The organism is Streptomyces malachitofuscus (genome assembly GCF_055571035.1).
The window spans coordinates 145357-190667 of sequence record NZ_JBVIGA010000019.1 but is presented as its reverse complement, the minus strand read 5'-3'; the positions used below and the strand labels follow the sequence as shown (position 1 = coordinate 190667).

At 73.6% G+C, this 45311-nt stretch carries 41 protein-coding genes and 3 pseudogenes; 22 read left to right on the top strand and 22 right to left on the bottom strand.

The features are described 5' to 3' along the window. Together ACZ44S_RS26535 and ACZ44S_RS26530 are read right to left on the bottom strand one after the other, a co-directional pair. Window positions 1-746, bottom strand: a 746-nt coding sequence (locus ACZ44S_RS26535) for a maltotransferase domain-containing protein (protein WP_466933189.1), incomplete at its 3' end; no start/stop codon positions are given. Window positions 747-819: 73 nt separating this feature from the next. After that, window positions 820-1122 (bottom strand): DUF5133 domain-containing protein, encoded by a 303-nt coding sequence (locus tag ACZ44S_RS26530; RefSeq protein ID WP_361033860.1) that lies wholly within the window; start codon window positions 1120-1122, stop codon window positions 820-822. Window positions 1123-1485: 363 nt separating this feature from the next. Here ACZ44S_RS26530 and ACZ44S_RS26525 point away from each other — a divergent pair, with 363 nt between their 5' ends. Both ACZ44S_RS26525 and glgX read left to right on the top strand, forming a co-directional pair. After that, a complete protein-coding gene (locus ACZ44S_RS26525; protein WP_466933185.1) occupies window positions 1486-1998 on the top strand; it encodes a pep a2 in 513 nt (170 codons plus the stop codon). Then, window positions 1995-4139 carry a glycogen debranching protein GlgX gene (gene glgX, locus ACZ44S_RS26520; protein ID WP_466933183.1) on the top strand — a complete coding sequence of 715 codons (2145 nt, stop codon included), beginning with the start codon at window positions 1995-1997 and terminating at the stop codon, window positions 4137-4139. Before ACZ44S_RS26525 ends, glgX begins: the two co-directional genes overlap by 4 nt. An 18-nt stretch (window positions 4140-4157) precedes the next feature. On the opposite strand, the gene ACZ44S_RS26515 is transcribed toward glgX, so the two are convergent. Then, a complete protein-coding gene (locus tag ACZ44S_RS26515; RefSeq protein ID WP_466933181.1) occupies window positions 4158-4961 on the bottom strand; it encodes a VOC family protein in 804 nt (267 codons plus the stop codon). Between the two features lie 250 nt (window positions 4962-5211). Between ACZ44S_RS26515 and ACZ44S_RS26510 the strand changes: the two genes are divergently transcribed. After that, complete coding sequence (locus ACZ44S_RS26510) at window positions 5212-5532, top strand: ANTAR domain-containing protein (protein ID WP_466933179.1); 321 nt, start codon at window positions 5212-5214, stop codon at window positions 5530-5532. Window positions 5533-5556: 24 nt separating this feature from the next. Here ACZ44S_RS26510 and ACZ44S_RS26505 read toward each other — a convergent pair whose 3' ends face one another. Continuing rightward, on the bottom strand, window positions 5557-6348 hold the full coding sequence (locus ACZ44S_RS26505) for an RNA polymerase sigma factor SigF (RefSeq protein WP_466933178.1): 792 nt from the start codon (window positions 6346-6348) through the stop codon (window positions 5557-5559). A gap of 495 nt (window positions 6349-6843) precedes the next feature. Here ACZ44S_RS26505 and ACZ44S_RS26500 point away from each other — a divergent pair, with 495 nt between their 5' ends. Continuing rightward, entirely contained in the window at window positions 6844-7365 is a 522-nt protein-coding gene (locus tag ACZ44S_RS26500) for a hypothetical protein (protein WP_466933176.1), read from the top strand. A gap of 7 nt (window positions 7366-7372) precedes the next feature. Here the strand turns inward: ACZ44S_RS26500 and hemC are convergent, their stop codons facing one another. The 3 genes from hemC to ACZ44S_RS26485 all read right to left on the bottom strand — a co-directional run bounded on the left by hemC (window position 7373) and on the right by ACZ44S_RS26485 (window position 10288). Beyond that, window positions 7373-8308, bottom strand: coding sequence for a hydroxymethylbilane synthase (gene hemC, locus ACZ44S_RS26495; protein WP_466933174.1), 936 nt, complete (start codon window positions 8306-8308; stop codon window positions 7373-7375). Window positions 8309-8389: 81 nt separating this feature from the next. Next, window positions 8390-9166 (bottom strand): NPP1 family protein, encoded by a 777-nt coding sequence (locus ACZ44S_RS26490; protein ID WP_466933173.1) that lies wholly within the window; start codon window positions 9164-9166, stop codon window positions 8390-8392. 141 nt (window positions 9167-9307) lie between these two features. Then, window positions 9308-10288 carry an ATP-dependent DNA ligase gene (locus tag ACZ44S_RS26485; protein WP_466933171.1) on the bottom strand — a complete coding sequence of 327 codons (981 nt, stop codon included), beginning with the start codon at window positions 10286-10288 and terminating at the stop codon, window positions 9308-9310. Between the two features lie 166 nt (window positions 10289-10454). Between ACZ44S_RS26485 and ACZ44S_RS26480 the strand changes: the two are divergent. The 4 genes and pseudogenes from ACZ44S_RS26480 to ACZ44S_RS26465 all read left to right on the top strand — a co-directional run bounded on the left by ACZ44S_RS26480 (window position 10455) and on the right by ACZ44S_RS26465 (window position 14489). Beyond that, window positions 10455-10960: pseudogene (locus tag ACZ44S_RS26480) on the top strand (MarR family winged helix-turn-helix transcriptional regulator). A 100-nt stretch (window positions 10961-11060) separates the two neighbouring features. Then, a complete protein-coding gene (locus ACZ44S_RS26475; RefSeq protein WP_466933169.1) occupies window positions 11061-11441 on the top strand; it encodes a DoxX family protein in 381 nt (126 codons plus the stop codon). Further along, window positions 11438-11905 (top strand): peroxiredoxin, encoded by a 468-nt coding sequence (locus ACZ44S_RS26470; RefSeq protein ID WP_466933167.1) that lies wholly within the window; start codon window positions 11438-11440, stop codon window positions 11903-11905. The genes ACZ44S_RS26475 and ACZ44S_RS26470 overlap by 4 nt, the downstream gene beginning before the upstream one ends. Window positions 11906-12164: 259 nt before the next feature. After that, a complete protein-coding gene (locus ACZ44S_RS26465; protein ID WP_466933165.1) occupies window positions 12165-14489 on the top strand; it encodes a SpoIIE family protein phosphatase in 2325 nt (774 codons plus the stop codon). A 15-nt stretch (window positions 14490-14504) separates the two neighbouring features. Here the strand turns inward: ACZ44S_RS26465 and ACZ44S_RS26460 are convergent, their stop codons facing one another. The 4 genes from ACZ44S_RS26460 to ACZ44S_RS26445 form a co-directional block, all read right to left on the bottom strand. After that, window positions 14505-15113 carry a DNA polymerase ligase N-terminal domain-containing protein gene (locus tag ACZ44S_RS26460; protein WP_466933163.1) on the bottom strand — a complete coding sequence of 203 codons (609 nt, stop codon included), beginning with the start codon at window positions 15111-15113 and terminating at the stop codon, window positions 14505-14507. 55 nt (window positions 15114-15168) lie between these two features. Then, a complete protein-coding gene (locus tag ACZ44S_RS26455; protein WP_466933161.1) occupies window positions 15169-15999 on the bottom strand; it encodes an aldo/keto reductase in 831 nt (276 codons plus the stop codon). Window positions 16000-16229: 230 nt separating this feature from the next. Next, the gene (locus ACZ44S_RS26450) at window positions 16230-17735 is read right to left on the bottom strand and encodes a metallophosphoesterase family protein (protein WP_466933159.1); all 1506 of its coding nucleotides are present in this window, start codon (window positions 17733-17735) and stop codon (window positions 16230-16232) included. 116 nt (window positions 17736-17851) lie between these two features. Further along, on the bottom strand, window positions 17852-18472 hold the full coding sequence (locus ACZ44S_RS26445) for an L-threonylcarbamoyladenylate synthase (RefSeq protein ID WP_466933157.1): 621 nt from the start codon (window positions 18470-18472) through the stop codon (window positions 17852-17854). A 160-nt stretch (window positions 18473-18632) separates the two neighbouring features. Here ACZ44S_RS26445 and ACZ44S_RS26440 point away from each other — a divergent pair, with 160 nt between their 5' ends. From ACZ44S_RS26440 to ACZ44S_RS26425, 4 genes are all read left to right on the top strand, one after another. Then, the gene (locus ACZ44S_RS26440) at window positions 18633-20123 is read left to right on the top strand and encodes a helix-turn-helix domain-containing protein (protein WP_466933155.1); all 1491 of its coding nucleotides are present in this window, start codon (window positions 18633-18635) and stop codon (window positions 20121-20123) included. 267 nt (window positions 20124-20390) lie between these two features. Further along, complete coding sequence (locus tag ACZ44S_RS26435; protein WP_466933153.1) at window positions 20391-20627, top strand: hypothetical protein; 237 nt, start codon at window positions 20391-20393, stop codon at window positions 20625-20627. Between the two features lie 148 nt (window positions 20628-20775). Further along, complete coding sequence (locus ACZ44S_RS26430; protein ID WP_466933151.1) at window positions 20776-21576, top strand: alpha/beta fold hydrolase; 801 nt, start codon at window positions 20776-20778, stop codon at window positions 21574-21576. Between the two features lie 72 nt (window positions 21577-21648). After that, window positions 21649-23307 (top strand): catalase, encoded by a 1659-nt coding sequence (locus ACZ44S_RS26425; RefSeq protein ID WP_466933149.1) that lies wholly within the window; start codon window positions 21649-21651, stop codon window positions 23305-23307. 4 nt (window positions 23308-23311) lie between these two features. Here the strand turns inward: ACZ44S_RS26425 and ACZ44S_RS26420 are convergent, their stop codons facing one another. After that, window positions 23312-24199 carry a fructosamine kinase family protein gene (locus tag ACZ44S_RS26420; protein ID WP_466933147.1) on the bottom strand — a complete coding sequence of 296 codons (888 nt, stop codon included), beginning with the start codon at window positions 24197-24199 and terminating at the stop codon, window positions 23312-23314. Window positions 24200-24338: 139 nt separating this feature from the next. Here ACZ44S_RS26420 and ACZ44S_RS26415 point away from each other — a divergent pair, with 139 nt between their 5' ends. From ACZ44S_RS26415 to ACZ44S_RS26400, 4 genes and pseudogenes are all read left to right on the top strand, one after another. After that, on the top strand, window positions 24339-24662 hold the full coding sequence (locus ACZ44S_RS26415) for a hypothetical protein (RefSeq protein WP_190162846.1): 324 nt from the start codon (window positions 24339-24341) through the stop codon (window positions 24660-24662). 72 nt (window positions 24663-24734) lie between these two features. Then, window positions 24735-25268: a DoxX family protein gene (locus ACZ44S_RS26410; RefSeq protein ID WP_466933144.1), complete on the top strand. Its 534-nt coding sequence runs from the start codon at window positions 24735-24737 to the stop codon at window positions 25266-25268. Window positions 25269-25295: 27 nt separating this feature from the next. Further along, window positions 25296-25770 (top strand): annotated as a pseudogene (locus ACZ44S_RS26405) (hemerythrin domain-containing protein); the annotation flags it as partial. A gap of 290 nt (window positions 25771-26060) precedes the next feature. Next, window positions 26061-27362 carry an MFS transporter gene (locus tag ACZ44S_RS26400; RefSeq protein WP_466933143.1) on the top strand — a complete coding sequence of 434 codons (1302 nt, stop codon included), beginning with the start codon at window positions 26061-26063 and terminating at the stop codon, window positions 27360-27362. A gap of 163 nt (window positions 27363-27525) precedes the next feature. On the opposite strand, the gene rfaE2 is transcribed toward ACZ44S_RS26400, so the two are convergent. The 8 genes and pseudogenes from rfaE2 to ACZ44S_RS26360 form a co-directional block, all read right to left on the bottom strand. Next, window positions 27526-28944, bottom strand: coding sequence for a D-glycero-beta-D-manno-heptose 1-phosphate adenylyltransferase (gene rfaE2, locus ACZ44S_RS26395; protein ID WP_466933142.1), 1419 nt, complete (start codon window positions 28942-28944; stop codon window positions 27526-27528). Continuing rightward, a complete protein-coding gene (locus tag ACZ44S_RS26390) occupies window positions 28941-29564 on the bottom strand; it encodes a D-sedoheptulose-7-phosphate isomerase (RefSeq protein ID WP_466933141.1) in 624 nt (207 codons plus the stop codon). Before ACZ44S_RS26390 ends, rfaE2 begins: the two co-directional genes overlap by 4 nt. A 90-nt stretch (window positions 29565-29654) precedes the next feature. After that, the gene (locus tag ACZ44S_RS26385) at window positions 29655-30932 is read right to left on the bottom strand and encodes a glycosyltransferase (RefSeq protein ID WP_466933139.1); all 1278 of its coding nucleotides are present in this window, start codon (window positions 30930-30932) and stop codon (window positions 29655-29657) included. Continuing rightward, a complete protein-coding gene (locus tag ACZ44S_RS26380) occupies window positions 30929-31894 on the bottom strand; it encodes a glycosyltransferase (RefSeq protein ID WP_466933137.1) in 966 nt (321 codons plus the stop codon). The genes ACZ44S_RS26385 and ACZ44S_RS26380 overlap by 4 nt, the downstream gene beginning before the upstream one ends. Window positions 31895-31943: 49 nt before the next feature. Continuing rightward, window positions 31944-33008: a glycosyltransferase family 2 protein gene (locus ACZ44S_RS26375; protein WP_466933135.1), complete on the bottom strand. Its 1065-nt coding sequence runs from the start codon at window positions 33006-33008 to the stop codon at window positions 31944-31946. Beyond that, window positions 33005-34669 (bottom strand): carbamoyltransferase family protein, encoded by a 1665-nt coding sequence (locus ACZ44S_RS26370; RefSeq protein WP_466933127.1) that lies wholly within the window; start codon window positions 34667-34669, stop codon window positions 33005-33007. Before ACZ44S_RS26370 ends, ACZ44S_RS26375 begins: the two co-directional genes overlap by 4 nt. 68 nt (window positions 34670-34737) lie before the next feature. Next, on the bottom strand, window positions 34738-35700 hold the full coding sequence (locus ACZ44S_RS26365; protein ID WP_466933125.1) for an NAD-dependent epimerase/dehydratase family protein: 963 nt from the start codon (window positions 35698-35700) through the stop codon (window positions 34738-34740). A gap of 240 nt (window positions 35701-35940) precedes the next feature. After that, a pseudogene (locus ACZ44S_RS26360) lies at window positions 35941-36441 on the bottom strand (hypothetical protein); the annotation flags it as partial. 174 nt (window positions 36442-36615) lie between these two features. Between ACZ44S_RS26360 and ACZ44S_RS26355 the strand changes: the two are divergent. From ACZ44S_RS26355 to ACZ44S_RS26330, 6 genes are all read left to right on the top strand, one after another. Beyond that, a complete protein-coding gene (locus ACZ44S_RS26355; protein WP_466933123.1) occupies window positions 36616-37887 on the top strand; it encodes a cytochrome P450 in 1272 nt (423 codons plus the stop codon). Window positions 37888-38002: 115 nt separating this feature from the next. Next, window positions 38003-38188, top strand: a complete 186-nt coding sequence (locus ACZ44S_RS26350; protein ID WP_466933121.1) for a hypothetical protein — start codon at window positions 38003-38005, stop codon at window positions 38186-38188. A gap of 23 nt (window positions 38189-38211) precedes the next feature. Continuing rightward, window positions 38212-38904 (top strand): hypothetical protein, encoded by a 693-nt coding sequence (locus ACZ44S_RS26345; protein WP_466933119.1) that lies wholly within the window; start codon window positions 38212-38214, stop codon window positions 38902-38904. Then, entirely contained in the window at window positions 38901-39869 is a 969-nt protein-coding gene (locus tag ACZ44S_RS26340; RefSeq protein ID WP_466933117.1) for a DUF6895 family protein, read from the top strand. The genes ACZ44S_RS26345 and ACZ44S_RS26340 overlap by 4 nt, the downstream gene beginning before the upstream one ends. After that, window positions 39866-40783, top strand: coding sequence for a DUF6895 family protein (locus ACZ44S_RS26335; protein WP_466933116.1), 918 nt, complete (start codon window positions 39866-39868; stop codon window positions 40781-40783). Before ACZ44S_RS26340 ends, ACZ44S_RS26335 begins: the two co-directional genes overlap by 4 nt. Then, on the top strand, window positions 40780-41865 hold the full coding sequence (locus ACZ44S_RS26330) for a serine hydrolase domain-containing protein (protein ID WP_466933115.1): 1086 nt from the start codon (window positions 40780-40782) through the stop codon (window positions 41863-41865). Before ACZ44S_RS26335 ends, ACZ44S_RS26330 begins: the two co-directional genes overlap by 4 nt. 70 nt (window positions 41866-41935) lie before the next feature. On the opposite strand, the gene ACZ44S_RS26325 is transcribed toward ACZ44S_RS26330, so the two are convergent. Together ACZ44S_RS26325 and ACZ44S_RS26320 are read right to left on the bottom strand one after the other, a co-directional pair. Next, the gene (locus tag ACZ44S_RS26325; RefSeq protein WP_466933113.1) at window positions 41936-43303 is read right to left on the bottom strand and encodes an alpha-lytic protease prodomain-containing protein; all 1368 of its coding nucleotides are present in this window, start codon (window positions 43301-43303) and stop codon (window positions 41936-41938) included. Between the two features lie 162 nt (window positions 43304-43465). Continuing rightward, window positions 43466-45130: an alkaline phosphatase D family protein gene (locus ACZ44S_RS26320; protein WP_466933111.1), complete on the bottom strand. Its 1665-nt coding sequence runs from the start codon at window positions 45128-45130 to the stop codon at window positions 43466-43468. Window positions 45131-45311 lie beyond the last annotated feature (181 nt).

Below are 45311 nucleotides of genomic sequence, written 5' to 3'. Positions count from 1 at the left end.
GTGCCGATGGGGTGGATGGGCGGGAGGTAGACGACGTCGAAGCCCATCGCGGCGATCGCGGGCAGGCGGCGGGCGGCGGTGTCGAAGGTGCCGTGAGGCTGCTCGGGTGTGCCCTCGGAGCGGGGGAAGAACTCGTACCAGGAGCCGTACAGGGCCCGTTCGCGTTCCACCAGCAGCGGCAGCGGTTCACTGCTGGTGACCAGCTCCCGCAGCGGATGCCGGGCCAGCACCGCGTCCACCTCCGGCGTCAACGCCGCCGCCAGCCGGGTGGCGCAGGGCAGGGAGTCGTCGCGCAGGGTCCGGACCGCCGCCAGCACCACGTCCTGTCCCTCGTCCCGCGGCACTCCGGCCGCCGCGCGCTCGTGGAGGTCGGCGCCCTCCTCCAGCACCAGTCCGGCGTCGATGCCCGCCGGGACCTTGATGCCGGCGGTCCTGCGCCAGGTGGCCACGGGGTCTCCCCATGCCTCGACGCGGTAGGTCCACAGGCCCGTGCCGTCCGCGACGACCTCCGCGCCCCACCTGTCCGTTCCGGGCGCCAGCTCCCGCATCGGCGTGAACGGACCCGGACGGCCCTCCGGGTCCTTCAGCACCACATTGGCGGCCACCGCGTCGTGCCCCTCACGGAACACGGTGGCCGAGATCTCGAACGTCTCACCCACGACGGCCTTCGCCGGCCGCCGGCCGCAGTCGACGGACGGCCGGACGTCCCGTACCGGGACACGACCGATGGTCCGGGTCGTCTTCATGGGTCTTCGCACCTCCGCCGTGCTCGGCGCCCGGGCGGACGCCCGGGCGTGGGACGAAACAGCGGCGGGAAGGTCAGGGCCTTCCCGCCGGGGAGCGCCGCTCGAAGGCCGGCGGGCCCCGCCTGACCGTGGCGGCCGGACGGGGCCTGTCGTTCTGCTCCTGCAGATAGGTGACGGCGGTGGTGCGCAGGTACCGTTCGGCGGCGTCCGCCGCCTCCCGCGCGCAGCGCTTTCCCATCAGCACGCAGAGGGTGTAGCCGGAGTCCTCGAAGGTGGCCCGCACCGTGTGGTCGGTGGGGGCCGCCAGCATCACGCGTTCCCAGGCCCGGTAGCGACGCAACTGCCGGGCAACTTCGGCTTTGGCGGGTAGCAGCATGCGCCGTTCACCTTTCCGGGGCTCGACGGAGGCGCGTTGTCCCGACGGTCGGGCGGGAGCGTGCGCACAGATGCACGGACCCGTAACGGCGATCGAGGTCTTCACACATGGTGCACGGGTGATGACGCAACGTCTTGTTGGATTTTCAACCAGGCTCGGTGGGGGTCTCCGGCCGGTCACGGCCCGTGGTGTGCTCAGTTGTCACCCCCTACGCCTCAGCCGTGCGCTCGTGTTGCACGAATGGACCAACCCCCGCACTCTGAAGGTGACTCAGAAGCGATACCCGCTCACGTTCCGTGTTCGGGGACTCGTCCCGAAGGGGCGAGAAGGAGCGCGAGCATTCGCGGTGAGGAGCCAACGACCATGAAGACCGCAGTGCCCTGCTACTACCACCTCGACGTGGAAGTCAGCCCGGAGAAAGTCGGACAGGTCAGCCGCATACTGGCCGCTCACCTCCGGTTCTGGGACCTGGAGAACCTGATGGAACCGGTCTGCGGCGGCGCCGAGATGCTGCTGCGCGCCATCGACGAACACGCCACCGACAAGAACACGTCGATCGAGATGTGGTGGAACGGCCAGCACCTCATCACGGCCATCGGGGACCACGACCGCGCCCTGCGCCCGGACCAGGAGCTGCGCGGCTGCCTGCAGCACATCGCCGCGAGCAGCGACGGCTGGGGCTGCTGCGCCACCGAGACCGGCAGCAAGGTCATCTGGTTCTCGCAGCGCGCCCGCGCCGGCGAACGCGTCCCTCTGGTGCCCACGGCGCCGGACCCGCGCGAGAGCGAGGGCCTGGACCTGCCCCGCGAGGTGAGCGTGGCGACGCTCACCGGCCGCGTACGAACGCCGGGCGGCCTGCTGGAGGAGGTCCGGTGACCCGGCGACACACCCGGAAAGGGGCGCCCGCGTGGAGCGGGCGCCCCTACCCGCTGGGTGCGGCCTACGACGGGGAGGGCACCAACTTCGCGCTCTTCAGCGAGGTCGCCGAACGCGTGGACCTGGTCCTGGTGGACGACGACGGCCGGCACCGCACGGTACGGCTCACCGAGGTCGACGGCTTCGTGTGGCACGGCTACCTCCCGGGCGTCGGCCCCGGACAGCGCTACGGCTACCGGGTGCACGGCCCCTGGGCGCCGGCGGCCGGCCACCGCTGCAACGCGGCGAAACTCCTCCTCGACCCCTACGCCACCGCCGTGGACGGACAGATCGACAACCACCCCTCGCTGTACGAGCGCGACCCGCACGGCCCCGACCCGGCCGACAGCGCCGGCCACACCATGCTCGGCGTGGTGACCGACCCGGCCTTCGACTGGGGCGACGACATCCGGCCCTGCCGCCCCTACTCCGACACGGTGATCTACGAGGCCCACGTCAAGGGCATGACCCGCACCCACCCCGACGTCCCCGAGGAACTCCGGGGCACCTACGCGGGGTTGGCGCACCCCTCCGTGGTCGAGCACCTCACCTCGCTGGGCGTCACCGCCGTGGAGCTGATGCCGGTGCACCAGTTCGTCCAGGACGGTGTGCTGCAGAGCCGCGGCCTGGCCAACTACTGGGGCTACAACACCATCGGCTTCTTCGCCCCGCACAACGCCTACGCCGCCCACGGCACCCGCGGTCAGCAGGTCACCGAGTTCAAGAGCATGGTGAAGACCCTGCACGCGGCCGGGCTCGAGGTGATCCTGGACGTCGTCTACAACCACACCGCCGAGGGCAACGAGAAGGGCCCCACGCTCTCCTTCCGGGGCATCGACAACTCCTCGTACTACCGCCTGGTGGACGGCGACTGGCGCCACTACTACGACACCACCGGCACCGGCAACAGCCTGCTGATGCGCCACCCGTACGTGCTCCAGCTGATCATGGACTCGCTCAGATACTGGGTCACCGAGATGCATGTCGACGGCTTCCGGTTCGACCTCGCGGCCACCCTGGCCCGGCAGTTCCACGAGGTGGACCGGCTGTCGGCGTTCTTCGACCTCATCCAGCAGGACCCGGTGATCAGCCGCGTCAAGCTGATCGCGGAACCCTGGGACGTGGGCGAGGGCGGCTACCAGGTGGGCAACTTTCCGCCGCTGTGGTCCGAGTGGAACGGCAAGTACCGTGACGCCGTGAGGGACTTCTGGCGCGGGGAGGAGCACACGCTCGGCGAGTTCGCCTCCCGGCTGACCGGTTCCTCCGACCTCTACGCCCACAGCAGGCGCCGGCCCCGCGCCAGCGTCAACTTCGTCACCGCGCACGACGGTTTCACCCTGCGCGACCTCGTCTCATACCACGACAAGCACAACGAGGCCAACGGCGAGGGCAACCGGGACGGCGAGAGCAGCAACCGGTCGTGGAACTGCGGCGCCGAGGGCCCCACCCGCGACCCGGGCGTGCGCGAACTCCGTGCCCGTCAGCAGCGCAACTTCCTCGCCACGCTGCTGCTGTCGCAGGGCATCCCGATGCTCTCCCACGGCGACGAACTCGGCCGCACCCAGCGCGGCAACAACAATGCCTACTGCCAGGACAACGAGATCAGCTGGATCGACTGGCGGCTCACCGGCGAGCAGCGCGGCCTGCTCGACTTCACGCGCCGGCTCATCTCCCTGCGCGTGACCCATCCCGTGCTGCGCCGCCGCCACTTCTTCCGTGGCGAGACCGTGCGCCACGCCGGCCAGCCGCTGCCCGACCTGGTGTGGCTGCTGCCCGATGCCCAGGAGATGACCGACGACGACTGGCAGCGCTCCGACGCCCACTCGGTCGGGGTGTTCCTCAACGGCGACGCCATCGCCGAACCCGGCCCGCGCGGCGGGCGGCTGGTCGACGACTCGTTCCTGCTGCTGCTCAACAGCCACTGGGAACCGGTCGACTTCCGGCTGCCGGACGCCTCCTACGGCGAGCGCTGGACGGCCCTGATCGACACCGCCGACCCGGAGGGCGCCCCTGACGAGTCGGAACGCAAGGCCGGCACCACCCTCACCGTCGACGCCCGCAGCCTGGTCCTGCTGTCCCGCCCGTCCCGCAACCCGGAGTGACGGGCGGTCCCGGGGAGGTCAGCGCTCGCGGCGCGAGGTCACCGTGAACTGGGCCCCCTCGTTGTCGCGGAGCACGGCCTCCTCGGGCCCCTCGGACAGCACACTGCCGCCGTGCCGCTCGGCGGCGCGGGCACACGCCGCCACGTCCTTCACGGCGAAGTGCACCTGCCAGTGCGGGCGGATCGCCGGATCGGGCGCCGAGCCCACCGCCCCCGACTCGATGCGTGCCACCACGTCCCCCTGGCTGCGCAGCACCACCTCCTCGCCCTCGTAGTGCACCTCGCAGCAGCCGGGTTCGTCGGACGCCCAGTCGAAGACCCCCCCGTAGAAGATCGCCGCGTCGAAGGCGTCCCGGGTGTGCAGCCGGATGAAGGCGAGCTGTGCGCGGCGCCAGGTGGGCCAGTCGGTGAACAGCTCGCCCTCCCAGATCCCGAACGTCGCGCCGTCCCGGTCGGCCAGCAGTGCCGCGCGACCGGGCGGCAGGGAGATCGGGCCGACCGCCGTGGTGCCGCCGCGCTCCTGCACCCGGGCCGCCGCGTCGTCCGCGCTGCGCACCGCGAAGTACGGCGTCCATGCCACCGCCATCTGCCACATGCCCGCCACCGCGGCGATCCCGGCCACCGGCTGACCGTCGGCCAGGGCGATCCGGAACCGGTCGCCCAGGCGCACCGGACGCCACTCCCAGCCCAGCACGGCCGTGTAGAACTCCTCGGTCGTCTTCACGTCACGGCTGGTCAGACTCACCCAGCAGGGCGCACCGAACACGGAGTGCGTCGAGACGACGTCTGTCGCGCCGGCGGGGGAGGGCATGTCGTGGTTCATGGAAGTCGCGTCCTGATCTCGTCGGCCTGGCAGCCACCCGGATGGCACCAGTGTCCGCCGTCTACCGGCCCGGGCGCCTGCCGAGTACCCCGGCGGTGCCCCCGAAACGGTGCCTCCGGCCGCCTCCGGGTCACCCCGGTGGCACAGGGCGGCCCGAGTGGAGACCATGGATGGATCGGACACTGGGTGAAGGCACTCAAGCACTATGCGAAGGCACCACGAGAGCGGCACACCGGACCCGGAGGTGACCATGCCCACGGACGGGGGCGCGGACCGGATTCTCCAGCTGGAGGAAGAGGTACAGCAGCTGAAGGACGCGGTCGTCTCGCACGCGGTGGTGGACCAGGCGATCGGCATGATCGTCGCACTCGGACGGGTCTCGCCCGACCAGGGCTGGGCGGTGCTCAAGGAGGTCTCCCAGCGCACCAACATCAAGCTGCGCAACGTCGCCGACATGATCCTCGTCTGGGGGCGCACCGGACTGCTGCCCACGGAGGTGCGTACGGTGCTCGAGGAGGTCCTGGACCGGCTCGGCCCCACCCGGCTCCCGGGCGTGCGGCCCGAGCGCTGACGCCACGCCCGGCGCCGGGGCCGTTCAGCCGGCCTCGGTCCGCAGTTCCTCGCGCAGCTGCGCGAAGCAACTGCTGAGCAGCCGGGACACATGCATCTGCGAGATGCCGAGCTGCGCCGCGATCCCGCTCTGCGTCATGCCCTTGAAGAAGCGCAGGTACAGGATGAGCCGCTCGCGCTCCGGCAGGGCCTGAAGACAGGGCCGCACCGCCACCCGGTCGACGACGGTGTCGTAGCCCGGGTCCGGACCGCCGATCGCGTCCTGGAGGGCGTACCCGTCGGTGCCCGGCATCTCCGCCTCCAGCGACAGCGCGGAGAAGCACTCCAGCGCCTCCGTCCCGGTGCGCACCTCGTCCTCGGTGAGCTGGGCGTACGCGGCGATCTCGGCGACGGTGGGCGACCGGCCCGGGGTCGTCTGCGACAGTTCCTTCGCCGCGTGCCGCACGCGGTTGCGCAGGTCCTGGACCCGGCGCGGTACGTGCAGGGTCCACATGTGGTCGCGGAAGTGGCGCTTGATCTCACCGGTGATGGTGGGCACCGCGTAGGCCTCGAAGGCGTTGCGGCGCGCCGGATCGTAATGGTCGACGGCCTTCACCAGACCGAGGGCCGCCACCTGGTAGAGGTCCTCCAGGGCCTCGCCGCGGCCCCGGAACCGGACGGCGATCCGCTCGGCCATGGGCAGCCACGCCGTGACCAGCTCGTCGCGCAGCGCCCTGCGCTCCGGCCCTTCGGGCAGCCCGGCCAGACGGGCGAAGGCCCCAGCCGTGTCGGGGGCGTCGTCGTGGGAGTGCGGCTTCCTGGGACTGACGGTACGCATCACGCGCACCTCCCTGAGCGGGGTGCCGGATGGACAGACCTCGTGGGAAGCGGCGACTCGGACCGGGACGGGCCCGGGGCCGGCGAGCCGGTTCCCACGGACGTGCCTCCTGTCCGAAGCACTGAGAATTCCATTCCCCGTCCGCCCGCATTTCAAAACGGCTGCCGGAATCCACGCACCTCGCATTCCGGAAATGCGCACGGTCCGGAAGCGAGGGAATTCGTGCGGTGAAATCGGCGGGCGGGCGCGGACGGCACCGGGCATCCCGCCCGGGGGCGCGCACCGCCCCTGCTGTCCCCTGGGGACCGGCGCGGCGGACGTGATGTGCGGCACGCCGCGGCCCGGCCCCGGTCCGCCGGTCGGGGGATTCCTCCAGCGCAGCGCTTGATCACCGATCAGATCGGGCGAACTACCTGACCACAGCGCATTCCGCTCGTTTGACAGTGCGCTGAGCCCACAGATAGGAAGCAGCGGACAGAAGTCGAGAGGTGCACTGTGTACGAGCCGAACGTGGTCGGGGACTGGCAGGAGTACGACGAGCATGCCGGTCTGCGGGTCCGCGTCCACCGTCTGGAACCGGGTGAGCCGCCGCGCGGACGGGACGACGCCGCCGAGGGGCTGACGTACTTCCGTGTCCGCGTGACCGTCGAGAATCGCGGCGGCCGGCCTTTCTGTATTCATCTCGAGGACGGTCAGATCGACGTACGGACCGGCCCGGACGGCGAGAGCGCATTCATCGACTGGCGCAACTCGCAGTTCATCGAGGGATTCGACGTGTACCCGCTGCGCCGGGTCACCGCGGTGCTCTACGCGGCGGGCCCCGAAGCGTCCCTGAGCCACATCGACGTCCAGGTGCAGTTGCGCGCCGACGAGGAGTGGGCCGGCCGACGGCTGTGGACGGGCGGCGTCGGTGTGCTCGAGGGGGCCACGGGTGCGCCCGTCGGCGCGTGCCGGGACTCCCTGGCGCAGCAGGTGAGCGTCTTCCTGCAGGAGCAGGCGGAGGAAGGCACCTCCTGAGCCGGGCTCAGTGCGGGATGCCGTCGATGATCTCCCTGGCGCCCTGACGCAGCAGGGCCACGGCGACGGACGTGCCGAGCGTGGCGGGGTCGAGCCGTCCCGCCCATTCGTGCGCGTTCAGCCTGGTCTTGCCGTCCGGCGTGAAGACACAGGCCCGCAACGACAGTTCGCCGCTGCGGTCGACCCGTGCGCAACCGGCGATCGGGCTGTTGCAGTGGCCTTGCAGCACATGCAGCAGCATGCGTTCGGCGGTGGCCTCGCGATGGGTGTCCGGGTCACCGAGGGGGCTGACCGCGTCGATCAGGCCGGTGTCGCCCTCCCGGCACTGCAGTGCGAGGATGCCCGCGCCGATGGGCGGCATCATGGTCTCGGGCGGGAGCACCTCGCTGATCACGTCGGTGCGGCCGATGCGTTCCAGGCCGGAGACCGCCAGCAGCAGGGCGTCGGCCTCGCCGGCCGCGAGTTTCTCGAGCCGTCGGTTGGCGTTGCCGCGGAACGGCACACAGCGCAGGTGCGGGTGGGTGGCGGTCAGCTGGGCGATGCGGCGCACCGAGGAGGTGCCCACCCGGGTGCCGGGCGCGAGGTCGTCCAGACCGAGTCCGCCCGGGTGCACGAGGGCGTCGCGGACGTCGTCCCGCTCGAGGAACGCGGCGAACACCGTGCCCGCCGGGAGCGGCCGGTCGGCGGGCACGTCCTTGAGGCAGTGCACGGCGAGATCCGCCTCACCGGAGAGCAGTGCGGCGTCCACCTCCTTGGTGAACGCGCCCTTGCCCTCCACCTCCGACAGATCGCCCAGCCACTTGTCCCCGGTCGTTCTGACGGGCACGACCTCGGTGCGCACACCGGGCCGGGCGGCGGCCAGCTCCGACCGGACACGGTCCACCTGGGCGAGGGCCATGGGTGAGTCGCGGGAGACGATGCGGATCAGTTCCGGGACGGACATGCCGACACGATAGACCTCGCGGCGCCCCTCCCGTGCCGGGAACGCCGTACGGCGCTCCCGGCGTCAACTCCGCCGTGACGGTCAGGTGTTCGGATCGAAGGGGATGCCCGGCGGTTTGGCCGCCGCGAGGTGGGAGGCGAAGCTGCCGTCCTTCAGGCCGAAGTGGGCGCTGCCGAAGTCGTACGAGACGAGCCGGTCGCGCAGACCCGCCGGATATCCGTTCCAGCCGATCAGGGCCGGGTACTGCCAGCTGCCCTCGTGGTTCTCCGGCGGCTCGTCGCCCGCGCCCGCGAGACGGAAGCAGTGGGTGCCGATGCCGTCCTTGTGGTAGACGATCTTCGGGTGTGTCCCGTCGAAGCGGACCGCGGACCGTGCGTGGACCGAGAACGAGCCGTGGTTGGACGTCGCGACGTACTGCACCGTGTCGTTCTGCACCCACACCACGACGTGCTCCCAGTCGTGGCGGTGACCTCCGAGGCCGATGCCCGGCAGCGCCTGGTCCTTCTCGAAGTACAGGGCGTAGACGATGGCGCACCAGCCGTTGTTGCACGTGGAGCGGGCGTAGCCGTTGGTGCTGTCCAGGTCCGAGGCGTCGCGGCAGTTGCCGTTGAGGGCGCCGGTCGGCTTGAGGCCGGTGTTGACCGCGCCGTCGGGGCCGATCGCCGGTGTGGGGTAGCAGCCGTCGGTGTCGTAGTCGTAGGCGGGCTGGAAGGTCCGCTCCAGTCCGTCGGCGTCGGCGGGCAGGGCGGGAGGGGGAGCGGCGAAGGCGGTGGCGGGGAAGGCGATGACGAGGGCGGCCGCGCCGGCCAGGACGGTCGGCCATCTCCTGCGGTGAATTCGGGACGTGCTCGACGACACTGCGTCCTCCTCTTGGAGCGCAGCCCAACGGCTGTGGGGGGCGGGGGAGTTCAGCATCCCGGCTGGACGTAGACATGCCAAGAGGGGTGAGGCGTACCGTCGGTGAAGCGCGGCGCAACACTCACCGCGCCGGGCTCCGGATCACACCATGTCGTCCGGAATGTCCGCCGCCGCGTCCTCGGGCGCCAGGTCCGGGCGGAGCCGCAGCCAGGACGGCTGGCGCAGCATTCCGTTCCGGGTGCGGGTGCTGTAGCGGACCTCGCCGACCAGCCGGGGCACCACCCAGTGCGCGCCCGGGGCGGCCGGTACGGGGTCGAAGGGGCACACGCCGGTCGCCGTCTCCCGCAGCAGCCCGGCGAGCTCCGTCCGTTCCGCCTCGCTCCAGCCGGTGCCCACGCCGCCGACGTACCGCAGCCGCCCCGCCGCCCGCTGTCCGACGAGGACGGCGCCCGGCAGCCCGGTCAGCCGGCCCTTGCCGGGCAGCCAGCCCCCGATCAGCACGTCCTCGCTGCGCATGTTGCGGATCTTGATCCAGGCGCGGGAGCGCACTCCCGGTTCGTACACCGAGTCGAGCCGCTTGCAGACCAGGCCCTCGAGTCCGTGCTCGGCGGTGGCCCGCAGCGCCTGTGCCCCGTGGCCGACGATGGCCGTCGGAGTGGACCACGCCGGCCCGTCGAGGCCGAGGTTCAGCAGCGCCTCGCGACGCGCGGTGTAGGGCAGCCGGATCAGCGACCGCCCGTCCAGATGCATCACGTCGAACAGCACCAGGTGGACCGGGACCGCCGCCGCCCGCCGGGCCGCCCGGCCGGGGGCGTGGGCCAGCCCCATGCGGGACTGCAGCAGCTGGAAGCTCGCACGGCCGTGCTCGTCGAGGGCGAGCACCTCGCCGTCCAGGACCGCGGGCCTGGTGCCCAGGGCGGTGGCCAGCGGCCGGAGCTCCGGGTACGCGGCCGTGATGTCCTGACCGGACCGGGCGCGCAGCACGAGCGTGCCGTCCCCGGGGAGGTAGACCACCGCCCGCTGGCCGTCCTGCTTGGTCTCGTAGGCCCAGCGGGCGTCCGCCGCCGGGGGCGGCAAGGAGCCGGGCGTGGCGAGCATGGGCGGGATCAGCGGCAGGGTCACGGGTGAGGTGTGAACGCGCCCGTCGGCCGCCACGCCACCGCCGCCGGGGTTTCGCCCGAACGGCCGCGGGCTGACGGGCCGGCCGGCCGCGGGAGAGGGTGCGGCGGGGAGTGGGTGCACGGGACGCGATTGGTTGCCTAAGGCAATGAGATGGTAAAGTGCCCGCATGTCCACGCCCCCGCTCCCCGACGCTCCCGCCTCCCCGGAAGTGGCCGAGATCGAGCGCGCGCTCCACCGCATCACCTACCTGAGTTCGCGCGCCCGCCGGCACGAGCGGCTGACGGCCATGGCGGGCGCGCCGCTGGACCGGGCGGCGGTCGCCCTGCTGCGAAGATGGCCGACGCCGGGCCCATGCGGCCGGGAGAGCCGGCCGCCCGGCTCGGCGTGGAAGCCTCGCACGTCACCCGCACGGTGCAGCAGCTGCAGAGGTCCGGCCACGTCACCCGGGTCCCGGACCCCGACGACCGGCGAGCCCGGCGCATCGAGCTCACCGGGACCGGCCGGCAGGCCATCACCCGGATTCGTGAGGCCGGGGTCCGGGGCATGCAGGCGGCTCTCGCGCACTGGTCGCCCGACGACCTGCGCCTGCTGGCGGCCCTCTTCCACCGGATGGTCGACGACTTCCACGCCCACGCCGCCGACGAGGACGCACAACCCGCGCCGGGCGCCTGACCCGGAAGGCCACCGGACCTTCCCGCGCGGCCCGAACCCGCCCCTCCCCGGCGGCTTACCGTCCGGTAATATCGCCCGGCAGGTCATCGGAGGAGGAACCGTGTCACGGTCCGAACGCTCGCCCCTGCTGCTCGCCGGCCTCCTGGCCGCCGCCGGCACCGCACACTTCGCCGTACCGCGCCAGTTCGACCACATTGTGCCGCGCTCCCTGCCCGGCTCGCCCCGGACCTGGACCTACGCCAGCGGGGCCGTGGAACTCGCGCTGGCCGCCGGAGTGGCGCTGCCCCGCACCCGCAGGACCGCGGCGCTGGCCGCCGCGGCCTTCTTCGTCGGTGTGTTCCCCGCCAACGTCAAGATGGCCGTCGACTGGCGGCACCGCCCCGCCCCGCAGAAGGCCGCGGCCTTCGGCCGGCTGCCCTTGCAGCTGCCGCTGGTGCTCTGGGCACGTGGCGTCGCCGAGAACGCGCGGGGCCGGTCATGAGCGGGCGCCCCGAGAAGGGCGACACGGTCGAGGACTTCGCGCTGCAGGACGAGACCGGCACCGTACGGCGGCTCTCGGAGCTGCTCGCCGAAGGTCCCGTGGTGCTCTTCTTCTACCCGGCCGCCCTGAGCCCCGGCTGCACCGCCCAGGCCTGCCACTTCCGCGACCTGGCCGCCGAGTTCGCCGCCGTCGGCGCGCGACCGGTGGGCATCAGCGCGGACCCCGTCGAGCGGCAGGCGGAGTTCGCCGGACGGCACACCCTCGGCATGCCGCTGCTGTCCGACCCGGACGGCACCGTCCGTGAGCGGTTCGGGGTGAAGCGGGGCATCGCCCTGGCGCCCACCAAACGGGCCACCTTCGTCATCGGGCGGGACCGGACCGTCCTCGAGGTCGTCCGCAGCGAACTGCGGATGAACACGCATGCCGACCGGGCGCTCGCCGCGCTGCGCGACCGCCGCGCCTGAGGCCTGCCGCCCCGGTCCGACGGCGGGCCGCACGGCGTCACGTGCGCGCCCCGGGGGAGTACGGGGCTCCGGGACGCGGACGGGATGCGCCCGGGTCGGCGACCGGTGCGGAGTGTGAGGCACGTCCCGCGTTCTCGAGGCAGAGGCGAAGGCCCCGGGGGTGTCGTGCGGCAGACGGGCACACCGACGACACCCCCCGGGGCGGGCGGGGCGTCCGGCCGCGGTTGAGAGCGGACGGCTGTGGCCCGATGCTGGACCAATGGAAGAGGCCCCCGCCGCGGTGGTCGTCGATGACCGCGGCATCGTCACGGGGTGGAGCGAGGGCGCCCGGAGGCTGACCGGGTTCCCCGCCGACGAGGCCGTGGGCCGCGCCGTGCGGGAGCTGCTCGCCCCGGACGCGCCGCCCGGCAGCCCGCCCGTGCCCTCGGGAACCGTCGAGGTGCGGCACCGCGACGGCCGCCCCCGGCCGCTCCGGCTGACGGTCTGCCCCGTCGCGGGCGCGGGAGAGGCGCCGAGCGGGTACGTGATCACCGTCGAGCCCGCCGGACCGGTCGAGCGGTCCTGGGCGGGGCGCGCCTTCCAGCAGGCCTCCCTGGCGATATCCGTCCTCGACACCGAGCAGCGCTTCGTCCGGCTCAACGACGCCGCCTGCGCGGCGATGGGCGGGCCCGAGGAAGGGCTGCTCGGCCTGACCCTGTTCGACGCGGCCGGGCGGTCGGACCACACCTGCGGCATCGACCGGCAGCTGCGCCATGTCGCCGAAACCGGTGAACCCTTCCACCACGAGAGCTACGGCCGGGCGCCCTCCGCCTCCCGGCGCCACGCCTGGAACGTGGAGATGTGGCCGGTCCGCGACGGCGCCGGCGCGGTGATCGGCACCGCCATGGCCGACCTGGACAGCTCCGAGCAGCACCGCGCCCGGCACCGGCTGGCGCTGCTGAACGCGGCCGCCACCGCCATCGGCACCACCCTGGACGTCGTCCGCACCGCCGAGGAACTCGTGGAACTCCTGGTCCCGGAGTTCGCCGACTTCGCCGCCGTCGACCTGCTCGACTGGGCCCTCGGCGCCGACGAGCCACCGGACCGGCCGGACACCGGGATCGTGCTGCGCCGCGTGGCGCACACCTCCGGCTCAAAGGACGCCCCGGAGGCGGCCGTGCGGCTCGGCGGGACGGACGTCTACCCGCCCTCCTCCCCGCCCGCGCGGGCGCTGCGGGAGGCCAGGGCGGTGCTCGCCCGCGCCGGCGAACCGGACTTCGACCGGTGGATCGGCGGGCGCGGCACACCCGCCGACGGCCTCTCCGGCGTGCACTCCCAGCTCTCCGTGCCGCTGCGCGCCCGCGGCACCACGCTCGGGGTGGCGGTCGCCGTCCGCAACGCCCACCCCGACGCGTTCGCCGCCGACGACGCCGTACTCGCCGAGGAACTCGCCAGCCGTGCCGCCGTGTGCGTCGACAACGCCCGCCGCTTCGCGCGTGAACGCGCCACCGCCCTGACGCTCCAGCACAGCCTGCTGCCGAGGGGCCTGCCCGGCCAGGCGGCCGTCGAGGTCGCCCATCGCTATCTGCCCTCGGCGTCGGCGGCCGGCATCGGCGGCGACTGGTTCGACGTCATCCCGCTGGCCGGCAGCCGGGTCGCCCTGGTCGTGGGAGACGTCGTCGGGCACGGCATCCCCTCGACGGCCACCATGGGCCGGCTGTGCACCGCCGTACGCACCCTCGCCGACGTGGACCTCCCGCCCGACGAACTCCTCACCCACCTCGACGACCTGGTCACCCATCTGGCCGCGGACGACCGTGACGACGTCGCCGAACTCGGCGCCACCTGCCTGTACGCCGTCTACGACCCCGTCTCCCGCCTCCTGACCGCGGCCGCCGCCGGGCATCCCGCGCCGGCCGTCGTGCTGCCCGACGGAACCTGCCGGCTCCTCCCCATGAGCGCGGGCCCGCCCCTCGGTGTCGGCGGGCTGCCGTTCGAGGCGGCGGAGCTCCAGCTGCCCGAGGGCTGTGTCGTCGCCCTCTACACCGACGGCCTCGTCGAGGACCGCGACCGCGACATCGACCAGGTCACCGGCGAACTGTGCCGCGCCCTGGAGGTGCCCGCCGGGTCGCTGGACACCCTGTGCGACGGTGTGCTGAAGGACGTACTGCCCGAGCGGCCCCTCGACGACGTGGTCCTGCTGCTGGCCCGCACCCGGGCCCTCGGCACCGACCGGGTCGCCACGAGGGACGTGGCGCACGACCCCGAGGAGGTGGCCGCCGCCCGCCAGTGGGCCGCCGCCATGCTGAGCGCATGGGGCCTGGACGAGCTGGCCTTCGTGACCGAACTCGTCGTCAGTGAACTGGTCACCAACGCCATCCGGTACGGAGTGCCGCCCGTGAGGCTGCGGCTCATCCGGGACCGCACCCTCATCTGCGAGGTCTCCGACGCCAGCTCCACCTCACCGCATTTGCGCCGCGCCCACGCCTACGACGAGGGCGGCCGCGGGCTGCTCCTGGTGGCCCAGCTCACCCAGCGCTGGGGCAGCAGACAGACCGGCCGGGGCAAGACGATCTGGGCGGAACAGCACCTGCCGGAGCACTGACCGGCCGCCCGCCGCTCAGCCGCTGCCGTCCTCCGCGGCGACCTGGGCCAGGGTGCGGCCGGAGCGCGCCGACCGGGCCCGCCGCGGATCGGGGGCGCCGCGTCCCTTGGCACCCCCCTTCGCCGCCCGGACGAGCAGCCACGCCTCCTCGCCGTCGTCCCCGCCGCGGAAGCGGGTCAGGGCGTACTCACCGCGCAGCTTCGACCCGTGCAGCCGGAACGTGGCGTGCCCGCGCTCCAGCGACTCCGCGAAGCCGACGGCCCGCCCCCGGCGGTCGTGGCTGAGCGGCTCGTACGTGCCGTGGTCCCAGACGATCACCGTGCCGCCGCCGTACTCACCGCGCGGGATCACGCCCTCGAACTCCTCGTACTCCAGTGGATGGTCCTCCGTGGGCACGGCGAGGCGCTTGTCCCGCGGATCGGCCGAGGGGCCCTTCGGCACCGACCAGGACTTCAGCACGTCGCCCACCTGGAGCCGGAAGTCGAAGTGCATCCTGCGCGCGTCGTGGATCTGCACCACGAAGCGGGGCTCGGCGCCCGGCTCCGCCCCGCTTCCCCGGGGCTCACCGGTCCGCCCGAAGTCCCGCTTGCCGTGGTAGTCCCGCAGCCGGTCGCCCTCACCCACCGTGCCGCTCCCTTCCGGTACGTCACCGCCGACGCGCGCGGCCCCGGGTACCCGGTCAGAACTCCTCGTGCACCTCCGGATCACCGCCGATCCGCCGGTGGGCGCGGTCCGCGAGGGTCCGCATCTGGGCGGCGTCCAGCTCGAAGCCGAACACGTCGAGGTTCGCCCGCTGCCGCCTGGGAGCGGACGACTTGGGAACGGGGAGCGCACCCAGCTGGACGTGCCAGCGCAGCACGGCCTGCGCCGGGGTGACCCCGTGGGCCTCCGCGACGGCGGCGACGGCCAGGTCGTCCAGCAGCGTCGTACCCCGCCCGAGCGGGCTCCAGCTCTCGGTGAGCACACCCTTGTCCGCGTGGTACGCGCGCAGTTCCTCCTGCGGGAAGAAGGGGTGCAGCTCGATCTGGTTGACCGAGGGCAGCACCCCGGTCTCCTTCTCCAGCCGCTCGATGTGGGCAGGCGCGAAGTTGGAGACCCCGATCGACCGGACCAGACCGTCCTCGCGCAGTTTGATCATGGCCTTCCAGGAGTCGACGTACCGGTCGACGCGGGGGAGGGGCCAGTGGATCAGGTAGAGGTCGACGTACTCCAGACCGAGCCGAGCCCGGGACTCCTCGAAGGAGGCGAGGGTCTCCTCGTAGCCGTGGTGCCGGCCCGGGAGCTTCGTCGTCACGACGATTTCCTCACGGGGGACGCCGGACGCGGCCACGGCGCGGCCCACGCCGGTCTCGTTGCGGTAGTTGGTCGCCGTGTCGACAAGGCGATAACCCATCTCCAGGGCCGTGCCGACCGCCCGCTCCGCCTCGGCGTCGTCCATCGGCCAGGTGCCCAGGCCCAGGGCGGGGGTCGTGGTGCCGTCGTTGAGGGTGCGGGCCGGAATGCTGGTCACGGGGTGGCCTTCCGTCGGGAGTGTTCTCCCCCAAGCGTCGCGGACGGCGGGGGAGGTGATCAACCGGACGACGAGCCCTCGGCGGGCACGGCCCTGGCGCCGGGCCCGCGTTTCGCTGCCACGAATCCTCCCCGCCGCATGCTCGCCGGAGACGTTTCCGTCGGCGTGGACGGCCGGCCCGCAGAGCCTCTCACCGGCACCGCGCCGGGCCGCTGGTAGCGGGCCCGCGCTCACTTCAGCGGGATGGTCACCTCGTCCTCGACCGGCGGGGTGACCTCCTGGGCGCGGTGGCCGGTGGCCGCGTGGCAGCGCAGCCGGATCGCCTCCGGACTCACGTCCAGCCGCAGGAAGCACTTGAAGAACGGCGGGCTGTAGGTGGCCGAACCCGGCGAGAACACCGACGTGTACACCTTGCGCACCGGCAGCCGGAACCGCCTGGCCCGGTCGGGCCGGCGGCCGGTGCCGAGCAGCCCGGCGACCAGCCGCATCCGGCGGGTGATCCGGGGCGGGGTGCCCGGGACCCGGGTGGGGCCGATGCCGAGACGCTCGGCGATCACCGCCATCGCCTCGGTGTCGGTGAGGGTGAAGAAGCGGCGCAGCCGCAGCCGGCGCCCGTAGAGCCCGCTGTAGAAGGCGAGGGAGTCGCCGCGCAGCGGATAGCAGCGGAAGTCCCGCTCGGTGACACCGGCGACATCGACCCGGGGGATGGTGTGGGTGGCGTGCATGAACGCGCCGCCGCCGCCCGCCACCACGTACTGCAGGGTGCGGCCGTCGTCCAGCCGCACGGGATAGCGCTGGTAGTTGTGGATGTCGCCGCCGATGGCGGCCACGTAGTGGTGACCGGGGTCGCGGACGATGTCGTCGACGGTGCCGCCGCCCTCGATGGGACACGGGTGGTGCTCGCCGTCCACGTACAGGGGCGATCCCGTGACGAGTATCTTCGGACGCGGGTCCCGGGACACCTCCCGCAGCCACGCGCCCTGTTCGGCGTCGATCGTGCCCAGTAGTCCGGTGTCGATGCCGACGATCCGTATCGGCCCGGCGTCGATCGCCCAGTACGGTCCGGGCTGCACGGCCTGCTGGACGGGCTCCGACCGCAGCTCGCGCGCCCGGTCGAGGCTCCCGCCGTCGCCGGCACCCGGCCGGTGCCACAGCAGGGAGCGCAGCCAGGCCCGGGTGAGGGGACGCGGTGCGGGTCCGGGCGCCGGCGGCGGGGCGTCGCCGCAGAAGACGCGCATGAAGCCGGTCAGGTCCTCGTACCAGTCGTGGTTCCCCGGTATGGCGTAGATCGGCGCCCGGTAGTCACGGTACGGGCGGAAGAACTTGGTGCCGTAGTCGTCGGCGCTGCCCACCGGGTAGATCACATCGCTGGCGAGCACGGCGAAAGCGGTGTCGCGCCCCTCCTTCAACAGGCCCGGCACGACCGCGTACTGGGGCTCGTCGCCCTCGCCGGTGTCACCGACGACCAGGAACGAGAACCGGTCGGGGTCGTCGCGCCGGATCACCTTGTCGGCGGGCGCCCCGGCCGCCGCCCGCTGGGCCACCCAGCGGGCGCGGAGCTCCCCCGTCGGGTCCCCCAGCCACGAGGCCAGGACGCCGTTGCGGGCCGCCCACAGCATCCTCGGGTCGAGCCAGGAGATCTTCTCGACCTCGTTCGGCATCAGCCGCCGGTACTCACCGCGTTCTGCGGCACCCCAGCCGGCACCCTCTGCGGTATCGCGTGAAGAGTCGGACACCGGTGCACCGTAACAACGGTGCGGCGGGCCGCCGGAGGCCGGGTGGCCCGGCGGCCGCGGTGAACCTCCGCCGTGCGGCGGCCCGTTGAGGGCGGACGCGGGAGCGTGTACCGCTGTCACTCGAACCGTGAGACGTCTCCCGCGCCCCGCCGCACGATCTCCGCCTCGCCGCCGGAGAAGTCGATCACGGTGGTCGGCTCGGTGCCGCAGTCGCCGGAGTCGAGCACCGCGTCCACCTGGTGGTCGAGGCGGTCCTTGATCTCCCAGCCCTGGGTCATCGGCTCGTCCTCACCGGGCAGCAGCAGGGTGCTGGACAGCAGGGGCTCGCCGAGCTCCTCCAGCAGGGCCTGGGTGACGACATGGTCGGGGATGCGCACGCCGACGGTCTTCTTCTTGGGGTGCTGGAGCATGCGGGGCACCTCCTTCGTCGCGGGCAGGATGAACGTGTAGCTGCCCGGGGTCGACGCCTTGACCGCGCGGAACACGTCGTTGTCGATCCGTACGAACTGTCCGAGCTGCGCGAAGTCCCGGCACACCAGGGTGAAGTGGTGCCGGTCGTCCAGCTTGCGGATGGTGCGGATCCGGTCGATGCCCTCACGGCTGCCCAGTCGGCAGCCGAGTGCGTAGCAGGAGTCGGTGGGGTACGCGACGAGGGCGCCGGCGCGGATGCTGTCGGCGACCTGGGAAATGGTGCGCGGCTGGGGGTTGTCGGGGTGCACATCGAAGTACTTCGCCATTCACCGAGCTTATGCCGCCCGCGCACGAGCACCGCGCGCACGGGGACCGTGCCGTCCCGCCGGGCGCGGTGCGCCGTCGCGCCGGGATGAGCCGCGCCGCCCGGTGAGGTAACGTCCCCGGCCTGGGCCGGATGGGCGAGCGGACGAGGGGAGGACCGAGGTGGCAGGCCGTGAGGACGGAATCCGGCGCACACCGGCGGCGGCCGGGGAGCCCCCGACCTGGGCGCAGGAACTGCTCGAGCATCTGCGGCCGGCCGGACGGGACGTCGGCAGGGTCGTCGACTGGCTGGCCGCGACCGCGCGCGCGGAGGTGTCCCTCCAGGACGCCGTCGGCACGCTCCTCGCCGGCACCCGGCTGCCGCTGGAGGAGTCCCTCGTGGCCGACCTCGGTTCCGGCCGCATCGCTTCCGCCGCCTGGGAGGGGGACGGACGCCACCAGCGCCTGGTCGGGATCGGCCACCCCTCGGGCATCTGCGTGCTGGCCGTCTCCCGTGAGGCCGCCTTCGACCGGCACACCTTCGACGTCGTCACCCACACCGCGCAGGTGATCGAACTCCTGCTGACCGCCCACGAGACCGCCGCTGCCGGGCACCGGCTCCGGCGGGCCACCGCCGATCTGCGGCTGGCGATCCTGCAACTGCTGATGGTCGAGGACACCGTCGCGGCCCGCCGTGTCGCGGCGGGGCTCTGGCCGGGCCTGCTGGACGCCGACACCGCGTGCGTCTACGTCGTCGAGTCCGCGCCCGACCGCCGCGAGCGGCTGGTGGCGGAATGCCTGGACACCACGCGGGAGGAGGCGCTGGTCGTGCGGTGCCCGGCGATGGACGGACACGTCATCGTCGTCAGCCCCCGCGAGACCACCGCCGCAGATCTGCGGTCGCTGGTCGGCAGGCACCCGGGGACGTTCCTCGGCGGCAGCGTGTGGCAGAGCCTCGCCCGCACCGCCACCGCGTACGGCCAGGCCGTCAGCGCACTGGCGGTGGCCCGCTTCCGGGCGGACAAGACGGCCGTGTACGCCGAGCGCACCCACCCCGAGCGGCTGATGGAGCCCGCCGCCCTGCGCGGCTGGGCGGCCCGGGTGCTGCGTCCGCTGGACGCGCTGGCCCACCACACCCGCGCCGAACTCCTCGCCACCACCCGCCTCGGCCTGGAGTTCACCGCCGTGAACACCGCCAAGATCCTCGGCGTCAGCCGCAACACGGTACGGGCCCGCATGGAGCGCGTCGAGACGATGCTCGGCGTGGACTTCGACGACGTCACCACCCGCGCCGTCGTGCATCTGGCGCTCCACACCCAGATCAACCTCCTGGACGGACAGACGGCCGCCGACCCGGGTGCGCGGGCCCCCGGCCTCGCGGGCCTGCTGGCCGGCGACGCCGTGGGCGCCTGGGCGCAGGAACTGCTGGGGCGGCTGGACCGGGACCCCCGCAATGTGCGCCGCACCCTGCGCACCTGGATCGCCGCCGGGGGAAACGCCGAGCGGGCCGCGCAGGCCCTCGGCGTCCACGCACAGACCGTGCGCGAGCACGTGCGCAGCGCCGAACCGGTCCTCGAACGCCAGTTGCTGGCCACCGGCACCGATCTCTACGAGGTGGTGCTGGCCCATCTCGCGGTGGGCGATCTGGAGCAGCCGGTGCTCGTGGGGGAGTAAACCGGGCCTTTCGGACTCAGTTGTGCACGGCTGAGTCCTCCGCGGGCCGCAGCGGGCATCGGTGCGATACACAGGCCCGTTCTCCGCGGCATAGATTTCGAGCCATGGCGGGGGCACGACCGGAACGGGGGACCGGTCGCGCTCCCGCCTCCTTCGCTGTGTGCCCTCGCGGCGGGCGGGTACCCGGCCGCCGCTGACCGGGCCCGCCCCCTCCGGCCGACGGAGACCGGGCGGGCGGTGGACGAGCACCGCGAAGAGGAGATCCGGATGACCAGTGAGACGGAGACCGGCGGCGTCACCGGCACACAGGACAAGGACTACAACCTGATCTGGTACGTCGAGGCGTGCCTGAGCAACGCGCTGCGCCTCGAGAGCTACATCCAGGATGCCGAGCGCGCCAAGGACACCGAGGCCGCCGACCTGTTCCGCAAGGCCCAGGCGGACAGCCGCAAGGGCGCGGAACTGGGCAAGGGGCTGCTGCGCGCCCGCCTGAACGGCGGCTGACCACGCTGTTCCGCGGGCCCGGGCATGGTGCCCGGGCCCGCACCCGTTCCGGTCGCCCCGTGCTCCTTCGGCGGACGACGCGACGGCCCGGCGGGCGGCCGCTACCCTACTGGTCGGTAACCGCTGGGACTCCAGGAGGCGACGCCCCATGCCGCAGTTCGCTGTCGACGGCGCGGAACTGACGTACGACGACGAGGGCCCGCGCGACGCCGGGAGCGCGCCCCTGGTCTTCATCCACGGGTGGACCGCCGACCGGCACCGCTGGGACCACCAGATGGCGCACTTCGCCGCGCACCGCCGGGTGATCCGCCTCGACCTGCGCGGCCACGGTGAGAGCAGCGGCAGCGGGGCGCGCACCATCGAGGTCCTCGCCCGCGACGTCATCGCCCTCCTCGACCACCTCGGGGTCGACCGGTTCGTCCCCGTCGGCCACTCCATGGGCGGCATGACCGCACAGACGCTCGCCCTCGCCCACCCCACGCGGGTGGAACGGCTGGTACTGGTGAACTCCATCGGCCGGATGACGTACAGCAGGTACCGGGGACTCCTGATGGCGGCGTCCACCCGGGTGCCGTTCGGACTGTTCGTCGCCGCCAACATCCGGCGCGCCTTCGCTCCCGGCCACCCCCGCCAGGAGATCAAGGAGTACATCCGCGCCTCCGCGGCCACGCCTCGCGAGGTCGTGATGACCCTGTACTCCGCGATGCGCGCCTTCGACGTCCTCGACCGTGTCGGCGAGATCCGCGTGCCCACCCTGATGGTGCACGGCTACCACGACATCCAGCTGCCCGCGCACCAGATGCTGCGCATGGCCAAGGACTACCGGGACGCCGAGATCCGCATCCTCGACGCGGGCCACGAACTCCCCGTGGAGAAGCCCGCGGAACTCACCGCCGTCCTGGACCGCTTCCTCGCCCCGCGGGAGTCCCCGAGTCGCCGCCCGGGGTGATGCGCGGCAGCATGACCACCGTACGCACGCGACCCGGGGGGACGACGAGCAGCGCAAGGAGCCGACACGATCATGACGGATGTTTCGAGCCGGGGTCCCGCTCCGGGTGACGACCGCAAGGTGCTCACCAACCGCCAGGGCCACCCGGTCTACGACAACCAGAACCAGCGCACCGTCGGCTCCCGGGGCCCGGCCACGCTGGAGAACTACCAGTTCCTGGAGAAGATCAGCCACTTCGACCGGGAGCGCATCCCCGAACGGGTCGTGCACGCCCGCGGCGTCACCGCGTACGGCTACTTCGAGGCGTACGGCAAGTGGGGCGACGAGCCGGTCTCCCGCTACACCCGCGCCAGGCTCTTCCAGGAGGAGGGCAAGCGCACCGACCTCGCCGTCCGCTTCTCCACCGTCATCGGCGGCCGCGACTCCTCCGAGGCCGCCCGCGACCCCCGCGGCTTCGCGGTGAAGTTCTACACCGAGGACGGCAACTGGGACCTCGTCGGCAACAACCTGGGTGTCTTCTTCATCCGGGACGCCATCAAGTTCCCGGACGTCATCCACGCCCTCAAGCCCGACCCGGTCACCTTCGAGCAGCAGCCGCGCCGCATCTTCGACTTCATGTCGCAGACGCCCGAGTGCATGCACATGCTGGTCAACCTCTTCAGCCCGCGCGGCATCCCGGCGGACTACCGCCACATGCAGGGCTTCGGCGTGAACACCTACAAGTGGGTCAACGCCGAGGGCGAGACCAAACTGGTCAAGTACCACTGGATGCCCAAGCAGGGCGTGCGCAGCATGACCGAGGAGGACGCGGCCAACGTCCAGGCCGAAGGGCTCGGCCACGCCACGAAGGACCTCTACGAGGCGATCGGGCGCGGCGACCACCCGGAGTGGGAGCTCCTCGTCCAGATGATGGACGACCACGACCACCCGGAACTGGACTTCGACCCGCTGGACGACACCAAGACCTGGCCCGAACAGGACTTCCCGCCCAAGCCGGTGGGCCGCATGGTGCTCAACCGGATGCCCGGCAACTTCTTCGCCGAGAACGAGCAGATCTCCTTCGGCACCGGCGTCCTGGTCGACGGTCTGGACTTCTCCGACGACAAGATGCTCGTCGGCCGGACCTTCTCCTACAGCGACACCCAGCGGCACCGGGTCGGCCCCAACTACCTCCAGCTGCCGGTCAACCAGGCCAAGCACGCGGACGTGCGCACCAACCAGCGCGACGGGCAGATGACGTACCACCAGGACAGCGCGGGCGAGAACCCGAGCGTCAACTACGAGCCGTCGATCACCGGCGGTCTGCGTGAGGGCGAGTACCCGACGCACGACGAGCAGGGCCCGGAGATCCGCGGCCGCCTCACCCGCGCCCGCATCGAACGCACCAACGACTACATGCAGGCCGGCCAGCGCTATCTGCTGCTGGAGGACTGGGAGCGCGACGACCTGGTGAAGAACTTCACCGACCTGATCTCCCAGTGCGACCGCGCCGTCCAGGAACGCATGGTGTGGCACTTCCTGCTGGTCGAGAACGACCTCGGCCGCAGGGTCGGCGAGGGCCTCGGGATCATGCCGGAGGACGTCGCCCACCTGGAACCCCTCGCCGGCCAGGACCTCACCGACGAGGACCGCAAGCGGCTCGCCAACCTCGGCGACAACCCGCCGCGCGACGTGGCGGGGCTCACCATGACCCACTGCGTCCCCGACGAACGGCACGTGGTGACCCGCTGAACGGTCACCCGGCGGCGGCCGCCCGCGCCGCCGCGAGCGCCTGCTCGGCGTAACCGCGGCCGAACAGCACGGCGTGCACCAGCAGCGGGAACAGCTGGTGCACGCCGACGCGCGCCTCCCACCCGTCGGCGAGCGGAGCCGTCTCCCGGTAACCGTCCAGCACCGCCCGCAGCTGAGGACAGCCGAAGAGGGCGAGCATCGCCAGGTCGGTCTCCCGGTGTCCGCCGTGCGCCGCCGGATCGATCAGCCGGACATGGCCGTCCGCGCCCCACAGCACATTGCCGTTCCACAGGTCGCCGTGGAGCCGCGCGGGCGGCTCGGCGGGTCCGGACAGTTCCGGCAGCCGCTCACAGACCCGCTCGACGACGCCCGCCTCGTCCGGGCGGACGGTGCCGTCGTCGACCGCGCGCCGCAGATACGGCAGGACCCGGTGCTCGGCGTACCAGGCGGGCCAGTCCCCGCCGGTGACGTTGCGCATCGGGGCGAGCCCGATGTACGCCTCCACCGGACCGCCCGGCGGGGGCGCTCCGAACGCCGGCGCCCCGGCCGCGTGCAGCCCCGCCAGATCCCGGCCGAACCGCACCGCCGCCTCCCGCGTGGGCCGGCCCCGCGTCACCCGGTCGACGACCAGCCACCGCCCGTCGTGGCCGTGCACCTTGGGCACCCGCACCGTCCCGGCCCCGGCGAGCCAGCGCAGCCCCGCCGCCTCGGCGCGGGCGGCCCGCGCGCCCTCGGTCCGCTTGACGACCACGACCCGGCCGCCGTCCAGGACCGCCTCGGCGAGCGAGCCGGACACCGGGCGTACACCGGTGACCGTCCGCCCGGTGAGCCGGGCCGCCACGGCCTGTGGCCCGTCACCGTCCCGGGCGGCCGGTCCGGGAGGGAAGGTCATGCGTGGGCTCCTCTCGTGCGCGGGCACGCCCAGAGTACGAGCCCTCCCCGGCCGCACCCTCCGCCGAACGCTCACGCAGGACGGTGAAATCCGGGCCCCGGCCGATCGAAGGGAGCCGCGCCCGGGGAGCACTGGGATCATGACGAGTTCATCGTTCCAGCGCACCCTCACCCTGCCCGCCGCACTCTGCGAACAGGCCGCACAGCACCTGGAGCAGGCAGCCCGGCGGACGGTCGACGGAGCCGGAATCCCGCTGAAGGCCTTCCGCGCGGCCGCCGACAGCGACTACACCCTCCCGGTCTCCGTGGTCGAACAGGCGGCGGGCTGTCTGCTGGTCCTGGCCACGGAGACCGCGCAGACCGTGCGTCCCTCGGTCCTGCGCACCACCATCGGCGTCGCCCTGTGCCTGCGCGACGCCGTCGAGGCGGTCCACCAGCCCGCGCTCACCACCCGGTTCTGGTGACGGCGTGCCGCATGGCCCCGCCCCCGGCGGGAACCCGGCGCGTCCGCACCACCGACATCCCAGGAGTAGGCCATGAGTCTGTTGCGTGTCCTCGGCCGGCCGATGCTGGCGTCGATGTTCGTCGCGGGCGGACTGGATTCCGTCCGCCACCCCCAGAACGTCGCAGAGATCGCGGAGCCCGTCGTACGGCCGGTCACCGATCGCGTCCCCGTGCTGCCCGACAGCACCGAGGACTGCGTACGCCTCAGCGGCGCCGTCCAGGTCGTGGGCGGGCTGCTGCTGGCCACCGGACGCATGTCACGTCCGGCCGCGCTCGCGATCGCGGTCACGCTGGTGCCCACGACCCTGGCCGCACACCGCTTCTGGGAGGAGGAGGACCCCGACCGGAAGGCCCAGCAGCGCATCCACTTCCTCAAGAACCTCTCCATGCTCGGCGGTCTGCTGATCGCCGCCGACGACACCGGTGCCCGCCCGTCGCTGCTGTGGCGCAGCCGGCACGCCGCCCACGACCTGCGGCGCGACGCCCACCTCGTACGACACTCCGTCCGGGCCGGCGCCGGGCCCGCCGCCCTGGCCGGCCGCGTCCGGTCCAAGCTCTCCTGCTGACGCCCCGGCAGCGTCAGCGCCCGGGCGGTGCGGGGACTGGTGACCGACCACCGGGAAGTCGAGGAACCCTTCGCGCAAGGTGTACGCAGACCAGGCCACCATCGAACTGGTCCGCGCCACTCGGTGGCCGAGGAGGCCTACCTCTACCCGGCCGTGCGGGAGCACGTGCCGAACGGGGACGCGCCGGCCGACCAGGAGCTCGAGGACCACGCCACGGCCGAGCGGACCATGAAGGACCGAGTTCGACCGGCTCATCGGCATGCTGATGAGCGAGATCCGCGAGCACGTCGCGGACGAGGAGCAGAACCTCCTCCCGCAGCTGCGCGCCGCCTGCTCCCCGGAGAGGCTCGACGAGCTCGGTGACAAGGTCCGGCAGGCGAAGAAGGCGGCCCCGACCCGGCCGCACCCGGCCGCTCCGGACAAGCCCCCGGCGAACAAGCTGCCGGCACCGGGGGCGGGCATGGTCGACCGGCTCCGCGACGCGTTGAGCGGACGCGGCAAACTCGGCTGGAAGACCGCAGGTGAGGGCCCGTCGCGGCAGGGACGGGCCCTCAGGCGTGCCCGCTCCTTGTGAGCAACCACACTCACCCGTCCAACTGCCCGTGACGACCGCACATTTGACACGCGCGGCTCGGTGATCCACCGGCCTTGCGGAACCGACTCGGCGTTCCCTTCTGCCACGATGGTCCGCGCCCAGTCCAGGTGACGGGAGCCGCCGTGCAGCGCAGCCGGCGTTCCGCTTCCCGCGCCTCCCTCCGCCGGGCCCTCCGGCTCGTCTCCGAGTAGCGCACTGTGTCTTCCTCACCCACCCCTGCCCAGCCCGAGTCACGTTCCCCCTGGCGCTCCCTGCGGCACCGCAGCATGCGCTGGTGGTCCGTCGCGAACTTCGTGTCCAACGCCGGTACCTGGATGCAGCTCACGGTGCAGAACCTGCTGGTCCTGCAGATCACCGGGTCCGCGGCCGCCACGGGTCTGTCCATGTCCGTGCAGGCCGCCCCGGCCCTGCTCATGAGCATCCTCGGCGGCGCGGCGGTCGACCGCTGGCCGCGGAAGCTGACGGCCGCCGTCAGCCAGGCCCTGCTGTCCGCGATCGCGTTCACCACGGCCGTCCTGGTGGCACTGGACCGGCTGGACATGACCTCCCTCATGGTGCTGGCCGCCGTCACCGGGGTCGTCGCCACCGTCGACAACCCGGCCTGCGCCCTGCTCGGCAACGATCTCGTCCCCGCGGAGGACGTGCCCTCCGCCATCGGAGTGGGCGCGCTGGTCTTCAACGCGGGCCGGCTCGCGGGCGCAGCGCTCGCGGGTGTGACGGTGGGCTTCCTCGGCACCGCCGCCGCCTACTTCGCCAACGGGTTCTCCTTCCTCTTCGTGACCGCGGTCATCCCCTTCCTGCGCCCGGCGGCAGGGGCGGTCCGGCACGTCGTCGAGAAGACAGGGCGCCCGCGGGCCGCCATGACCGTCCGCGAAGGGCTCGCCTTCTTCGCCCGCCGGCCCCGGCTGCTGGCGCTCGCCGGGGTCACCGGGGTCAGCGCCGTCTTCGGCCGCAACTACGGGCTCACCCTCGCCGTCCTGGTCACCGGACCGCTGGCGGGCGGCGCGGGCGCGTTCGGCACGGTGTCCACCGTTCTCGCCGTCGGCGGGATCCTCGGCGCGGTGCTCGGGGCGCGGCTGCGCAGGCCGTCCGTGCGGCTGGTCGGCGCCCTCGCGGCGACGGGCGCGCTGCTCCAGGTCGTGGCGGGGATGTCACCGTCGCTGGCCGTGCTGCTGGTGCTGGTCCTGCCCATGGCCGTCGTGGAGTCCGTCTCCGACACCGCCGGGACGGCCGTCCTCCAGACCGACCCGCCCGCGCATCTGCGCGGACGCGTCCTCGGCGTCTGGGGCAGCATCGGCACCGTGTGGGGACTGGGCGGCCCGCCCGCCCTCGGCCTCCTCATGGAACTGGCCGGCCCGCGCGGCGCCCTGATCACCGGGGGCCTGATCATCGCCGGCTCGATCGCGGCAGGCCACCTCCTCCACACCCGCCGCACCCTCACGCCGGTCGCTCTCCCCACCCGGGCAACCGCACGCCCGCCCCTCCAGCCGGCGGCTTGACGATCCATCCCGTCCGGCGTTCGAGGACGAGGCCCGAAGGGCCGAAGGGCGTCTGGGGGCACAGCCCCCAGGGACGATGCGGGTCCCCCGCTCGAGCGAAGCCGAGAGTGGGGGAGGGAAGGGGCGGCGCGGCGGAAACAGCCACTCCCACCCGTCCCCGGCCTCACCCCTCCCCGGACGGCCGCAACGCCACCCGCGCCGCATGCGCAGCCCGCCGCGCCAGCGACGTCGTGGACCGCCCGTCGAGGTACGGCAGTACCACCGCCTGCCCGCCCCACCCCCGCAACACCTCCGCCTCCGGCAGATCCTGCACGGAGTAGTCCCCGCCCTTCACCCACACATCCGGCCGCAGCCGACCCAGCACCGCCTCCGGCGTGTCCTCCTCGAACACCACCACCGCGTCCACACTCCCCAGCGCCGCCAGCACCCGCTCCCGGTCGGCCGCGGGATTGAGCGGCCGGCCCGGCCCCTTGCGCCGGGTGACGGAGGCGTCGGAGTTGAGACACACGATCAGACAGTCACCGATCCGCCGCGCGCTCTCCAGCAGCCCGACATGACCGGCGTGCACCAGGTCGAAGCAGCCACCCGTGGCGACCACCGTCCCGCCGCTCGCCCGCACACTCTCCGCCAGCTCGAACGCGTCGGCCGCCGGATGACGCGCGGGGCCGGGAACGGCTGCCGTCCGCCACAGATCGGGGTTTCCCGACCCGCCCGCCGCCACGAACGCGGCCGCCTCGGAGACCGCCCGTTGCAGCGCTTCCTCCGGGAGCAGCCCGTCGGCCAGCGCGGCGACGGTCGTCGCGGCGAAGCAGTCACCCGCTCCGCACGGATCCCCGTCGGACCGGTACGGCGCCGGGATCAGCATCGGCGTCCCCCCGCCCGGCCGGGTGAGCAGCACCCCCCGGTCGCCGAGCGTCACGGCGACGCCCGCCGCCCGCCAGCGCTCCGCCAGCTCCGCCCCGCGTGCGGCGAAGGCGCCCAGCGACGAACCCGGCACCCCTGGCGTACCGGCGCACAGGGCGACCGCCTCGGCCGCGTTGGGTGTGACGATGCGCGCCCCCGGCACCGGCGGATCGCCCTTGGGATGGGGGTCCCACACCAGGGGCGTACGGCGGGCCACCTCCTCGAGATGCGGGCGTACCGCCCCGGCGGTGTGCCGTCCGTAGTCGGCGACGAGGACGGCGTGCGCGCCGGCGAGGGCCTCGCGCACCGCGTCGTCCGGCTCGCCGGGCGTCCCGCCGCCCCGGTCGATACGCACCACGGGCCGCCCGCCCGCCAGCACCCTCGTCTTCACCGGCAGCGTGCCGTGCAGCGGCAGCTCCAGCAGCCGTACCCGGCCGTCGAGGTCCCGGCGGACCGCCTCGCTGGCCGGGTCGTCGCCGAGGGCGGTCACCAGGACCACGTCCCGGCCGCCCCGGGCGGCGAGCGCCGCGGCCAGCCCCGCCCCGCCCGGGTGCCGGCGGTCACCGGTGACGTCGACGACCGGCGCGGGGGCGTCCGGGGCCAGCCGGGTGGCGACCCCCTCGATGTCCTCGTCCAGCAGCACGTCCCCCACGACGACGACGGGCTCGGGTCCGGTCATGGCATCCTCCCGGGGGCGGCCGCCGCGGGCGCCAGGGGCGCGGACACGGCGGCGTCGAAGGACTCGCAGAGCAGGTGCACGGCGACCAGATGCGCCTCCTGCACGGTCGCGGTGCTGCCCGCCTCCACGCACAGCGCCTCGTGAGCGGCCTCCACCAGCGGGTTGGGGCCCGGACCGGTGAGCGCCCAGACGCGCAGCCCGGCCTGGCGGGCCGCCACCGCGGCCGCGATCAGATTGGCGCTGCGCCCCGACGTGGAGAGCAGCATCAGGACGTCGCCGGGACGCCCGTGGGCGATCACCTGGCGGGCGTACACGTGGTCGAATCCGTAGTCGTTGCCGATGGCCGTGACGCTGGAGGTCTCGGCGTGCAGGGCGAGCGCCGAATAGGCGCGCCGCTCCTGCCGGTACCGTCCGACCAGCTCGGCCGTCAGATGCTGGGCCTGGGCGGCACTGCCGCCGTTTCCGGCGGCGAGCAGGCGTCCGCCGTCGGTGAGGACGGCGGCGAGCCGGCCACCCCAGCCGGCGATCCGGGGCAGGCCGTGCCGGCGGAGCCCGTCGAGGGCCTCCTGGAGCGACCGGCAGTGCAGATGCGCGGCGTCGAGCGCGGAGTGTTCCGTCATGACTGTGGGGCGCACCGCCTCGGTGAGGACGGCGGCGGGACCCGCACCTCCTTCCCACATCGGACGTCGGCGGTCACCACGGCCGGCCCGTCAGCCGGTCCCGGTGGCGGCGGGCTCCGCGTCGAGGACCTCGCAGTACGCGACCTCGGTGGCCGCGGCGATCCGCGGCCAGCCGTAGCGGCTGAGCACCCGGCGGCGGCCGGCGACCGCGCAGGCCTCCCGGGCCGCCGGGTCGGCGAGCAGCGCGGTCACCGCCCGGGCCAGCGCCTCCGGGTCGCCGGGCGGCACCAGCCGGCCCGTGCCCGGATCCGCCACCGTGTCGAGCTGGCCGCCGACCGCGCTGGCCACCACGGGACGCCCGCAGGCCATGGCCTCCAGGGGGACGATCCCGAACGGCTCGTAGTCGGCGGGGCACAGCACCACGTCGGCGGAGCGCAGCAGCGCCGGCACCCGGGAAGGGTCCACCCCGCCGGTGAAGCGGACCCGGTCGGCGACCCCGACGTCCCGCGCGGCAGCGCGCAGCCGGCGCACCTCCGGGTCGTCGTCGAGGCGGTGCCGAGGGGGCCCGCCGACCACGAGAAGTTCGGTGCCCGGCAGCCGGGCCAGCGCCGCCACCGAGACGGCGGCGCCCTTGCGCGGCACCAGCCGGCCGAGCTGCATCAGCCGGTACCGGAACGGTCCGCGCGGCGCGACCGGCCCCACCGGAGTGAACCGGTCGGTGTCCACACCGCACGGCACCACACCGATCCGGTCGGCCGGCACCCCCATCCGGACCAGCTCGGCGACCTCGTCCCGGCAGGTGGCGACGACACGGTCGCAGCCCAGTCCGACCTCGACCTCGCAGCCGATCCGCTCCGGCGGGCTGGTGTCGGCGCGTCCCTGGTGCCGCCGCTTCACCGTGCCCAGCGCGTGATACGTGTGCAGCAGCGGCAACCCGAGCTCCCGCACCGCCCGCAGCGAGGCGAGACCCGACATCCAGTAGTGCGAGTGCACCACGTCCGGGGTGCGGGCACGCCACACCCGGGCCAGCAGCTGCCCGAACTCCTCCATGTACGGCAGCAGCCGGTCCTTGGCGACCGGTTCCGGCGGACCCGCCGGGACATGGTGGACCTCGACGCCCTCGCGCAGCGTCACCCGGTCGGGCAGACCGGGCGCGTCGCGCCGGGTGTGGACGGTGACGCGGTGACCGCGGTCGGCGAGCGCCCCGGCCAGGGCGGCCACATGGACGTTCTGCCCGCCGGCGTCCACCCCGCCGAGCGTGGCGAGGGGGCTGGCGTGCTCGGAGACCAGCGCGATGGAGAGCACGCCCGGGGCGAGGCCCTCGCCGTCGAGCCGGCCGGTGCGGAGGGGACCGAGGATCGGAGTCATGAGCGCACCTCCGTGATGAGACGTTCCCAGTCGTCCAGGAACCGCTTGAGCCCGTACCGTTCGAGGGCGGCCTGCCGGGCCCGCGCCCCCTCCGCGGCCGCCGCCGCGGGATCCGCCAGATAGCGGCGGGCGGCCCGGACGAGGACGTCGGGCCGGTTGGACACGGTGCCCGCGCCGTCCGGCACCGCCTCCACCGCCTCGGTGGTGGCCAGCGCCAGGACCGGCATGCCCAGGTGCATCGCCTCCAGCAGGGACAGCCCGAGGGAGGTCCAGCGCACCGGGTGCAGATACATCCGGCGGTCGGCCATCGCCGTGTGCAGTTCGCGCTGCGGCAGGTCGGCCGTGCGGCAGCGGTCGGGCGGCAGCCCCAGATGGCCGGCCAGCCCGTCGGTGCCCATGCCGAACACGTCGAGAGGCACGGTCCCGGCGAGGGCGGGCAGCAGGTCCGTGCCGGTGTACCGGCCGCGCCGCAGCGGCTCGTTGACGACGACGGCGGCACGCTCCAGCCGGCCCGTGTAGCGGTGGCCGGGGTCGACGACGCCGTGCTCGATCACCTCGGTGCGGGTGGTGCCGCAGTCCCAGAACAGCCGGTTGAAGTGGGTGACGTGCACGATCGTCAGATCGGCGCGGTCGGCGAACGGGTGCCGGGTGCGGGGCACGTCACCGTCCGGGGCGTTGTGCTCCAGATACACGGCCGGCACGTCCCGTCCCGGGCGGCGGCCGCCGAGCCACCGCTCGGCGAGCTCGAGTTCGTGCGGCCGCTGCAGGACGACCAGGTCGAACGGGGTCTCCCGCAGCTCGGCCGGTGCGGCCTCGCGCACCGACGCGGGCCAGACGAAGGTTTGGGCCCGGCCGAGACCGTCGGGGTCACGGCCGGGGGTGACGGGCACGACATAGGTGTGGGGGCCCTGGACGAACGCCGTCGTCCAGGAACCGTGTACGTGCCACAGCAGGATGTTCATACGGCGGCTCCTCGGTCCGTCCGCTCCCCCCGCTCCGGCGGCGGGCAGGTCATGACGGCAGCCGTTCGTCGACCCAGGGCGGGTGACCGGGCGCGGGGGACGCGGACCGCTGGGGGCGGGCCGGTGCCGTGCGGTCCTGGAAGTGGCCGCGAAGCCAGTGGAAGGCCGCGACCGGCGGGATGACCGCGCTGGTGAGGGCCATGGTGGCGATCTCCTCCGGGGTGCGCGGTCCCGGGAGGATCCGGGCGAGCGCGAACTCGGTGGTCCCCGCCAGCCATCCGCCGACGCAGGCCGCGGCGGCGCGCGGCCGGCCGGTCAGCGCGCAGACCGCGGCCGCCAGCCCCGCCGCGGTCACCGCCAGGTGCCCGGGCAGGCGCCCCCGCGGCGCCTCGGCCCGCCGCCACCAGCCGTGCCCGTGCAGCCGGGTCATCAGCACGTCGTCGGCGTTGCCCGCCTGGAGCAGCACGGAGACCCAGCGTCCGGCGGGCCGCACCGGATGGGTGGTGGTGCGGCGGCCCTCGGCCAGCGTCCAGCCGGCGTCGAGCATCCGCAGCGCCAGGTCGGCGTCCTCCCGGAAGGCCCTGCGGAACCGTTCGTCGAAACCACCGGCGGCCTCCAGGGCCCGGCGGCGGTACACCATGTCGGCGGTGATCCAGCGGGCGCCGGCGAGACCGGCGGTGTTGCGCTCCCAGTCGGTGGGCCGGCGGTCGGCCGGGAGCGGCACGTCGATCCGCGCCGCGATCCCGGCGGTCGCGACACTCGCCCCGGCGAGGTCGAGGGCGAGGTCGTCGGCCCAGGTGGGACCGGGGATCACGTCGTCGTCGAGGAACACGATCCACGGGACGTCCCCGGCGGCCCGCCATCCGGTGTTGCGGGCGGCGGCCGGTCCCCGGGCCCCGCCGGGCACCACGAGGGTGCGCGAGCGCAGCGACGGCGGAACGGCGGCGGTCAGCGGCGCTCCGGCGGAATCCGGGCGGTCGTCGACCACCACGACCCGGGCCGGGCCCGGTCCGTCCGCCTCGGCCAGCGCCCGCAGGCACCGGCCCAGGCAGGGCCGGCCGAGCGTCGGCACCACCACGGCGTACTCCCCGCTCGGGGCGGCGGGCCCGGTCATCGCACGGCCTCGCCCTCGGCGGAGCGGAAGAGTTCGCCGCGCCGGATCGCGTACGGGCCGATGGCCAGCAGATCGACCGGGGAGGAGCCGAAGCACTCCAGGGCGTCGCGCGGGTCGTCGACCATGGGCCGGCCCGCCGTGTTGAGGCTGGTGTTGACCACCACGGGCAGCCCGGTCAGCCGTTCGAACTCGGCCAGCATCCGCGCCACCAAGGGCTCCCGCGTCTCGTCGACGGTCTGGATGCGGGCGGTGCCGTCGACGTGCACCACGGCGGGGATGCGGTCCCGCCAGGCGGGGGCCACGTCGTGCACGAACAGCATGTACGGGCTGGGCAGCGGGCCGTGGAAGATCTCGGCGGCCCGGTCGGCGAGCACCATCGGCGCGACGGGGCGGAACTGCTCGCGCCCCTTGACGTCGTTGAGCCGCTCCAGGTTCCCCGCGTGCCCGGGGTGGGCCAGCAGCGAGCGGTGTCCGAGCGCCCGGGGACCGTACTCGCTGCGGCCCTGGAACCAGGCGACGATGCCGTTGTCGGCCAGCGCCCGGGCCACGGTGGCGGCGATGTCGGCCGGCCGTTCGAAGGGCACGGCGGCCGTCTTCAGCCACGCCCCCAGCTCCGCGTCGGTCCAGTCCCGGCCGAGGTCGGCGCCGGTCATGGGCTCCGGCTCGTCACCGGCCCCGGCGGACAGCAGCAGGGCGCCGCCCAGCGCGGTCCCCGCGTCCCCGGCCGCCGGCTGCACCCACACCCGGGAGAACGGACCCTCGCGGGCGATACGGGAGTTGGCCACGCAGTTCAGGGCGACGCCCCCGGCGAGGGTGAGCACGGAGTCATGGGTGCGGCCGTGCAGCCAGCGCACCAGGTCCAGCAGCGTCTCCTCCAGCACGGCCTGCGCGCTCGCGGCGACATCGGCGTGGTCCCGGGTCCACGGTTCGTCGGCGCCGCGCGGCGCGCACAGCTCGTGCCAGGGCACTTTCGAGGCGTGGAAGCCGCCGTCACCGGTGGGATACACGTACCGGCGCAGTTCGGGCAGCATGCGCGGCGATCCGTGGGAGGCGAGGGCCATCACCTTGAACTCGTCGGAGGAGCGCAGGAAGCCGAGGTGCTCGGTGAGTTCCTCGTAGACCAGGCCGAGCGAGTGCGGGAGTTCCTGCGCGCGCAGGGATTCGAGCCTGCCGCCCACTCTGCGGGCGGCGAGGTGCGAGGCCCGTTCGCCGCGGCCGTCCAGCACGAGGACGGAACAGTCCCCGGCGCCGGGCGCGGCGAAGGCGCCGGAGGCGGCGTGCGCCATGTGGTGCGGTACGAAGCGGACGGCCGCGGGGTCCAGGCCCGGCAGCGCGGTCCGCAGGAAGCCGGGTGCCTCCCGCGCATAGGTGAGCCGCAGGTGGTCCCACGGGTCGTCCAGGCCCATCGCCTCGGCGGGACGGGCGAGCGCGGGGTCGAAGGAGTAGGCGACCGCGTCGAGGTCCTGGGGGCGCAGCCCGGCGCGCTTCAGACACCAGGCTGCCGCCTGCTCGGGCAGCTCCCAGGCGGAGAACGGCAGCGGTCGCTTGCCGTGCTTGCGCCGGGAGAATCTCTCCTCCTCCGCGGCGGCGACGGTCCGCCCGTCGATCACCAGGGCGGCGGCGGGGTCGTGGAAGAGGGCGTTGATTCCGAGGATGCGCATGGCGGGCGGCCTTTCGCGGTTCGGGGACGGCCGGTTCGGCGGCGTGTCCCGGCCTGGAACAGCCGTGCTCAGTGACCGGATTCGGTGCGGAACCAGGCGATCGTGCGGCGCAGCCCCTCCTCGGTGTCCACCCGGGGCTCCCAGCCGAGCTTGTCGCGGGCCAGCGTGATGTCGGGGCAGCGCACGGCCGGGTCGTCCACCGGGCGTTCGACGTAGCGGATCTCGGAGGCGGATCCGGCGAGCCGGACGATCGTCCGGGCAAGGTCCAGCATGGTGATCTCACCGGGATTGCCGATGTTGACGGGTCCGCGCATGCCGTGGGCGGCCGCCGCGAGGACGCCGGTCACTGTGTCGTCGACGTAGCACAGCGAGCGGGTCTGGCGGCCGTCACCGGTCACGGTGAGGGGTTCACCGGCCAGGGCCTGCCGGACGAAGGTGGGCACGGCGCGGCCGTCGTGGCCCCGCATCCGCGGGCCGTAGGTGTTGAACAGCCGCACGATGCAGGTGTCGGTGCCGTGGGCGTCCGCGTGGGCGGTGGTCAGCGCCTCGCCGAAGCGCTTGGCCTCGTCGTAGACGCTGCGCGGGCCGACCGGATTGACGTTGCCCCAGTAGCGCTCGTCCTGCGGGTTCTGCCGGGGGTCCCCGTAGACCTCCGAGGTGGAGGCGAGCACGAAGCGGGCCTCCGAGTCCTGGGCCAGCCGCAGTGCGTTGCGGGTGCCGAGGCTGCCGGCCTCCATGGTGTGCAGCGGCAGCCGCAGGTAGTCCGCGGGGGAGGCGGGGGAGGCGAAGTGCAGCACGAGGTCGGGCCGCCGGTCGACCGGCAGCGCCTCGGCCACGTTCGCCCGTACGAGCGTGAATCCGGGGCGTTCCAGGAGCGGCGTGACGTTCTCCGGGCGGCCGGTGCTGAGGTCGTCCACGCACGTGACGGCGGCGCCCGCGTCCAGCAGGGCCGTGCACAGATGAGAGCCGACGAATCCGGCGCCGCCGGTGACGACGACGTGCTCCCAGCTCCGGGATATGGCGGTGGTCATGTCGCTCAGCTCTCCGTCGTCAGACGTCGGTGTCCGGGCCGACACGGGTGCGCCGGGCACGCGCACCAAGGCCGTCGACCCCCCGATCAGCCTGGGCCGCCGTCCCGGTCACGGCACGGTCGTCTACTGCAATCCGGTGAATCACGGAGCGTGAGCGCGGCGCGGCGGGCGCCGTTCGGGCAGGTCGGAGGGTGGGTGAACGGAGCCGGGCGGCGCGCCCGGAGCCCGTCGCCGCGGGGTCACGAGGGTGGCGTCCGGGCCGAGACGGCCGACGAGGGACGCGTGGTGGAGACCGGCCCCGGGGAGAGCAGGTCGGGGGGCGCAGGAAGGCCGTGGCACGGCGGTCGATCTCGTCGGGGGCGAGAAGACGGCGGAACTCGCCCGCCGCGTCCCCCTCGAGGGCGCTCACCGCGAGGGAGGCCGGCGCCGGGTCGGCGAGCAGACAGGCCGCCCAGCCGGCCACGACCTCGTCGACCCGGGTGCGCCAGGCGTGTTGGCCGGTCTCCTCGTCCGTGTCCGCGTCGGTGACCCGGTCGAGCCGCCCGGAACCGCCCGGGCCGGCCAAGGGGCGACCAGCGCCGCGTCCACCGCCGTGGGGTGACGGAGCCGGGCCGCGACCGTCACGGCCTGCCGCGCCTGCGCCTCGCACAGCGCGGCGGCCGGCGCCCCGCCGGGCGCGGGGAAGGAACGCGTCGGCCACTGCGCGGTCGCCGCGATGACCGGGGAGAGATCTGTCTGCACTGCCGGGCCGTCCGCACACCGTCGGGGTGAGGGGACCGCACGGAACGCCGGCCGCCGGCCCGCACCGTCCGGCGTGACCCGTGCCTCGTTCGGCGCGTGGCCTCGGCCACACCCGTACGGGTGCCCGGCCCGCCCCCGGAGTGTCCCGGGGTGCCGGTCGGGCACCCGGTGACGATGGACGTACTCAGCCGCCCCCTCATCGACCGCACCCTGCCCCTGCTGGCCGAGGGCTACGCCTGGCTGCCCAACCGGATGCGCAGCGCCACCGGCCCCGTGGTCCGTACCCGGATCATGGGCCGGCCCGCGCTCGCCCTGCGCGGGCCGGAAGCGGTGCGCTTCTTCTACGACGAGCGCAACGTGCACCGCCACCGCGCCATCCCCGAGCCCGTGCTGGCGACCCTGTTCGGCCACGAGGCCGTGCACACCCTCGACGGCGCCGCCCACCGCGCCCGCAAGTCGATGTTCCTGCCGCTGCTCGAGCCCGGCCGGGTCGCGGGCCTCGTCGACCACGTCACCGCGGCCTGGGACGAGGCCGTACCGGAATGGGGCCGGCGCGGCTCCGTCGTGCTGTTCGACGAGGCGAGCACGGTGCTCGCCACGGGGGTCCACCGGTGGGCCGGCATACCGCTGGGCGACGACGGGGCGGGGGCGACGGCCCGCGACATGATCGCGATGGTCGACGGCTTCGCCAGCGCCGGGCCGCGTCATCTGCGGGCCCGGCGGGCCCGCGCACGGCAGGAGCAGCGGCTGGGCCGGCTCGTGCGGGACGTGCGCTCCGGCGAGGTCACCGCCGAGGCGGACTCGGTGCTGGACCTGGTGTGCCGGCACCGCGACGTGGACGGCGAGCCGCTGGACGAGAAGACCGCCGCGGTGGAACTGCTCAACGTGGTCCGCCCGACGACAGCCGTCGCCTGGTTCGTGGCCTTCACGGCACATGCCCTCGACCGGTGGCCGGAGCAGCGCGAGCCCCTGGCGGGCGGGGACCCCCGGTACACCGCCGCCTTCGCGCACGAGGTGCGCCGCTTCTACCCGTTCGTGCCCTTCCTCGGCGGCCTGGCCGCACGCGACCTGTTCTGGCGGGGCGAGTGGGTGCCGGCCGGGGGACTGGTGGTGCTCGACGTGTACGGGCAGAACCACGACGAGGCGCTGTGGGGCGATCCGTATGCCTTCCGCCCGCAGCGTTTCCTCGAACGGCCCGTGGAACGCGACGAACTGATCCCGCAGGGCGGTGGCGACCCGGCCGCGGGCCACCGCTGTCCCGGCGAAGGCATCACCGGCGGCGTGCTGGAGGCGCTCGCGGGGCGACTGGCCCGAATGGAGTACACGCTGCCGGAGCAGAATCTGACGATCCCCCTGAACCGGGTCCCGACCCGTCCGCACAGCGGGGTTCTCCTTGCGGGAGTACGTCCGGCCGCCGGTGGGCCGTCCGGTCCCCGTCTGCCGTGACGGCCAGGCCTGTTGAAGAAGTGACAAAAGTAAATACGTGAAAAGTGGCGTGATTTGTCCGATTCGGGTGATTCTGAAAACGAACGTACTCGCTACACCTCAGGGAGATGGTGTTATGCGTTCCGAGAAGTTCACCGAAGAACTCACCGGCATCACGGACGTCGACATCGACGCCGCACTCGACCCTGTCGAGGCCGACGGTGTGTACCGCGACAGCCGTGAGTGCGCCGCCCTGGCCGTCGTCGCCGGCGCAGGTGCGGTTCTGCTGTCGCCGCCGACCCCGCGTCCGAAGAAGGGCTGAACGGATCGACGGGAGCAAGTGACATGGAGCAGTCAGGCACTTCGACCCGCTTGCAGGCCGCGGTGCAGGACCTCGCCTCCGGTGTGGTCTCCGTCCTTCGGGGCGGGGACCACACCCGCGTGGTCCTCGCGGCGGGGACCGCAGGGGAAGCGGGAGATCTCGCGCTCGCCGCCGTACGGGTACTGGGCGCGGACGCGATGCTCCCGGGCCTTCTGCTGGCCGTCCCTCCCGACCCGGCGGAAGTGGCCGCGTTCCGCAAGGCGGTCGAGGCGTACCCGCCCCGCGCGGACGCCGCGCCCACGGTCCGCTGGAGCCACTGGGGCATGGCACGCACGCTGCAGCGGATCGACCCCTCATCCGCCGGGCCGCAGGACGAGCCCGGTGCCGGCTGGCTCGACGAAGCGGGCTGGCAGTCCCTCACCCACCAGCTCGCCGTACTGGCACCGCTCGCCCTGCCGGGCGAGGACTGCGCGGTGAGCCGCGCGGCCGTGCGGCGCCCCGTCGACGTCGCCCGCGGATTCGTCCGGGCGGTGCGCCGCCGGGACTGGCGGCAGGCGGCCGGGGCCGGCCGCTGGCTGACCCTGCTGCCCGGCGTCCCGGACACCCTCGGCCTCGAATCCGGCCTGGACTTCGTGGAGTTGATGGGCGGACAGGACCCACAGGTCGCCCTCCACGTCCAGGCGGCCCGGCTGATGCGGACCGGAGCACGCGCATGACCCAGGACCAGGACATCCGGCCGCTGGCCGAGGACGCCCTCACCTGGGTGACGGCCCACCGCGCCCGCTTCGCACTCGGCGAGGACGCGCTGGCCGCCGACGGCCGGGTCGACGGCACCTGGAAGCCGATCGGCGAACTCGCCCGCGTCTGCGCGACGGTGACCCACCGCACCGCCCCCGCCGATCCGCTGCACGCCCGGGCGGCCGCGCTGCTGGAGTTCGCCTGGCACGAGACGCGCGAGGGCGAGATGTTCTCGCTGCTGCAACGGCTGGAGCCGTTCGCCACCTACCCGCTGGAGGTGTACGCGGCCTTCGCCTCGGCCGGGTACCGCCATTCCGCCTACGAGGAGGCCGCCCCGGTGGTCGCCGGCACCAGGGGCTGGAGGCTCACCGAGCAGGACCCGACCCGGCGCCTCGGCGTCCTGAAGGCCGAGGTGAGCTGCGGCATCCACCGGCCCGAGCGGGCCACGGCCCTGCTGGAGCGCACCTGGCTCGGCGGACTGCCCGAGCCCTGGACCTTCGAGCGCGCCGCCGGATACGCCCTCACCCACGTCGTCTTCCACCTCACCGACTGGGGGCGCGCCGACGACGGACTGCCACCGGACCTCGCCCGCTATCTGGCCGACTGGCTGCCGCCCTGGCTGGACACCTGCCTGGACGCCGGTCTGTGGGACCTGAGCAGCGAGTTGCTGGCCGTGGCCGCGACCTTGCCCTGCTCACTCGACGACGTCGTCCCGCCGGACGCCTGGCAGCGCCTGGCGGCTGCACGGGACTCCTCGGGAGGGATCCGCGAAGAGGGCCGCGACACCGGGGACGGCGAAACGCGCGACCCCGCACGGTACTTCGCCACCCATTACCACTCCACCCTCCTGGCCGCCTTCGCGGCCGTACTCGCCCTCGCCCGCCCGGCCGGCGCATCCGCAGGCACCGGAACGCGGCGCGGCCGGCAAGGAGCCCCGGTATGACCGACACCCGTCTGATCCACACCGTCGGAGCCGACGCGCTGGAGTGGCTCTGGGCCCACCGCGACGGCTTCCGGCTGGAACCCGACGCCGACCCGGAAGCGGGCTTCCTGGAGCGCTTCAAGCCCGTCGGCGAACTCGCCCTGATCTGCAAGGTGCTGTTCCGCGAGGGCGTCGCGGGCTCCCGCCAGGCATGGCTCGCCCGGCAACTCCTCGACCACACCTGGCGCGACACCCTGGACGGAGGCGCCATGCTGGTGCGCGGACAGCGCACCGAACCGCTCTCCCCCGTCCCGTTCGAGGTGTACCTGCCGTTCCGCGAACTCGGCTACGGCCAGCCCGAGCTGGAACGCGCCATCGCACTCAACCACCGCCTCGACAGCTGGCAGGCCTACGAGACACCCCCCACCCGGCGGCTCGCCCTCTCCGCCTTCCAGCGCCGCTTCGGACTCATCCCCCGGCCCCCGGAGCCCGAGGCACTGCGCCCCACCTGGCTGGCCCGCACACCCGAGCCCTGGACCGTCGAGGGCCACATCGCCTACGACATCACGCACTGCGTGTTCCACCTGACCGACTGGGGAGAGAACCCCGCCGGACTGCCCCCGGACATCGCGGACTACCTCACCACCTGGCTGCCCGCCTGGATCGACGACTGGCTGGACCTCGAACGCTGGGACCTGCTCGGCGAACTCCTCGTGGTCGACGCCTGTCTGCCCCGCCCCACCCTGGACGAGCCCGCCTGGCGGGCCTTCGCCGCCGCACAGCGGCCGGACGGTGCCATGCCCGCGATCCGGACGATGCCCGAGGGCGACGAACAGGCCGTGTTCGACATCGTCTACCACTCGACGCTGGTGGCCGCCTTCGCCTCCGTGCTGGCCACGTCGCGCGCCCTCACCGAACTGGCCCGCGCCTCATGACGACGACCTGCCGGACCCCCTGGCCGGGCCTCCCGCCCGACGGCGGTGCCCCCGCCCACCGGGCCGAGCCCCCTGCCGAAGAGCGCCTGTACGAGCGGCTCGGCGACGCCGTCGCCGCGGCCGAGGCTCCCGACGTCGTGTTCGCCGTGTCCCGGCACGGCCGCCGCACCGTACGCGCCGGCGGCACCGCCCCGTCCCCGGCGCACCCGCGCTCCGCGCTCCGCTACGAGATCGGGTCGGCGACCAAGGCGTTCACCGGACTGCTGCTGGCCCGCCTGATGGACAGCGGCCGGCTCTCCGGAGGCGAACCGGCCCGTGCCCTGCTGGACGGCGGCCGGCTCGCGGGACCGGCTCCCGCGACGCTCGTCCACCTGATCACCCACACCTCCGGACTGCCCCGCCTCCCCGCCGACTTCTACGCCCGGGGCCTGCCCGCCTGGCGCACCAACCCCTACGGCCGCTACCCCGACGCACGCGTGGTCGACGCCTTCCTGCGCCACCGCCCGCACCACCGGCCCGGAAGCCGCTGGCGCTACTCCAACTTCGGCGTCGCGCTGCTCGGCCACGCCCTGGGCGCCGCCACCGGCACATCCTGGAGCGACCTGATCACAGAACACCTGCTCGAACACCTCGGTCTCGACGACACCGCCCTGCGGGCCGGCGCCGGCGGACTCGAGGCCACCGGGCACGGCAAGGACGGCACGACGACCGTGCCCCCCTTCGACGCGGGCGGCTTCCGCGCGGCGGGTGCCGTACGGGGCACCCCGCACGATCTGCTCACCTTCCTGGAGGCCCATCTCGAACCCGACCGGTGGCCTGCGCTGTCCGGCGCGCTGCGGGCCGTACGCACCCCCGTGCTTCGCCGCGGACTCGGGCACCGGCATGTGCACACCATGGCCTGGTTCCGTCATCCGACGGACGGCGGAGCCCTCTACTTCCACAGCGGGGCGACCCTTGGGCAGCAGGCCTTCCTCGGCTTCCGGCCCGACACCGGCACCGCCCTGGCCGCGGTCTGCACCCGCCGATTCCGTCCCCGCGACCCGTTCCCGGCCACGGCGTACGCCCTGCTCGCCGAGGAGTAGCGCGCGCCCGCGCGACGCACGGCGCAGGCGGCGGCCACGGGGCCGCCGCCTGCGCCGAGCCGTCACCCGGTCACATCTTCTGCCACAGCGCCGGTGTGCCGGCGGGCGCCCACGCGCCCTGCGCCTGGTGTGTCTGCAGGCACTGGTAGGTCACCCCGTCGCGGGTCACGGTCGTCCCCGCCTCGTAGACCCGGCCCGCCGTCCACGCCTGCGCCCCGTCCTCCGGTGCCGGTGCGGTCTGCGCGTCGGCGGTGGTCAGCGTCAGCCCGAAGTCGCTCAGGATCGGGTTCACCGGCTGGTAGTACGTCGTGCCGCCGCTCGTGCAGTCACCGGAACCGCCGGAGGTCACGCCCTGTGCCTGTGCGCCCGCGACATACGGCCCGCCGGAGTCGCCCGGTTCGGCGCACACCGTCGTCCGGGTCAGCCCGTCGACCGTGCCCTCGGGGTAGCGCACGCTCGCTCCGTGCTGCTCGATCGTCCCGCAGTGCCATCCCGTGGTGGACCCGGACCGGCACACCGACGCCCCGACGAGGGCCTGGACCGAACCGGTGACCTGGACCTCCTGACCGTCCTGCGCCTTCACGTCGGGCGTGGGTGTCCACTGGCCGCCGGTGGCCACCCACGCCATGTCCTTGCCGGGGAACGTGGAGGCCCGGAAGGTGCCCTGCGCGGTGCGGTCGTAGCCGGTGGTCGTCGCCCCCTGGTCGCCGCAGTGCCCGGCGGTGGCGAAGCCGCCCTGGTCGCCCTGGGTGACGGAGAAGCCGACGGAGCACCGTGCGGAGTCGTTGATGTAGAAGGCGTCACCGCCGGTGATGTCCTGCAGCAGACGCGGCCGTACCGTCGTCATCCGGACGCCGACGTCCTGCCCTTCGAGGCCCGCGGCCTCGACGAAGGCGGTGCCGGCCTCCTGGCTCGTCGCCTCCACCATGATCCGGTTCTTCGGCACGTCGATGTACCAGACGGGCGCGTCGAGCGACGTGACGCGCGTGGCCGCCGCGTCCAGCTTCGCCTTGGCGGTCTGCAGCTCGGCCAGCGTCCGCTCGACCACCTTGGCCCGGGCGCCCTGGGCCTCGATCGCCGCCGTGTCCTTGGCGTCGGTGGTCGCGACCATGAGTTCCGCGGAGGTGTCGCCGTGCACCCAGGCGCCGGCGAACCGCTCGCCCAGGGCGATGCGCAGCCGGCCCGCGCGGGTGCCCGCCTCGGCCTCGTTGACCAGCCGTTCGGAGGCCTGCTGCGAGTTCAGGCCCAGGTCGCGCTGGAGGGCGCCGAGCAGATGGGGCGAGGGCCGGTCGGCGCCGAGGGTCTGGGCCGCGGTGGGCGCCGGCCCCGACGCCGGCGTGGGATCGGCCGCCGCGGCGGAGGGAAGTCCGGCGAGGACGAGGGCGCCGAGTGCCGTGAGGGCCGACCGGCGCACGGTCCGGACATGACTGGGGACCATTCGGGACGTCTCCTTCGTTCGGGGCGGCGAAGCTGCCGAGAGGACTTAAGGCCTTTCCCGGCGCACCCGACGTGATGTCAGGACATGCCCTGGTTAGCGCGGAGGAGACACCGGTGGACGCCATGTGCAGTACAGCCGCGTCACGGCGGGCACCCGGACGGGTCAGGCGGGCGTCAGACCGGGGGAGCCGACCTCCGTGACGAACGAGGCGGCCGTGGAGACCGGGGCGCCGGGCGTCGTCACCGCCGGGACGGTCCGGAAGTCGGCGCGGGCGTGTTCCCGGTTCAGCTCGACCCGGACGTAACCGCGCCGGCCGTCGTAGAACCTCAGGTGCGGATTGGCCCGCATGTAGGTGTCCCAGTTGGCCGGGTGCTCGGCCCCGTTCCGGCCGCTGGCCACGGAGGTGCAGGTCAGCTCCGTGCCCAGGGTGCGGGAGTCGGGGTCGTCGAAGTCGTCCTTGATGTCGAAGGCGTACGCCACATGGACGTCACCGGTGAGGACCAGCCAGTTGGCGACGCCGGCCGCCTTCGCGCCCGCCATGAGACGGCCCCGGTTGGCGCGGTAGCCGTCCCAGGCGTCCATCGACATCCTGGCCTCGGCGCCGAGGTCCAACCTGCGCTGGGAGAAGCACACCTGCTGGGGCATCACGTTCCACAGCGCCGTCGAGGCCCCCCACCCGTCGAGCAGCCAACGCTCCTGGGCGTCCCCGGTGAGGGTGCGCGCCGGGTCGTCCGACTCCGGCCCGGGGACGTGCGGGGTGTCGCCGTAGGCCTGGTCGTCGCGGTACTGGCGGGTGTCGAGGATGTCGAACTGGGCGAGCGTGCCCCAGCGCAGCCGGCGGAACAGCTGGGCGTCGGGACCCTCGGGCAACTGGTCGGCGCGCAGCGGCTGGTTCTCCCAGTAGGCGCGGTAGGCGGCGGCCCGGCGGGTCAGGAACTGCGCCGGATCGCTGCCGTTCTCGTCGACGGCGGCCGCGTAGTTGTTCTCGGTCTCGTGGTCGTCCCAGGTGACGACGAACGGGTGCGCGGCGTGCACGGCGCGCAGGTCCGGGTCGCTCTTGTAGAGCGAGTACCGCATCCGGTAGTCCGCCAGGGTCGTCGTCTCCCGGTTGAACACCGCCGGCAGCACCACGTCGGTGTAGTCGCGCGCTCCGCCCGCGGAATCGACGGCGTACTCGTACAGGTAGTCGCCGAGGTGGAACACCACGTCGACGTCCTCCCGGGCCAGATGCCCGTGCGCGGTGTAGTAGCCGTCGTGGTACGCCTGGCAGGCGACCGCGGCCAGCCTCAGGACCGCGGTGTCGTCGTCGGCCGGGGGGGCGGTTCGGGTACGCCCGGACGGGCTGATCCAGGGGCCCGTGCGGAAGCGGTAGTAGTAGTGGCTGCCGGGTTCCAGGCCCGTCACGTCGACGCGCACGCTGTGCGCGTACTCGGGGTGCGCGAGGACGGTGCCGCGCCGCACGACCAGGACGAAGGACTCGTCCAGGGCGACCTCCCAGGAGACCTCCACCTGCTGCTGCCCCAGGCCGCCGTCCGGTTCGAAGGGGGCCGGCGCGAGCCGGGTCCAGATGAGCACCGAGCCGGGCAGCGGGTCCCCGGAGGCGACCCCGAGGGTGAAGGGGTCCTCGGTGATCCGGGCCGCGTCGAGCCGGGGAGCGGCGAAGGCACCGCGCGCGGGCAGGTTCGTGGTGAAGGCGAGGGCGGCGGCCGCGGCGGTGACGGTCAGGAAGCGACGGCGGGCCGGCTGCCGTGCGGCGGCGCGCAGTTCGGCGTCGTGCGGGGTGGAGGCGAGCGCGGACGACGGTCCGTGACGGCCCGACAGCGCCATCTGGGGTCCTCTCCTCAGGCGGATCGATCGACGGGCGCAGGCCGGCGGCGGGCGGACGGGCAGGCGAGCGCTCCGCGTCCCGTGGGCGGTGCCAGCCCCAAGAAGGGGAAGCTGCCTGCTCCACAAAAAAAACGGAAAAAAAAGGGAGGTCATTTTGGGGGTTTCCACAAGAAGACGTAAG

Coding starts and splice junctions, on each gene's coding strand:
- ACZ44S_RS26530 (WP_361033860.1), bottom strand. CDS start 1,122: ATGCTGCTACCCGCCAAAGCCGAAGTTGCCCGGCAGTTGCGTCGCTAC.
- ACZ44S_RS26525 (WP_466933185.1), top strand. CDS start 1,486: ATGAAGACCGCAGTGCCCTGCTACTACCACCTCGACGTGGAAGTCAGC.
- ACZ44S_RS26515 (WP_466933181.1), bottom strand. CDS start 4,961: ATGAACCACGACATGCCCTCCCCCGCCGGCGCGACAGACGTCGTCTCG.
- ACZ44S_RS26510 (WP_466933179.1), top strand. CDS start 5,212: ATGCCCACGGACGGGGGCGCGGACCGGATTCTCCAGCTGGAGGAAGAG.
- ACZ44S_RS26505 (WP_466933178.1), bottom strand. CDS start 6,348: ATGCGTACCGTCAGTCCCAGGAAGCCGCACTCCCACGACGACGCCCCC.
- hemC (WP_466933174.1), bottom strand. CDS start 8,308: ATGTCCGTCCCGGAACTGATCCGCATCGTCTCCCGCGACTCACCCATG.
- ACZ44S_RS26470 (WP_466933167.1), top strand. CDS start 11,438: ATGAGCGGGCGCCCCGAGAAGGGCGACACGGTCGAGGACTTCGCGCTG.
- ACZ44S_RS26465 (WP_466933165.1), top strand. CDS start 12,165: ATGGAAGAGGCCCCCGCCGCGGTGGTCGTCGATGACCGCGGCATCGTC.
- ACZ44S_RS26445 (WP_466933157.1), bottom strand. CDS start 18,472: ATGGCGAAGTACTTCGATGTGCACCCCGACAACCCCCAGCCGCGCACC.
- ACZ44S_RS26435 (WP_466933153.1), top strand. CDS start 20,391: ATGACCAGTGAGACGGAGACCGGCGGCGTCACCGGCACACAGGACAAG.
- ACZ44S_RS26430 (WP_466933151.1), top strand. CDS start 20,776: ATGCCGCAGTTCGCTGTCGACGGCGCGGAACTGACGTACGACGACGAG.
- ACZ44S_RS26425 (WP_466933149.1), top strand. CDS start 21,649: ATGACGGATGTTTCGAGCCGGGGTCCCGCTCCGGGTGACGACCGCAAG.
- ACZ44S_RS26420 (WP_466933147.1), bottom strand. CDS start 24,199: ATGACCTTCCCTCCCGGACCGGCCGCCCGGGACGGTGACGGGCCACAG.
- ACZ44S_RS26415 (WP_190162846.1), top strand. CDS start 24,339: ATGACGAGTTCATCGTTCCAGCGCACCCTCACCCTGCCCGCCGCACTC.
- ACZ44S_RS26410 (WP_466933144.1), top strand. CDS start 24,735: ATGAGTCTGTTGCGTGTCCTCGGCCGGCCGATGCTGGCGTCGATGTTC.
- rfaE2 (WP_466933142.1), bottom strand. CDS start 28,944: ATGACCGGACCCGAGCCCGTCGTCGTCGTGGGGGACGTGCTGCTGGAC.
- ACZ44S_RS26390 (WP_466933141.1), bottom strand. CDS start 29,564: ATGACGGAACACTCCGCGCTCGACGCCGCGCATCTGCACTGCCGGTCG.
- ACZ44S_RS26385 (WP_466933139.1), bottom strand. CDS start 30,932: ATGACTCCGATCCTCGGTCCCCTCCGCACCGGCCGGCTCGACGGCGAG.
- ACZ44S_RS26380 (WP_466933137.1), bottom strand. CDS start 31,894: ATGAACATCCTGCTGTGGCACGTACACGGTTCCTGGACGACGGCGTTC.
- ACZ44S_RS26375 (WP_466933135.1), bottom strand. CDS start 33,008: ATGACCGGGCCCGCCGCCCCGAGCGGGGAGTACGCCGTGGTGGTGCCG.
- ACZ44S_RS26370 (WP_466933127.1), bottom strand. CDS start 34,669: ATGCGCATCCTCGGAATCAACGCCCTCTTCCACGACCCCGCCGCCGCC.
- ACZ44S_RS26365 (WP_466933125.1), bottom strand. CDS start 35,700: ATGACCACCGCCATATCCCGGAGCTGGGAGCACGTCGTCGTCACCGGC.
- ACZ44S_RS26355 (WP_466933123.1), top strand. CDS start 36,616: ATGGACGTACTCAGCCGCCCCCTCATCGACCGCACCCTGCCCCTGCTG.
- ACZ44S_RS26350 (WP_466933121.1), top strand. CDS start 38,003: ATGCGTTCCGAGAAGTTCACCGAAGAACTCACCGGCATCACGGACGTC.
- ACZ44S_RS26345 (WP_466933119.1), top strand. CDS start 38,212: ATGGAGCAGTCAGGCACTTCGACCCGCTTGCAGGCCGCGGTGCAGGAC.
- ACZ44S_RS26340 (WP_466933117.1), top strand. CDS start 38,901: ATGACCCAGGACCAGGACATCCGGCCGCTGGCCGAGGACGCCCTCACC.
- ACZ44S_RS26335 (WP_466933116.1), top strand. CDS start 39,866: ATGACCGACACCCGTCTGATCCACACCGTCGGAGCCGACGCGCTGGAG.
- ACZ44S_RS26330 (WP_466933115.1), top strand. CDS start 40,780: ATGACGACGACCTGCCGGACCCCCTGGCCGGGCCTCCCGCCCGACGGC.
- ACZ44S_RS26325 (WP_466933113.1), bottom strand. CDS start 43,303: ATGGTCCCCAGTCATGTCCGGACCGTGCGCCGGTCGGCCCTCACGGCA.
- ACZ44S_RS26320 (WP_466933111.1), bottom strand. CDS start 45,130: ATGGCGCTGTCGGGCCGTCACGGACCGTCGTCCGCGCTCGCCTCCACC.